The sequence below is a fragment of the Streptomyces sp. NPDC046862 genome, assembly GCF_040704615.1.
Taxonomy (GTDB): Bacteria; Actinomycetota; Actinomycetes; order Streptomycetales; family Streptomycetaceae; genus Streptomyces.
The window spans coordinates 343885-386125 of record NZ_JBEYXP010000002.1; the positions used below are offsets into that span (position 1 = coordinate 343885).

The 42241-nt window shown below is 69.8% G+C and carries 43 protein-coding genes and 1 pseudogene (1 of these 44 cut by a window edge); 25 read left to right on the plus strand and 19 right to left on the minus strand.

The genetic code is table 11. The features are described from left to right. Both AB0959_RS03465 and AB0959_RS03470 read right to left on the minus strand, forming a co-directional pair. Nucleotides 1–503, minus strand: the start of a protein-coding gene (locus tag AB0959_RS03465; protein ID WP_366824553.1) for a S8 family serine peptidase. Its footprint begins 1018 nt before the window's first position; only the first 503 of its 1521 coding nucleotides appear in the window; its start codon is at nucleotides 501–503; its stop codon lies beyond the left edge, outside the window. Between the two features lie 103 nt (nucleotides 504–606). Beyond that, nucleotides 607–2163: a S8 family serine peptidase gene (locus AB0959_RS03470; protein ID WP_366824554.1), complete on the minus strand. Its 1557-nt coding sequence runs from the start codon at nucleotides 2161–2163 to the stop codon at nucleotides 607–609. Between the two features lie 423 nt (nucleotides 2164–2586). Between AB0959_RS03470 and AB0959_RS03475 the strand changes: the two genes are divergently transcribed. From AB0959_RS03475 to moaA, 3 genes are all read left to right on the plus strand, one after another. Continuing rightward, nucleotides 2587–2943, plus strand: coding sequence for a DUF485 domain-containing protein (locus AB0959_RS03475; protein WP_366824555.1), 357 nt, complete (start codon nucleotides 2587–2589; stop codon nucleotides 2941–2943). Beyond that, entirely contained in the window at nucleotides 2940–4565 is a 1626-nt protein-coding gene (locus tag AB0959_RS03480; RefSeq protein WP_366824556.1) for a cation acetate symporter, read from the plus strand. The genes AB0959_RS03475 and AB0959_RS03480 overlap by 4 nt, the downstream gene beginning before the upstream one ends. A 146-nt stretch (nucleotides 4566–4711) precedes the next feature. Then, nucleotides 4712–5701 (plus strand): GTP 3',8-cyclase MoaA, encoded by a 990-nt coding sequence (moaA, locus tag AB0959_RS03485; RefSeq protein WP_366824557.1) that lies wholly within the window; start codon nucleotides 4712–4714, stop codon nucleotides 5699–5701. A 105-nt stretch (nucleotides 5702–5806) separates the two neighbouring features. Here moaA and AB0959_RS03490 read toward each other — a convergent pair whose 3' ends face one another. Continuing rightward, nucleotides 5807–6055, minus strand: coding sequence for a hypothetical protein (locus AB0959_RS03490; RefSeq protein WP_366824558.1), 249 nt, complete (start codon nucleotides 6053–6055; stop codon nucleotides 5807–5809). Nucleotides 6056–6286: 231 nt separating this feature from the next. Then, nucleotides 6287–6706, minus strand: coding sequence for a DUF3099 domain-containing protein (locus AB0959_RS03495; protein WP_366824559.1), 420 nt, complete (start codon nucleotides 6704–6706; stop codon nucleotides 6287–6289). A 246-nt stretch (nucleotides 6707–6952) separates the two neighbouring features. Between AB0959_RS03495 and AB0959_RS03500 the strand changes: the two genes are divergently transcribed. Continuing rightward, nucleotides 6953–7228, plus strand: a complete 276-nt coding sequence (locus tag AB0959_RS03500; protein ID WP_366824611.1) for a GlsB/YeaQ/YmgE family stress response membrane protein — start codon at nucleotides 6953–6955, stop codon at nucleotides 7226–7228. 110 nt (nucleotides 7229–7338) lie between these two features. Here the strand turns inward: AB0959_RS03500 and tyrS are convergent, their stop codons facing one another. Genes tyrS through AB0959_RS03515 form a run of 3 tightly spaced genes read right to left on the minus strand, consistent with a single transcriptional unit; the run spans nucleotide 7339 to nucleotide 11579 of the window. Further along, nucleotides 7339–8607, minus strand: a complete 1269-nt coding sequence (gene tyrS / locus AB0959_RS03505; protein WP_366824560.1) for a tyrosine--tRNA ligase — start codon at nucleotides 8605–8607, stop codon at nucleotides 7339–7341. A gap of 57 nt (nucleotides 8608–8664) precedes the next feature. Next, a complete protein-coding gene (locus AB0959_RS03510; RefSeq protein ID WP_366824561.1) occupies nucleotides 8665–10059 on the minus strand; it encodes a metallopeptidase TldD-related protein in 1395 nt (464 codons plus the stop codon). Beyond that, complete coding sequence (locus AB0959_RS03515; protein ID WP_366824562.1) at nucleotides 10056–11579, minus strand: TldD/PmbA family protein; 1524 nt, start codon at nucleotides 11577–11579, stop codon at nucleotides 10056–10058. Before AB0959_RS03515 ends, AB0959_RS03510 begins: the two co-directional genes overlap by 4 nt. Nucleotides 11580–11827: 248 nt before the next feature. Between AB0959_RS03515 and AB0959_RS03520 the strand changes: the two genes are divergently transcribed. Continuing rightward, on the plus strand, nucleotides 11828–12088 hold the full coding sequence (locus tag AB0959_RS03520) for a hypothetical protein (RefSeq protein WP_366824563.1): 261 nt from the start codon (nucleotides 11828–11830) through the stop codon (nucleotides 12086–12088). Nucleotides 12089–12365: 277 nt separating this feature from the next. Then, complete coding sequence (locus AB0959_RS03525; RefSeq protein ID WP_366824564.1) at nucleotides 12366–12860, plus strand: hypothetical protein; 495 nt, start codon at nucleotides 12366–12368, stop codon at nucleotides 12858–12860. Nucleotides 12861–12887: 27 nt separating this feature from the next. On the opposite strand, the gene AB0959_RS03530 is transcribed toward AB0959_RS03525, so the two are convergent. After that, a complete protein-coding gene (locus AB0959_RS03530; RefSeq protein WP_366824565.1) occupies nucleotides 12888–14483 on the minus strand; it encodes an ISL3 family transposase in 1596 nt (531 codons plus the stop codon). A gap of 572 nt (nucleotides 14484–15055) precedes the next feature. Beyond that, entirely contained in the window at nucleotides 15056–15502 is a 447-nt protein-coding gene (locus AB0959_RS03535) for a hypothetical protein (RefSeq protein ID WP_366824566.1), read from the minus strand. Between the two features lie 36 nt (nucleotides 15503–15538). Here AB0959_RS03535 and AB0959_RS03540 point away from each other — a divergent pair, with 36 nt between their 5' ends. The 7 genes and pseudogenes from AB0959_RS03540 to AB0959_RS03570 all read left to right on the plus strand — a co-directional run. Continuing rightward, the gene (locus AB0959_RS03540; RefSeq protein ID WP_366824567.1) at nucleotides 15539–15838 is read left to right on the plus strand and encodes a hypothetical protein; all 300 of its coding nucleotides are present in this window, start codon (nucleotides 15539–15541) and stop codon (nucleotides 15836–15838) included. A gap of 226 nt (nucleotides 15839–16064) precedes the next feature. Next, nucleotides 16065–17195, plus strand: a complete 1131-nt coding sequence (locus AB0959_RS03545) for an SEC-C metal-binding domain-containing protein (RefSeq protein ID WP_366824568.1) — start codon at nucleotides 16065–16067, stop codon at nucleotides 17193–17195. A gap of 85 nt (nucleotides 17196–17280) precedes the next feature. Further along, nucleotides 17281–17565, plus strand: coding sequence for a type II toxin-antitoxin system Phd/YefM family antitoxin (locus AB0959_RS03550; RefSeq protein ID WP_366824569.1), 285 nt, complete (start codon nucleotides 17281–17283; stop codon nucleotides 17563–17565). 5 nt (nucleotides 17566–17570) lie between these two features. Then, the gene (locus AB0959_RS03555; protein WP_366824570.1) at nucleotides 17571–17957 is read left to right on the plus strand and encodes a type II toxin-antitoxin system VapC family toxin; all 387 of its coding nucleotides are present in this window, start codon (nucleotides 17571–17573) and stop codon (nucleotides 17955–17957) included. A 172-nt stretch (nucleotides 17958–18129) separates the two neighbouring features. Continuing rightward, nucleotides 18130–18846, plus strand: a complete 717-nt coding sequence (gene fabG, locus AB0959_RS03560; RefSeq protein WP_366824571.1) for a 3-oxoacyl-[acyl-carrier-protein] reductase — start codon at nucleotides 18130–18132, stop codon at nucleotides 18844–18846. Between the two features lie 3 nt (nucleotides 18847–18849). Beyond that, complete coding sequence (gene fabI / locus AB0959_RS03565; protein WP_059079452.1) at nucleotides 18850–19617, plus strand: enoyl-ACP reductase FabI; 768 nt, start codon at nucleotides 18850–18852, stop codon at nucleotides 19615–19617. A 253-nt stretch (nucleotides 19618–19870) separates the two neighbouring features. Further along, nucleotides 19871–20218 (plus strand): annotated as a pseudogene (locus AB0959_RS03570) (hypothetical protein); the annotation flags it as partial. Here the strand turns inward: AB0959_RS03570 and AB0959_RS03575 are convergent. Continuing rightward, nucleotides 20202–20945 carry a FadR/GntR family transcriptional regulator gene (locus tag AB0959_RS03575; RefSeq protein ID WP_366824572.1) on the minus strand — a complete coding sequence of 248 codons (744 nt, stop codon included), beginning with the start codon at nucleotides 20943–20945 and terminating at the stop codon, nucleotides 20202–20204. The pseudogene AB0959_RS03570 and the gene AB0959_RS03575 sit on opposite strands and share 17 nt — an antisense overlap. 70 nt (nucleotides 20946–21015) lie before the next feature. On the opposite strand from AB0959_RS03575, the gene AB0959_RS03580 reads away from it, so the two are divergent. The 4 genes from AB0959_RS03580 to AB0959_RS03595 all read left to right on the plus strand — a co-directional run bounded on the left by AB0959_RS03580 (nucleotide 21016) and on the right by AB0959_RS03595 (nucleotide 23615). After that, on the plus strand, nucleotides 21016–22356 hold the full coding sequence (locus AB0959_RS03580; protein ID WP_366824573.1) for an MFS transporter: 1341 nt from the start codon (nucleotides 21016–21018) through the stop codon (nucleotides 22354–22356). Between the two features lie 104 nt (nucleotides 22357–22460). Beyond that, nucleotides 22461–22577, plus strand: coding sequence for an SGM_5486 family transporter-associated protein (locus AB0959_RS03585; RefSeq protein ID WP_366824574.1), 117 nt, complete (start codon nucleotides 22461–22463; stop codon nucleotides 22575–22577). A 160-nt stretch (nucleotides 22578–22737) separates the two neighbouring features. Then, nucleotides 22738–22953 carry a hypothetical protein gene (locus tag AB0959_RS03590; protein ID WP_366824575.1) on the plus strand — a complete coding sequence of 72 codons (216 nt, stop codon included), beginning with the start codon at nucleotides 22738–22740 and terminating at the stop codon, nucleotides 22951–22953. A gap of 143 nt (nucleotides 22954–23096) precedes the next feature. Beyond that, on the plus strand, nucleotides 23097–23615 hold the full coding sequence (locus AB0959_RS03595; protein ID WP_366824577.1) for a histidine phosphatase family protein: 519 nt from the start codon (nucleotides 23097–23099) through the stop codon (nucleotides 23613–23615). A 126-nt stretch (nucleotides 23616–23741) separates the two neighbouring features. Here the strand turns inward: AB0959_RS03595 and serB are convergent, their stop codons facing one another. Further along, nucleotides 23742–24950: a phosphoserine phosphatase SerB gene (gene serB, locus AB0959_RS03600; RefSeq protein WP_366824578.1), complete on the minus strand. Its 1209-nt coding sequence runs from the start codon at nucleotides 24948–24950 to the stop codon at nucleotides 23742–23744. 136 nt (nucleotides 24951–25086) lie between these two features. Then, complete coding sequence (locus AB0959_RS03605) at nucleotides 25087–26922, minus strand: streptophobe family protein (RefSeq protein WP_366824579.1); 1836 nt, start codon at nucleotides 26920–26922, stop codon at nucleotides 25087–25089. Between the two features lie 241 nt (nucleotides 26923–27163). Here AB0959_RS03605 and AB0959_RS03610 point away from each other — a divergent pair, with 241 nt between their 5' ends. Then, the gene (locus tag AB0959_RS03610) at nucleotides 27164–29755 is read left to right on the plus strand and encodes an FHA domain-containing protein (protein WP_366824580.1); all 2592 of its coding nucleotides are present in this window, start codon (nucleotides 27164–27166) and stop codon (nucleotides 29753–29755) included. Between the two features lie 83 nt (nucleotides 29756–29838). On the opposite strand, the gene AB0959_RS03615 is transcribed toward AB0959_RS03610, so the two are convergent. From AB0959_RS03615 to AB0959_RS03625, 3 genes are all read right to left on the minus strand, one after another. Next, nucleotides 29839–30564, minus strand: coding sequence for a transglycosylase SLT domain-containing protein (locus AB0959_RS03615; protein WP_366824581.1), 726 nt, complete (start codon nucleotides 30562–30564; stop codon nucleotides 29839–29841). A gap of 297 nt (nucleotides 30565–30861) precedes the next feature. After that, nucleotides 30862–31956, minus strand: a complete 1095-nt coding sequence (locus tag AB0959_RS03620) for an S-adenosylmethionine:tRNA ribosyltransferase-isomerase (RefSeq protein WP_366824582.1) — start codon at nucleotides 31954–31956, stop codon at nucleotides 30862–30864. Continuing rightward, complete coding sequence (locus tag AB0959_RS03625) at nucleotides 31953–32648, minus strand: SDR family NAD(P)-dependent oxidoreductase (protein ID WP_366824583.1); 696 nt, start codon at nucleotides 32646–32648, stop codon at nucleotides 31953–31955. Before AB0959_RS03625 ends, AB0959_RS03620 begins: the two co-directional genes overlap by 4 nt. Nucleotides 32649–32886: 238 nt before the next feature. Between AB0959_RS03625 and AB0959_RS03630 the strand changes: the two genes are divergently transcribed. The 3 genes from AB0959_RS03630 to chpE all read left to right on the plus strand — a co-directional run bounded on the left by AB0959_RS03630 (nucleotide 32887) and on the right by chpE (nucleotide 35095). Continuing rightward, a complete protein-coding gene (locus AB0959_RS03630) occupies nucleotides 32887–34032 on the plus strand; it encodes a GAF domain-containing sensor histidine kinase (protein WP_366824584.1) in 1146 nt (381 codons plus the stop codon). Then, the gene (locus tag AB0959_RS03635) at nucleotides 34025–34663 is read left to right on the plus strand and encodes a response regulator transcription factor (protein WP_366824585.1); all 639 of its coding nucleotides are present in this window, start codon (nucleotides 34025–34027) and stop codon (nucleotides 34661–34663) included. Before AB0959_RS03630 ends, AB0959_RS03635 begins: the two co-directional genes overlap by 8 nt. Before the next feature lie 183 nt (nucleotides 34664–34846). Beyond that, entirely contained in the window at nucleotides 34847–35095 is a 249-nt protein-coding gene (gene chpE, locus AB0959_RS03640; RefSeq protein WP_366824586.1) for a chaplin ChpE, read from the plus strand. 247 nt (nucleotides 35096–35342) lie between these two features. Here chpE and AB0959_RS03645 read toward each other — a convergent pair whose 3' ends face one another. Beyond that, nucleotides 35343–36131, minus strand: coding sequence for a hypothetical protein (locus AB0959_RS03645; protein WP_366824587.1), 789 nt, complete (start codon nucleotides 36129–36131; stop codon nucleotides 35343–35345). Between the two features lie 168 nt (nucleotides 36132–36299). On the opposite strand from AB0959_RS03645, the gene AB0959_RS03650 reads away from it, so the two are divergent. The 3 genes from AB0959_RS03650 to AB0959_RS03660 all read left to right on the plus strand — a co-directional run bounded on the left by AB0959_RS03650 (nucleotide 36300) and on the right by AB0959_RS03660 (nucleotide 38742). Beyond that, nucleotides 36300–37091 (plus strand): ABC transporter ATP-binding protein, encoded by a 792-nt coding sequence (locus AB0959_RS03650; RefSeq protein WP_366824588.1) that lies wholly within the window; start codon nucleotides 36300–36302, stop codon nucleotides 37089–37091. 119 nt (nucleotides 37092–37210) lie between these two features. Beyond that, nucleotides 37211–37642: an NfeD family protein gene (locus AB0959_RS03655; RefSeq protein WP_366824589.1), complete on the plus strand. Its 432-nt coding sequence runs from the start codon at nucleotides 37211–37213 to the stop codon at nucleotides 37640–37642. Between the two features lie 143 nt (nucleotides 37643–37785). Then, nucleotides 37786–38742, plus strand: a complete 957-nt coding sequence (locus AB0959_RS03660; RefSeq protein WP_366824590.1) for an SPFH domain-containing protein — start codon at nucleotides 37786–37788, stop codon at nucleotides 38740–38742. A gap of 83 nt (nucleotides 38743–38825) precedes the next feature. On the opposite strand, the gene AB0959_RS03665 is transcribed toward AB0959_RS03660, so the two are convergent. From AB0959_RS03665 to AB0959_RS03675, 3 genes are all read right to left on the minus strand, one after another. Beyond that, nucleotides 38826–39332, minus strand: coding sequence for an HNH endonuclease (locus AB0959_RS03665; RefSeq protein ID WP_366824591.1), 507 nt, complete (start codon nucleotides 39330–39332; stop codon nucleotides 38826–38828). 168 nt (nucleotides 39333–39500) lie between these two features. Continuing rightward, nucleotides 39501–40040 (minus strand): YbhB/YbcL family Raf kinase inhibitor-like protein, encoded by a 540-nt coding sequence (locus AB0959_RS03670; RefSeq protein ID WP_366824592.1) that lies wholly within the window; start codon nucleotides 40038–40040, stop codon nucleotides 39501–39503. A 41-nt stretch (nucleotides 40041–40081) separates the two neighbouring features. After that, nucleotides 40082–40864: a sporulation protein gene (locus tag AB0959_RS03675; RefSeq protein WP_366824593.1), complete on the minus strand. Its 783-nt coding sequence runs from the start codon at nucleotides 40862–40864 to the stop codon at nucleotides 40082–40084. Between the two features lie 171 nt (nucleotides 40865–41035). Between AB0959_RS03675 and AB0959_RS03680 the strand changes: the two genes are divergently transcribed. Beyond that, a complete protein-coding gene (locus AB0959_RS03680; RefSeq protein WP_366824594.1) occupies nucleotides 41036–41677 on the plus strand; it encodes a DNA-3-methyladenine glycosylase in 642 nt (213 codons plus the stop codon). Nucleotides 41678–42241 lie beyond the last annotated feature (564 nt).

Consider the following 42241-nt stretch of genomic DNA (forward strand, 5'->3'; position numbering starts at 1 on the left):
CCGAGCGACTTCTCGTGCGCCTTGTCCGCCTTGATGGCGGGAAGGTCCCACTGCAACGGCTCCAGCGGGTCCTGGCCGGCCTCCGCGTCGGCGGCCGCCGCCTCCTTGGCGGTCAGCACCTTCGGCGTGTCCAGGTCGGTCGTCGACTGCGCGGGCAGCGGCGCGGTGCGCGTGGCGCCGGCCGACTGCACGCCGCGCACCTTGCGGATCGCCGCGCCGAAGCCGGAATCCGAGGCGTGCACGACGATGACGCCTATCTGGTCGTACGACGTCACGATCGTGCCGCCCGCATCGGCGATGGCCTTCTTCACTTGCGAGGAAGTGCCGTGCCCGGGGCGGACGTTGACCACGTAGCTGAGCGGGGTGGCGTCGGTGGCCGCCTCCTGGGAGGCCGCCGGCGAGGCCGTCGCCGTCGCGTTCGGCAGAACGGCGAGTGCCGTCGCCATGGCCATCCCCAGCGGGATCGCCACCACGCGGTGGGAGCGCTTGCGGGGCGCTGTCATGGTGTCTCCAGTTCGTTCGCGGGACGAGTCACGTTCGCGGTACGAGCGGTACGGGCTGTTGCCCCGAGGGGGCAAGGTGGGGGCAACCAGCCCGTACTGACGGCTACTTGACGGCCTTGAGCGCGTTGACGATGCCGGCCCCGTAGAAGCCGTTCGCCTTCGGGCCGCCCTCGCACACCGCGTCCTGCGTGCCGTCGCCGTCCTGGTCGTAGGACTCGGGGCAGGCCGTCCTGTCCGCCTGCGCCTTCAGCAGCCGCTGCAGCTGGGTGCCGTTCGCCCACGGGTGGGTGGACTTCAGAAGCGCGGCCACGCCCGCGACGTGCGGCGACGCCATCGAGGTGCCCTGCAGGAACGCGTACTGCCCGTTCGGCATGGTGGACAGGATCCGGCCGTCCTTCGACGGGGTGTCCGGGAGCTGGTAGCGCCGGTCGCCACCGGGAGCCGCGACGTCGACGACGCCCTCGCCGTACGTCGAGTAGTACGACTTGAGGTTCTGCACGCCCGTCGCGCTGACCGTGACGACGCCCGGCAGCTGGGTCGGCACGTCGAAGCACTCGGAGGGGTCGATGGTGCGCTCGACCGGGGTGGAGTCGTCGGGGCTGGTGTTGTCGACGATCGCGTCCGAGGCGAGGTCGTGGTTGGAGTTGCCCGCCGACGCCACGTTCAGCAGGCCCTTCTTCTGCGCGTACAGCTGGGCCCGGTTGACCGCGTCGACGATGGCCTTCTGGTCGGGGTCGTCCACGCAGTTGTAGAGCCACGGGTCGACGTAGTAGCTGTTGTTCGTGATCTCCACGCCGTGGTCGGCCGCGAACACGAAGGCGCAGACGACGCTTTCCGGGTAGAACAGGCCGTTGTTCGGGTCGCTGACCTTGATGCCGGAGACCTTCACGCCCGGGGCGACACCGGCGACGCCGACGCCGTTGCGGGCCGCGGCGATCTCACCGGCGACGTGCGTGCCGTGGTAGTCCTCCGCGGTGTACGGGCGCCAGGCACCCTCACTGGTGTCCGCGACGCCGCCGACGCAGTTGGCCGACTGGGAGGCGGAGAAGTTCGGGGCGAGGTCCGGGTGGGTGTCGTCGACGCCGGTGTCGATGACGGCGACGGTGACCTTCCTGCTGCCCGGGTTGATCTTCGCCGCCTTGTCGGCGCCGATCGAGCGCAGGTCCCACTGGTCGGCCTCCAGGGGCTCGCTCTCGGGGGTCGTCGCCGAAGCGGCCTTCACCTTGGCGGCCTCCTCGGCCGTCAGGTAGTCCGCGGCGCCCTCGTCGGTCGTACCCGCGGCGACCAGGGGAGTGGTCCGGGTGGCGCCGGCGGACTGCACACCGCGCACGGCGCGGATCTGCGCGCCGAAGCCGGGGTTGGCCGAGTGGACCACGATCACGCCGATCCTGTCGTACGTGATGACGACGGTCCCGCCGGCCGCGGCTATCGCCTTCTTCACGGAGGCGATGGTCCGCTTGTCCGTCTTCGTGTTGACGACGTACGCGAGGTTCGGTCCGTCCTCGGTCGCCGAGGCGGCGGACGCGGCCGGGGCGGCGGAGCCGGCCGAGGGGAGTGGCGCTGCCGAGGCGACGCCCGGCAGGAAGCCGAGGGAGGCGGTCAGCGAGAGGGCGACCGGAACCGCGAGCGCGAGACGGCGTCTCGAGCGCAGATGAGCCATGGGGTCTCCACATCATCCGGAAACGAAACCCGCCCGTGACACGCGTGGTGCCCGGGCAGGTACATGACGGGTGGTGCACGCCGAAGCTATCCCCCGCCGTCCCTGGCCAGCAATGACTTCACGCGACGACGGCCGAAGTACAGGGAAACCCCTCGCCCGAGCGGAGCCGGTGACCAGTGGCGACCGCTTGTGAAAAGAACCGTGCGGGAGTTGAACCGGTTCCCGCGCGCCGCCGTGACGTTGAGCAGGGAGCCCGAGCACCATCGGGCACCCTGTCGGATCATGCGCCGGGCACCTACCATCGCGAGCCGGCGTGATCCACATCTACTTGAGGATCAGAGCCGTCATATGTCCGAGAACGACCCGTCCCCGTCGTCACCCCCGGCCACCGGGGCACCCGAACCCGCAACGCGAGGAGACTCCGTGGCAACCGACGCACCTCCCCCCTCGAAGGCAGAGCACCAACTCCCCCCGACGGAGGAGTTCGTCCGGGTCCAGGAGAGCGCGGAATTCGGTGAACTGCGCCGCTCCCACCGCTCCTTCGCCTTCCCGCTGACCGTCGCCTTCATCGCCTGGTACCTGCTGTACGTCCTGCTCTCCAACTACGCGGGCGACTTCATGGGCACCAAGCTGTTCGGCAACATCAACGTCGCCCTGCTCCTGGGCATCGCCCAGTTCATCACCACGTTCCTCATCGCCTGGTGGTACTCGCGGCACGCCGCCGCGAAGCTCGACCCCAAGGCCGAGGCCATCAAGTCCCGCATGGAGGGCGACGCATGAGCCCCGTACAGCAGACCGTTCTCGCCGCGGGTGAGGCCAGCGAGCACCGGCCGCTGATCATCTCCCTGTTCGCGGTGTTCGTCGTGGCGACGCTCGTCATCACCATCTGGGCGGGCCGCCAGACCAAGGACGCCGCCGACTTCTACGCGGGCGGCCGTCAGTTCAGCGCCTTCCAGAACGGACTCGCGGTCTCCGGCGACTACATGTCGGCCGCGTCCTTCCTCGGCATCGCGGGCGCGATCGCCATCTTCGGGTACGACGGCTTCCTCTACTCCATCGGCTTCCTCGTGGCCTGGCTGGTGGCGCTGCTCCTGGTGGCCGAGCCGCTCAGGAACTCCGGCCGCTACACCATGGGCGACGTCCTCGCGTACCGCATGCGCCAGCGCCCCGTGCGCACGGCGGCCGGCACCTCCACCATCGTCGTCTCGATCTTCTATCTGCTGGCCCAGATGGCGGGCGCGGGCGTCCTCGTCTCGCTGCTGCTCGGCATCACCTCGGACGCCGGCAAGATCGGCATCGTCGCCCTCGTCGGCGTCCTGATGATCGTGTACGTCTCCATCGGCGGCATGAAGGGCACCACCTGGGTCCAGATGGTCAAGGCCGTGCTGCTCATCGGCGGCACCCTGCTGATCACCTTCCTGGTGCTGCTGAAGTTCAACTTCAACATCTCCGACCTGCTCGGCACGGCCGCCGAGAAGAGCGGCAAGGGCGCGGCCTTCCTGGAGCCCGGCCTGCAGTACGGCGCGACCGGCACCTCCAAGCTGGACTTCATCTCCCTCGGCATCGCCCTGGTCCTCGGCACCGCGGGCCTGCCGCACATCCTGATCCGCTTCTACACGGTGCCCAACGCCAAGGCCGCCCGGAAGTCCGTGAACTGGGCGATCGGCATCATCGGCGCCTTCTACCTGATGACCATCGCCCTCGGCTTCGGCGCCGCCGCGCTGATCTCCCAGGACGAGATCATCGAGTCCAACCCGTCCGGCAACACGGCCGCACCGCTGCTCGCCCTGCACCTCGGCGGCGTCGACTCGACCGGGGGCGCGATCCTGCTCGCCACGATCTCGGCGGTGGCCTTCGCGACGATCCTCGCCGTCGTCGCCGGCCTCACCCTCGCCTCGTCGTCGTCCTTCGCGCACGACATCTACGCCAACGTCATCAAGAAGGGCAAGGCCACCGAGAAGGAGGAGATGAGGGCGGCCCGCTGGGCGACCGTCTTCATCGGCGTCGTCTCCATCGCCCTGGGCGCCCTCGCCCGCGACCTCAACGTGGCCGGCCTGGTCGCGCTGGCCTTCGCGGTCGCCGCGTCCGCCAACCTGCCGACCATCCTCTACAGCCTGTTCTGGAAGAAGTTCACCACCCAGGGCGCGCTGTGGTCGATCTACGGCGGTCTCATCGTGGCCGTCGGTCTGGTGCTGTTCTCGCCCGTCGTCTCCGGCGACCCGAAGGCGATGTTCCCCGACGTCGACTTCCACTGGTTCCCGCTGAAGAACCCGGGCATCATCTCCATCCCGTTCGGCTTCCTGATGGGCTGGCTCGGCACGGTCCTGTCCAAGGAGGAGCCCGACACCGGCAAGTACGCCGAGCTTGAGGTGCGTTCCCTCACGGGCACCGGGGCCCACTGAGTCCCGGCACGGTACGCGGGGCCGCCGTGGATCCCTACGGCGGCCCCGCGCCGTGTCTGCAGGAACGAACCGACCTGTTGTCAGTCGCGTCACGTAGGCTCGCAGGTGTCGGAGAATTGGTGATCCGTTCAAGGGAGGGGGCCCACGTGCTCATCGACACCTACGGCCGAGCGGCCACAGACCTCAGGGTGTCACTGACTGACCGGTGCAACCTGCGCTGCACCTACTGCATGCCCGAGGAGGGCCTGCAGTGGCTGGCCAAGCCCGACCTGCTCACCGACGACGAGATCGTCCGCCTCATCGACGTCGCGGTCCGCACCCTGGGCATCACCGAGGTCCGCTTCACCGGCGGCGAGCCGCTGCTGCGCCCCGGCCTGGCCGGCATCGTGGAGCGCGTCGCCGCTCTCGAACCCCGCCCGCAGATGTCCCTCACGACCAACGGCATCGGCCTCAAGCGCACGGCGACGGCCCTGAAGGCGGCGGGCCTGGACCGGGTGAACGTCTCGCTGGACACCCTCCGCCCCGACGTCTTCAAGACCCTCACCCGCCGCGACCGCCACAAGGACGTCATCGAGGGCCTCCACGCCGCCCGCGAGGCCGGCCTGACCCCCGTCAAGGTCAACTCGGTCCTGATGCCCGACCTGAACGAGGACGAGGCCCCGGACCTCCTGGCCTGGGCCGTGGAGCACGACTACGAGCTGCGGTTCATCGAGCAGATGCCCCTGGACGCCCAGCACGGCTGGAAGCGCGAGGGCATGGTCACGGCAGGCGACATCCTCGCCTCACTCCGCACCCGCTTCGAGCTGACGCCCGAGGGCGCCGACGAGCGCGGCTCCGCCCCCGCCGAGCGCTGGGTCGTCGACGGCGGCCCCCACCGCGTCGGAGTGATCGCCTCGGTCACCCGCCCGTTCTGCGCGGCCTGCGACCGTACGCGACTGACGGCCGACGGCCAGATACGCACCTGCCTGTTCGCCCGCGAGGAGACCGACCTGCGCGCCGCACTCCGCTCGGGCGCCCCCGACGAGGAGATCGCCCGCATCTGGCGGCTGGCGATGTGGGGCAAGAAGGCGGGCGCGGGCCTGGACGACCCGACCTTCGTCCAGCCGGACCGGCCGATGTCGGCGATCGGGGGGTGACCCCACACCGGGGCACGTCCGCGAGCCCCCCCACTGACCTCTCTCACAGGGCACCGGAACCACATGATTGATCTGAGCTTTACTTGAACTTCGCTTCGCCGCAGGTCAGGACCCGGGCGAGGTCCAGTCCTCCAGCTTCACGACGTCCTTCAGGAACCCCCGCACACCCAGGAACTTCGAGAGATGCTCACGGTGCTCCTCGCACGCGAGCCACGTCTTGCGCCGTTCCGGCGTGTGCAGCTTCGGGTTGTTCCACGCCAGCACCCACACCGCGTCGGCGCGGCAGCCCTTGGCGGAGCAGATCGGTGAGGACGGCTCGGAACCGGGCTCGTTGCCGGGGACGTTGAGAATCACACCCCGACCCTAACGCGCCCCGCGCAACGGAAAAGGGCCGGGAAAAGGCGACGCCGAGCAGCCACGGGGGGAGCTGCCCGGCGTCGGTCTGTCGCTCCGACGGGGGATGCGGAGCGCGTACGAAGTATGTCACGGGTACCCCGTCGCCCGGCACCGGAACAACATGATTGATCTGAGCTTTTCTTGAGCTTGGCGGCTGATTGGATTCCGCTTCCCCGCGGACTCAGGAGGTCAGGTACGGTTCCGGCGCTCGCCGCCCAGGCCCGCCGCGGGGTCGGCCCCGACATCCTCCGGGACGGATTCCGTGAAGCCCGTCACGCCTTCGTCATGACCCTGGCCGGCGGTGCCGTTCTGCGGCGGCGCGATCATCGGCTTCAGAGGGACCCTGACGAACGTCGACGGCAGCGAGGGCGCGTTCTCCCGGCCCGCGTTGGCGATCACCACGGCGATGTAGGGAAGAACAGCCCCGAGCACCAGGGCGACGATCGCCACGTGCCGTTCGACGTTCCACAGGGCAACGGCCGCGATCACGGACACCGTGCGGACCGACATCGAGATGACGTACCGCCGCTGCCGGGCGCGCACGTCGGCGTCCAGCCCCTGCCTGGCTCCGGTGATTCGGAAGACCTGGCCGTCGCTCTGCTTCCGCATCACGTTCCACCACCCGCCTGCGTCGGACGCTCCCCCGGCACGTACCCAGGTCCGGACCCGGTCTGGGACCACGGCCCGAACAAGCTCAACGTTACGCCGCGTCTGCGTCACCTACGAGACCGGGGGCGCCCCTCACAGGAGCGCACGGCCTGCGTCCGGGCGCGTACGGCCGTGCCCGGCATGCGCCGTACCCCACACCGGCCGAGACTGGATGTACAGCTCACCGAGCCGTACGAGGAGGCAGCCATGGGCTGGTTGTGGGCGATCATCGTGGGCTTCGTCCTGGGCCTGCTGGCCAAGGCGATCATTCCGGGCAAGCAGCACAGCCCGCTCTGGCTGACGACCATCTTCGGCATGCTCGGCGCCGTCATCGGCAACGCGATGGCCCGCGGCTTCGGCATCGAGGAGACCGCCGGCATCGACTGGGGCCGCCACATCTTCCAGCTCGCGGCGGCCATCGTGATCGTCTTGTTCGGGGACATGGCGTACACGTCGATACGGGGACGCAAAGAGAGAGTGTGAGGGGGCCCGCGCCCCTTGAGGGGCCGCAGGCCCCCTCAAGGGGCGCGGGGAACTGCGCGAGCAACCACACACAACCCGCACACGGCAGGACAACAGATCCCGAACGGCGCTTACCCGCCGGTGACCTCGACCGCCGCCAGATTCTTCTTCCCTCGCCGCAGCACCAGCCACCGCCCGTGCAGCAGATCCTCCTTGCCCGGGACGGAGTCCTCCGCGGTGACCTTCACGTTGTTCACGTACGCCCCGCCCTCCTTCACGGTCCGCCGCGCGGCGGACTTGCTGGGCACCAGCCCGACCTCGGCGAAGAGGTCCACCACCAGACCCAGCTCGGCGACCTGGACGTGCGGCACCTCGGAGAGCGCCGCGGTCAGGGTCCTGTCGTCGAGTTCGCCCAGCTCACCCTGACCGAAGAGGGCCTTGGACGCGGCGATCACCGCGGCCGTCTGGTCCGCGCCGTGCACCAGCGTCGTCAGCTCCTCGGCCAGCGCGCGCTGCGCGGCCCGCGCCTGCGGACGCTCCTCGGTCTGCTTCTCCAGCTCCTCCAGCTCCTCGCGGGACTTGAAGGACAGGATCCGCATGTACGTGGAGATGTCCCGGTCGTCGACGTTCAGCCAGAACTGGTAGAACGCGTACGGCGTCGTCATCTCCGGGTCGAGCCAGACGGCGCCGCCCTCGGTCTTGCCGAACTTGGTGCCGTCCGCCTTGGTCATCAGCGGCGTCGCCAGCGCGTGCACACTGGCGTGCGGCTCCAGCCGGTGGATCAGGTCCAGGCCGGCCGTGAGGTTGCCCCACTGGTCGCTGCCGCCCTGCTGGAGCGTGCAGCCGTACCTCCGGAACAGCTGCAGGAAGTCCATGCCCTGCAGGAGCTGGTAGCTGAACTCCGTGTAGCTGATGCCCTCGGAGGACTCCAGTCGGCGGGCGACCGAGTCCTTCGTCAGCATCTTGTTGACGCGGAAGTGCTTGCCGATGTCGCGGAGGAACTCGATCGCGGAGAGGCCCTCGGTCCAGTCGAGGTTGTTGACCATCACGGCCGCGTTCTCGCCCTCGAAGTCGAGGAACGGCTCGATCTGGCCGCGCAGCTTGTCGACCCAGCCACGGACCGTCTCCGGATCGTTCAGCGTGCGCTCCGCGGTCGGGCGCGGGTCACCGATCAGACCCGTGGCCCCGCCGACCAGCGCCAGCGGCCGGTGCCCGGCCTGCTGGAGCCGGCGCACGGTGAGCACCTGCACCAGGTGCCCCACGTGCAGCGACGGTGCCGTCGGGTCGAAACCGCAATAGAACGTGACGGGACCGTCCGCGAGCGCCTTGCGCAAAGCGTCCTCGTCAGTGGACAGGGCGAACAGCCCGCGCCACTTCAGCTCGTCGACGATGTCCGTCACGGTTCTCGTATCTCCTTGAAAGGTCCTCGGGCAGTCGACTGACTACCGGCTACGAGGTTATACGCCCTGGCTGACGGAGCTCATATTGAAGTCCGGCACCCTCAGCGCAGGCATCGCGGCCCTAGTGAACCAGTCGCTCCACTCCCTCGGCAGCGTCTTTTCCGTGCGCCCGGCCTCCGTCGCCCGGCCCAGCAGACCGACCGGCGACTCGTTGAACCGGAAGTTGTTCACCTCGCCGGTGACCTCGCCGTTCTCCACGAGGTACACACCGTCCCGGGTCAGCCCGGTCAGCAGCAGCGTCGCCGGATCGACCTCACGGATGTACCAGAGGCACGTCAGCAGCAGCCCGCGCCCCGTGTTCGCGACCATCTCCTCCAGGGAGCGGTCCTCGCCCCCGTCGAGGATCAGGTTCCCGATCGACGGCGCCACCGGCAGCCCGGTCAGGCCCGCGCTGTGCCGCGTGGTCGTCAGGTGCTTCACCTCGCCGCCGCCGACCCACTCGGTGGCGGTCAGCGGCAGTCCGTTGTCGAACACCGACGCGTCGTCCCCGGAGGAGTGCGCGAGCACGAACGGCGAGGACTCGAGGCCCGGCTCGTTCGGGTCGCTGCGCAGCGTCAGCGGCAGCTCGGTCAGCTTCTCGCCGATCCGCGTGCCCCCGCCCGGCTTGCTGAAGACGGTACGGCCCTCGGCGGCGTCCCGGCCCGACGCCGACCACATCTGGTAGATCAGCAGGTCCGCCACGGCCGTGGGCGGCAGCAGCGTCTCGTAGCGCCCGGCGGGCAGCTCGATACGTCGCTCGGCCCAGCCGAGCCGTACGGCCAGCTCCGCGTCCAGCGCCGCCGGGTCCACGTCCTTGAAGTCCCGCGTCGACCTCCCGGCCCACGCCGAGCGCCTACGGTCCGGGGACTTGGCGTTCAGCTCCAGCGTGCCGTTCGGCTGGTCGTGCCTCAGGCGCAGCCCCGTCGACGTCCCCAGGTAGATGGAGACGAGCTCGTGGTTGGCGAACCCGTACAGCTCGCGACCGCCCTCCCGCGCGCGGGCGAACGACTCCCCGAGCGCCGGCGCGAAGTCCGCGAACACGGCGGACGAGGTCTCGGCGGGTGCGTCCGTGAAGTCGGGGGACTGGGGCAGGCCGGCCACGAGCGGTTGGGCGTCCTCGGCGGGCCCCGCCCCACGCGCGGCGGCCTCGGCGGCCCGTACCAGCGGCTCCAGCTCGTCGGCGGTGACGGCCGACCGCGACACGACGCCGGACGCCGTGCCCTCCTTGCCGTCGACGGTCGCGACGACCGTCAGGGTGCGTCCGCGCGTGACCCCGTTCGTGGTCAGCGCGTTGCCCGCCCAGCGCAGGTTGGCGGTCGAGTGCTCGTCGGCGATCACCACGCAGCCGTCGGCGGTGGACAGCTCCAGCGCCCGCTCGACGATCTCGTGCGGCTTGTTGGTGGGGGCGCTCATCGACCGGCCTCCTGCGTGGTGTTCAGAATGTTGACGCCCTTGAAGAGGGCCGAGGGGCAGCCGTGCGAGACGGCGGCGACCTGGCCGGGCTGGGCCTTGCCGCAGTTGAAGGCACCGCCGAGGACATACGTCCGGGGCCCGCCGACGGCGGCCATGGACCCCCAGAAGTCGGTGGTCGTCGCCTGGTACGCGACGTCCCGCAGCTGCCCGGTGATCCGCCCGTTCTCGATCCTGAAGAAGCGCTGCCCGGTGAACTGGAAGTTGTACCGCTGCATGTCGATGGACCACGACCGGTCACCGACGACGTAGATCCCGCGGTCCACGCTCCCGATCAGGTCCTCGGTGGACATCCCGGCCGGGTCCGGCTGGAGCGACACGTTCGCCATCCGCTGCACGGGCACATGGCCGGGGGAGTCGGCGTACGCACATCCGTTGGAGCGGTCGAAGCCGGTCAGCCGGGCGATCCTGCGGTCCAGCTGGTAGCCGACCAGGGTCCCGTCCTTCACCAGGTCCCAGGACTGCCCCGCCACGCCCTCGTCGTCGTACCCGATGGTCGCGAGGCCGTGCTCGGCGGTGCGGTCACCGGTGACGTTCATGAGCTCGGAGCCGTACCTCAGCTTGCCGAGCTTGTCGAAGGTGGCGAAGGACGTGCCGGCGTACGCGGCCTCGTAGCCGAGCGCGCGGTCCAGCTCCGTGGCGTGCCCGATGGACTCGTGGATGGTCAGCCACAGGTTGGAGGGGTCCACGACCAGGTCGTACACGCCCGACTCGACGCTGGGGGCCCGCATCTTCTCGGCGAGCAGCTCCGGGATCCGCGCCAGCTCGTCGTCCCAGTCCCAGCCGGTGCCGGTCAGGTACTCCCAGCCGCGTCCGACGGGCGGCGCGAGGGTCCGCATGGAGTCGAACTCCCCGCTGGACTCGTCGACGGACACGGCGGTGAACGACGGATGCAGGCGCACCCGCTGCTGGGTGGTCACGGTTCCGGCCGTGTCCGCGTAGAACTTGTTCTCGTGCACGGTGAGCAGCGACGCGTCCACGTGATCGACGCCGTCGGCCGCCAGCAGTCGCGCGCTCCACTCGGTCATCAACCCCGACTTCTCCTCGTCGGGCACGCTGAAGGGGTCGATCTCGTACGAGGACACCCACGTCTTCTCGGCGTGCACGGGCTCGTCGGCCAGCTCCACGCGCTCGTCGGACCCGGCGGCCCTGATCACCTGGGCGGACAGCTTCGCCATGGCCACGGCCTGCGCGGCGACCTTGGCGGCCGCGTCCATGGTCAGGTCCACGCCGGACGCGAACCCCCAGGTCCCGCCGTGCACCACCCGCACCGCGTACCCGAGGTCGGTCGTGTCCGACGACCCGGCCGGCTTGGCGTCCCGCAGCCGCCAGGCCGCGCTGCGCACCCGCTCGAACCGGAAGTCCGCGTGCTCGGCCCCGAGGGCCCTGGCCCGGGCCAGGGCGGCGTCGGCGAGGGCCCGCAGCGGTAGTGCCAGGAATGACTGATCGACCTCATGGGCCACGAGCGGCCTCCCCTTGTCACCGTTGGTGAGATGTATTGGTCCGCAGTGAATCATGCAGCCCCGACTCCAGCGCTTCCAACGAATTCACGCCGGCACGACATCGCCAGAGGCAGCAGTGTCACCAGCGGCCAGTAAGGTGAACGACTGGAGCCCACGGGGGAATGGGCCCTCCTCCCGTCTCGTTTCCGCTGCCCGCCAGATGGCGCAGCCGCAGCCGCGAGTCGAGCGCAAGGGAGATCGGTAAGAGCATGGACGTGTTCGGAGCGCACCGACAGCTCATCAAGGACTACGACGACTTCACGACCTCCTTGGTGTGGGTGCGGGATCCGGCCATCAGGAATCATCTCGACGAGGAGCGCGGGGACAAAACCCGCTGGCCTGACCCCTGGATCTCCCTCAATCCCAACTTCCGAAGCGGTGGAACGGTCGACGGGCTCGCCGACGACAACGTGTCGCACCGCGGCTGCAAGGACTACTTCCGTGACACTCCCGTGAGTCGTACGTTCTGACGACCGGTACGGGATCGGGCAAGAGCCTCTCCTACATCATTCCCATCGTCGACATGCATACCTACCGGGGAAGCCAGGGCGCCGATGTCGCTCTTCTCGTGCGCAGGCTGCGTGACGCTTGCGAGGACGAGCGCCGCCCCCCCCACGAAGATCCCTGAAGCAGCGGTCGATCTCCGAAAGGGGCTCTGGCCGCAGTTCCGTGAACCACAGCGCCTGTGCGTCAGCAAAAACAGATGCGCCGATCGCCCCGTCTCCCGGCGTAGGGCATGCTGTTGCGGTGAGTGATCCTCAACAAGCATGGCTGAACAGCCTGGACGTGCCACGGAAGGCGGCTGCTGAGTCGCTGCGTGCCCAGTTCAGCGCCCTCGGCGTGACCGATCCTGTCGACCTGATCAAGTCGGAGGTCATGGAAGACCTTCCGCAGCTCGCGCGATTCGTGCTGCTGCGGAGCCTGTGGCACGGGGCGATCGACGGCTGGACCGACCCGGGTTCGCTCGATCAACTGCCAGCCGCGCAACGCCTTCTTGCTGCTGGCTCGGATCGGGAGGATCTTGTTCGCCTGGTCCGAGCCGTTGCCTATGAGGCGGTGTTCGCGACGCTCGACGAGCTGGACGCCGGCGGCGATGTGAACGTGTCGGGCGTGGAGGCCGGCTGGGTGGTTATGGAGTCGGGCGAAGATGGCTCTCCGACTGGGCGGGCCTTGTCGGGCCTGCATGAAGACCTCCTGACAACGGATCCCAGCGGGCGCGACGGAGCTGACCTCTGGCAATGAGGGCAGTAATTGGGCGGTTGATGCAGGTCACGACTGGGTGAGGATGCGGGTCCGGAGGAGTTCGAACGAGGCTCGGCCGTACATAGCCCTCTTTAGGGTTTTCACCCGGTTCACGTGCCCCTCGACGACTCCAGAGCTCCAGGGCAGGGTCAGACCGGCGGTCACTGCGTCGAGGTCCTGGCGGAGGAAGCCAGCGAAGCCTTTCATGGGCTTCGGCGCGTCCTGCTCTGCCTGCCGGATCCACTCCACCAGCAGGTATCCGCGCTGGTGGCGGACCATGTCGGAGAAGGCGCGAGCGAGGTCGCAGGCGCGAGTGATGTCCGGGCAGGCGAGCCGGACTTGGAGGAGTCGCTCGTCCTGGCTTTCGGTGAGCGTCTCCCGGGGCCGCATGATCCACGAGGTGATCTTGCGGGGGCTCGGAATGTCGGCCCGGACCGGTTCGGCGGTGCCCGCGCGCAGGGCGGCGAGGTGTTTGCGGACGACCTGGCGGCTGCCGCGGTAGCCGCGGGCCTGGATCTCCAGGAAGAGTCGGGTGCCGCTGACCTGGCCTTGGGCTTCGGTGAAGCGAGCGTTGAGGTATGCCTTGAACGGTTCCAGGACGCCGTTGGGGCGGCGGTCGCGGGCGGAGGCAAGCAGCTCGTCGAGGTCGGTGTCGCGGAAGCGGCGCACGGTCTTGCGGTCGAGGTTCAGACGGCGGGCGATGGCGCTGATCGTCCAGCGTTTCTCCAGCAGGCGGTGGATGTCCTCGTAGCGGTGGCGGGTGCGTTCGATGATCTGGGTGCGGGGCAGTTCCGCGGGCGGTAACAGCATCGGGAGTGGCTCCGGACCCTCGGTCACATTCTCCTCGTTGCCACGTTTACGCAGGCAGTCGCGGTGCTGGTGGCAGGTCTTCTCCACTGCGGCGGACAGGTTCTGCAGCAGGTGCCAGCGATCAGCGACTTCGAGGGCGTTGGGGGCTGCGTTCTTGATCGCCTTGGTGTAGGCCGTGGCCCGGTCCCGGCAGATGATCTCGGCGCCGGGATGCTCGGTGAGCCAGGCCGCGAATGTCTCGGAGGTGCGGTCGGGCAGTACATCCACGACTCGGCCGGCCTCGACGTCGACCAGCACGGTGCCGTAAGTGCAACCCTTGCGGAAGGCGAACTCATCCACCCCCAGCACCCGTGGGGCGCGGTCCGGCACCGTCGGCGCCGTCAGCAGCCTGAGCAGCCGTGTCCGGCCCGCGGTCAGCCGCAGCCGGCGGCACAGCCTTGCGGCGGGGCGGCCGCCGAGCTCGATCGCGATCGACCGCAGCCAGCCCGCCAGCCCGGTGCTGGAACGGCGGTAGCGCGTGGAAAGACCCGGTACCTGCTCGACGAACGTCGTGCGGGAACAGCTCTTCCGGTCGCAGAAGTATCGGCGCACTCGCAGCCGGATGATGACGCGGCGTGAGCCCAATGGTCGCTCGTCCAGGGTGCGTTGATACGTGCTGTGTACGCGGCGGGCCTGCTTGCGACAGTTTGGGCACCGGCCTGGGCGGGCCGTCGACATCGCCTCCACCACCAGGATGCCGGAGGAGTCGCTCACCCCCTCCACCTGCACATCGATCCCGGGAAACAGCACATCCTCGACCGTCTTGCTCGCCACGGCAGACAGTACGCTGCCGAAACTATCCCGCGTTCCTGTCGCTGACCTGGGGATTCACGGAACTGCGGCCAGAGCCCCGAAAGGAATGCGGCGAGGACCCCTGTGCCTCGCCAGAAAGTCCGGGACATGACGGCGCCGACGACCGTCCACCGCCGTGACCAGCTGAAACGGCTGCGACACGATGAGCCGCCAGCGACGATCTCGATCATTCAGCAGCAGCCACGCCAATTCCAGCAACGACTCGTAGCCGACGTGCCCGCCCGTCACAGCCGACCAATACCGACCCGATTAGTGGGTCTGCCCCCGCCGAGAACGGAACACCCGCCACGGCGTCAACTCATCGAACCCGGCCGCTGCCGCCCCGCCGTGCAGCGGAACCTCCACGACCTTGCTCCCATACCGTCGACGCAACACAGCATCCCCGGCCATCCGACCCCAGCCCTTCGCGACCAGCGCCAACCTCACGCTGCCAGAGCCAAGGAGGGCCGGCCCCGTTGCGAACAATTGGTCCCCGGTGACCTGGGGGGCCTTCGGCACCACCGGCGGGCAGCGAGGAAGACCGGGCATGAGGGTCAGTACTGCGTCAGCTGCCCCGGCCGCTCGAAGTAGAAGCCCCTCGGTCCGTGTTGTTCATCGCCCTCAACGGGCGGCCAAGACGCCGCCACGCCTTCAAGGAGCGTGCTCCCGTTGAGGATGCGCTTGCCGTCGAACCAGCGGCCCGTGAAGCCGAACATATGGGTTCCCCGGCCCAGCCCCAGCAGCCCCAAGGTGACCTGCGTCGCCGAGACGGGCACGCCGCCGGAGACCAGGGGGAGGGACAGGAAGAGGTTCCTCTTCTCGCGCGCCGCGGGACCGGTCCACAGGCCGACGGTCACTCTCGGCTCGTTCAGATCCGGGATGGATCCGCGCACGTAGTACGGCTTGGCGACCGGAGTGGTCGTGTAGTGCCACAGCGCAGCCGCGAGCGCCCGATGTGTGCGTGCCAGTACGTCCGGCGGGATGGCTGCTAGTTGACCCATGACGGGCACTTCCGAACCCTTCTGCAGTAGGCGGTGATGACCCCGATCTTCCCCTTTCCTCCGGGGGCGGTGTACTCGCCGTCGTCGGTCACTTTCCTGCGGGGTGGGTCGTACGAACTCGACGACGGCCGTCGTGTCCTCGTGGACGGCCTGCTGTTGGAGATGTGGCGGGTGTTCGAGACGTTCCTCGCCACCGCGCTGGGCGAGGAACTCCAGCGCCGCGCCGGCGGCCGTGCCGAGCCCTGTGACCGCGACCACCACCTCGACCTGGGCAAGAAGGAACTGCTGAAGCCCGACCTCATCCACTACCTGCCACTCTCGGACGGGGGTCGGTGACTGTGGCCGACAAGGTGATCCGGCTGTACCGACACGTGGTCGACCTCTCCCTGCCGTACCGGGACCTACGCGCCCGAATAGGGGGAGCTGGCCGACGCACTTCTCCGTGTCCGGACGGAGTCGGCGGCTCCAGCCCCTCCAGCCCGTGACTCCTCGCGGGGCGCCGAGGCCGTTCCCTCCTGAGGGGGAAGCGGATCCCCTTTGCCAGCCGCTAAGTTGAGGAAGCATGTCCAGCAAGCGCCGCCCCGGCAAGACGAAGTCCACGGCACAGGCACGCCGCAAGCACTCGTCCCCGCACACCTCCCGCGTCTACACCTCCGGCGCCGAAGCCGCCGCCGCGATGGAGGAGTCGGCGGACCGGTATCCGGAGCATCGGGAGGAAACCCTTCTGGAGGCCGCGAGCGAATGGACCCTGGCCAAGGAGTTCCAGCGGGCGCTCGCCCTCTACGACCGGCTGCTGGAGGAGGGCTGCACGGAACCGGAGATGGTCGAGGCGTACCGGGCCGAGGCGCTGTGGGACACGGGCCGAGTCGACGAGGCCTGGGGAGCGATCGCCGAGCTGAGGGCGCGCCATCCCAAGGACCCCGGCCCTTGGCAGTATGTGGCCGAGCTGCTGGAGTCGAAGGACGAACTCCGTGCGGCCATGGAGTGGTTCACCGCCGGGATTACGCACGCACTCGGCCCGAGCACTCCGCTCGTCCTGGGTTCCGTCGAGAAAGCCGGGCGTGCGATGGAGATCGAGCAGCTGGTCACCGGGCGCCACCGCGTCCGCAGGCTGCTCGGCGAGCGGCACGACGAGTGCGACGACCTCGCCGACGAGCTGCACAAGGCCCGCGTGTCCTTGTTCGGCACGGCACGCCCGCTGGACGAACTGCACGACCCGAGGCGGCAACGCGCCACCTGGGCGAGCGACCCGGAGGCCATGGAAGCCGAGATCAAGGCTGTGCACGAGGAGGCCGCGGCCTTCCGGATCGCCCGAGCCAGGCCCCGCACGACCTGCGTGCTGTTCTGGACGGTGGACGACTTCAAGCAGCTTCTGGCCCGCTGGCCGGCGTCCGCGGATGCCTACGGTACCGACCACGCCGGTCACCTCCGCCAGGTCGAGGAGGCCCTGCGACGCCTGTCCGAGGAAGGCGCGACGCATCTCGCAACCGGCCGCGGCGATGTGGCCGCTCTGGAAACGCATGGACAGCAGACGGGCCTCACCCCTGATGCGCCGTCGGTGCGATCCGCGTACGCCGCCGAGCTCGCGCGGACAGGAAAGGCGGAGGCCTGGCCCCCGCCGCGCAACGCCCGCTGCTGGTGCGGTTCGGGACGCAAGTACAAGAAGTGCTGCGGAAACCCCGCGTTCGGGTGAACGTCACGGCGGGCTGCCATTCCGGCAATGTAGGTACCATTGCATGGATGTAGGTACAACGGGTGTGGCGGTAAAGGAGCCCGACATGAGCACCATCTCCGTGCGCGAGTTCTCGTACAACCCCAGTGCCGTCTTCGCCCGCGTCGAAAAGGGCGAGGCGATCGAGGTCACCCGGCACGGCAACGTGATCGCGATACTGTCACCGGCCGGCGGCCCCATGGAGCGGTACGCGCACCTGGTGGCGCAGGGGAAGATCAAGCTGAAGCCGGTCACCGCCGCCGACCGGCACAGCATGCCCCACTACGAGGTACCGGAGGATGTCGACCCGGTGGCGCTGCTCCTGGCCGAGCGTGAGGCGGACGACCGTTGATCTACATGGACACCTCGGCCCTGGTCACGTGGATGACCCGCCGTAACCACTGGGCCGAGCTGGACGCCTTCCTTCAGCAGCACGTCACGCAGCCGCTCGCCACCAGCACGCTCGGCTTCGTGGAGACCGTACGGACCCTGGACCTCATGGGGCACTTCCCCAAGGCGATGGAGGACCTGGACGCCCGGATCACCGAAATCCTCCTCACTCGGGAGGTACGTGACGGTGCCGCTCCACTGGTCGGGCGCCTGAGAACGCTGGACGCCATCCATGTGGCCAGCGCACTGTCACTACGGGACGATCTGACCGCTGTGGTGACGTACGACCGCAGGATGCTCGAGACGGCCCGCGCCGAGGGACTGTCCGCTCACGCCCCTGGCACGGCGGACTGACGGACGCGCGCCGACTGTAGGGATCCGACAGCAGGCAGGGTGCGTCACTGTCGGTGCCCGATTGCCCGCCCGGCCGGACGGACCGATAGGTTTTCGGTGAAGCCGCCTGTCAGCCACCAGCTCAGCCAGCTGTTCGGGCGGGCGTCCAGACCGCTAACGAAAGGGTGATCCGTTGAGCCGCTCGGTTCTCGTCACCGGAGGCAACCGGGGCATCGGCCTCGCCATCGCCCGCGCGTTCCACGACGCCGGCGACAAGGTCGCGGTCACATACCGTTCGGGTGACCCGGAGGCCCTTGAGAAGGAAGGCTTCCTCGCCGTCAAGTGCGACATCACCGACACCGAGCAGGTGGAGCAGGCCTACAAGCAGATCGAGGCCGAGCACGGCCCGGTCGAGGTGCTCATCGCCAACGCCGGTGTCACCAAGGACCAGCTCCTGATGCGCATGTCCGAGGAGGACTTCACGTCCGTCCTCGACACCAACCTCACCGGCACCTTCCGCGTCGTCAAGCGCGCCAACCGCGCCATGCTGCGTGCCAAGAAGGGCCGCGTCGTGCTCATCTCGTCGGTCGTCGGTCTGTACGGCGGCCCGGGGCAGGCCAACTACGCCGCGTCCAAGGCCGCCCTCGTCGGCTTCGCGCGCTCCCTCGCCCGTGAGCTCGGCTCGCGCAACATCACCTTCAACGTCGTCGCGCCCGGCTTCGTGGACACCGACATGACCAAGGTCCTCACCGAGGAGCAGCGCGCGAACATCGTGTCGCAGGTGCCGCTCGGCCGGTACGCGCAGCCCGAGGAGGTCGCCGCGACGGTGCGGTTCCTGACCTCGGACGACGCCTCGTACATCACTGGAGCCGTCATCCCCGTAGACGGCGGACTGGGAATGGGTCACTGAACCATGAGCGGAATCCTCGAGGGCAAGCGCGTCCTGATCACCGGTGTGCTGATGGAGTCCTCCATCGCCTTCCACACCGCCAAGCTGGCCCAGGAGCAGGGCGCCGAGATCATCCTGACGGCGTTCCCGCGGCCCACCCTGACCGAGCGCATCGCCAAGAAGCTCCCCAAGCCCACCAAGGTCATCGAGCTCGACGTCACCAACGACGAGCACCTCGGGCGGCTGGCCGACATCGTCGGTGAGGAGCTCGGCGGCCTCGACGGCGTCGTGCACTCCATCGGCTTCGCGCCCCAGGACGCCCTCGGCGGCAACTTCCTCAACACGCCGTTCGAGTCCGTCGCCACCGCCATGCACGTCTCGGCGTACTCCCTGAAGTCGCTGACGATGGCCTGTCTGCCGCTGATGCAGAACGGCGGCTCGGTCGTCGGCCTCACCTTCGACGCCCAGTACGCCTGGCCGCAGTACGACTGGATGGGCCCGGCCAAGGCCGCCCTGGAGGCCACCAGCCGCTACATGGCACGTGACCTGGGCAAGCAGAACATCCGCTGCAACCTGATCTCGGCGGGCCCGATCGGTTCCATGGCCGCCAAGTCCATCCCGGGCTTCGGCGAGCTGGCCGCCGTGTGGGACGACCGTTCGCCCCTGGAGTGGGACCTCAAGGACCCCGAGCCGGCCGGCCGCGGTGTCGTCGCCCTGCTCAGCGACTGGTTCCCGAAGACCACCGGCGAGATCATCCACGTGGACGGCGGCCTGCACGCGATCGGTGCCTGACCGCTGCCGTACCGCTGCCTCTGAGGCTCGCTGACGACCCAGGGCCCGCGTCCGTCCCTGCGGATGCGGGCCTTCGGCGTGTCCCGCCGTGTCCCGGCGTGCCCGGCGTGTCCCCCGTTCGGCCCATCCGGCCGGGCGGGGGAGGACGACGACTCGCAGTCTGGATTACGTGGTCACCACGTGAATCACGCGTTCACCACGTGAAACCCTCCCGAGCCCGGCCGAGGAGGTCACCCTTGTGCGCGTCTCCCTTGTGCGTCTGTCCCGCGGCCTCGCCCCGGTGACCGTGGCCGTCGCCGCCCTCCTGACGCTTCTGCCGTACGAGGCCGTGCCCCACGCGCCCAGGGGTGCCCAACCGCCCGCCGAGGAAGATCCGTTCGGGGCCGAGTGCCGTACGGACATCACGGGCTCCCGCGTGGTCGTGTACTGCCACAACGCCTACGTGGACACCGACCGCGTACGCCTCCACATCGAGTGCGACCGCTGGTGGGACATCGACAGCGACGGCTCCCCGGTGGAGGCGGAGCCCGCGCGGACCGTGCGGCTCACCGGCCGCTGCTGGAAGGAGGTCCGCTCGGCGTGGGTCAGCCACCAGAGGCTGCGGCCCCCTGCTGACGATCAGGACCACCCGGGCGGCCAGGACGACTCGGGCGACTCGGGTGATCCGGACGGCACGTGAACGGGTAGCTCGCGGCCTCCGCGGCGGCCGCCTCCCGGTCGCCCGCGCGGATCGCGTCGACGAGCCGGGCGTGGTCCATGTACGTCTCCGGGGTCAGCTCCTCGCCGACGTCCCAGCGCAGCCAGTCCCGCAGTACCTCGCTCAGATCCGCGTACACCGCCGTCATGGGGTCGTTGTGGGACGCGGCCACCACCGCCAGGTGGAACGTCGCGTCCGCGGCCACGAACGCCTCCGCGTCGCCCGACGCCCACGCCTCCTCGCGCCGGACCAGCAGCGCGTCGAGCTGCTTGAGGTCCTTCTCGGTACGACGCTCGGCGGCCAGCCGCGCGGCGCTCGACTCCAGCGCGGAGCGCAGCTCGGCGATGTGGTTCGGGTCGGAGTCCGTGAAGCGGCGCTGCATCACCCCGGCCAGCTCGCTGGTCGCGACGACGTACGTGCCCGAGCCCTGGCGGATGTCCAGCAGGCCGTTGTGGGCGAGGGCCCGCACGGCCTCGCGGACCGTGTTGCGCGCCACACCCAGCTGCTCGACCAGCTCGGGCTCGGTGGGGATGCGGGAGCCGATCGGCCACTCACCCGAGGTGATCTGGTTCCGCAGGGCGGCGATGACCTGCTCGGACAGCGCCGAACGGCGGGGATGGCTCAGCGGCATGGCGTTACCTTCGCACGAGATCCGGGGGAACGGGGCACAGGGACTGGACAGTCAATCATCCTATGATTCTATGATGGGTCGCATGGCACGCGAGGACATACGGACGACATCCCCACCCACCCGGCCCGCCTCCACAGGGCCCGAAGCCGGTTCCCCAGGCGCCGGGTCCCCGGGCGAAGCAGCTCCCACGCGCGCGTGGGCGACCCGTCTCATGGTCGTCGGCATCGTCCTGACGGCCCTCAACCTGCGCCCCGCCATCACCAGCCTCGGCGCCCTCCTCGAAGAGGTGCGCGACGGGCTCGGCATGAGCGGCAGCGTCGCCGGACTGCTCACCTCCGTACCGCCCCTCTGCTTCGCGGTCTTCGGCGGCATGGCACCCCGCCTCGCCCGCCGCTTCGGGCCGGGCGCCGTGGTCTGCGCCGGCATGGTCGCGATCGCCACCGGCCTCGCGGTCCGGCCGTACGTCGGCAGCACGGCGGGCTTCCTGGCCGCCAGCGCGCTCGCCCTCATGGGCATCGCCGTCAGCAACATCCTGATGCCGGTGATCGTCAAGCGCTGGTTTCCGGACCGCGTGGGCTCCATGACCGGCCTGTACTCCATGGCTCTCGCCCTCGGCACCTCGACCGCGGCGGCGATCACCGTCCCCATGACCGACGCCCTGGGCGGGAACTGGCAGTCGGGCCTCGCCGCGTGGGCGCTCCTCGCGGCGGCGGCCGCGCTGCCGTGGCCCGCTGTGGCACGCGCGCGAAAGCCCCACCAGGATGCCGCCGCCGCGGGCGACGGTGCCTCGCGCGGTGTGCCGTCCGCCCGGCAGGGCCCTGACGCGCTGCGCATCACCCGGAGCCGTACGGCCTGGGCGCTCGCCGTGTTCTTCGGGCTCCAGGCGACCGCCGCGTACATCACGATGGGCTGGATGGCGCAGATCTTCCGCGACGCGGGTGTCCCGGCCGGCACGGCGGGCCTGCTGCTCGCCGTCACGATGGCGATGGGCGTGCCGCTGGCCTTCGTGATCCCCCGGCTCGCCGCGCGTCTGCCCCACCAGGGCCCCATCGTGGTGGCCCTGGGCGTGTGCGGGCTCGCCGGTTACGCGGGCCTGTACGTCGCCCCGGCGGGCGGCGCCTGGGCGTGGGCGCTGCTGATCGGCATCTCGAACTGCGCCTTCCCGCTGGCCCTCACCATGGTCGGGATGCGGGCGAGGACCTCCGCGGGCGTCGCCAAGCTGTCCGCCTTCGCGCAGAGCACCGGCTACCTGATCTCGATCCCGGGCCCGCTCCTGGTCGGCGTCCTCTACCAGCACAGCGGCGGCTGGGGTCTGCCGCTCGCCCTCATGGCAGGCCTCATGGTCCCGCAGATCGTGATGGGCGTCCTGGCGGGCCGTGACCGGACGGTGGAGGACCAGGCGGCGCGCTGAGGCGGGAGCCGGACGCTCCCCGCCCACCGGTGGACCCACCGGTGGAGGGGCCCCAAGCCGACCCCACCGCAGGACAGGCGGGCGCGGGGTGCGAGACTGACCGCATGCCCGTGCTCGACCCGAACCCCCAGAACGGCCAGAAGAAGCTGCTGATCGTCTTCGGCACGTTCTTCGCCATCTTTGTGGTCATCGCCATCATCGCGACGATCGCCTCCCCCTGACCCGCCCATGGTGGGGCTGTCCCCACCATCCCCTAGGGGGCAAGGGTCAGGGTCAAGTGGGTGGATCACCGGATGGGCCGCGGGGCCCGTATTCCGTAGCTTCGAGATGTGACCGCGAGGAAGCGGTCCAGGGACCACTCGAAGCACCCACGGAGGCGGCATGTCGGCCCATACGCACACCCGGCCCCACCCGGCGACCACGGGCGGCGTCGACATCCGGCTGCCCTGGTGGGCCCTCGTCCTGCCCATGGTCGCCTTCGTCTCCCTCCTGCTCCTGATCCTCAATCCCGCGGACGCCCAGGCGGCGACCGCCGACCCCACGCTCTCCCAGCTCTTCGAGCGGATACAGCAGGCACTGCTGCACGCCATACGGTGACGGCACGGGCTCCGCAGGTCCGCCGGAGAGGCGGCGCGGGGCGGTGGAAGGGAGCGCTACCAGCGGCAACCGCTTCCGCAGGCCCTGAAGGCGCTCGTCAACTACCTGCGCCCCGTGGCGTGTTTCATGCGAAGCTGGGACGCATGAGCGTCGCAGAACCCCGCAGGATTGTCCTCTTCCGGCATGCGAAGGCCGACTGGCCACAGGTGTCCGACCACGAGCGGCCGCTCGCTGACCGGGGCCGCAAGGACGCCCCCGTCGCCGGCCGCAAGCTGGCCGACTCCGGCATCCCCTTCGATCTGGCACTCTGCTCCACCGCGGTCCGCACCCGCGAGACCTGGAAGCTCGCCGTCCATGAGCTGCCCCACCGGCCGAAAACGGTCTATGAGGAGCGGATCTACGAGGCCTCGCCCGGTGAGCTGATCGCCGTGCTCAACGAACTTCCCGACGACGCCCAGAACGTCGTCCTCATCGGCCACAACCCCGGCGTCCAGGGCCTGGCCGACATCCTGGCCGGCTCCTCCGAGGGCGACGCCCGGGAGAGGATGAGCCGCCTCGGCTACCCCGCCGCGGCCTTCGCCGTGCTCTCCTTCGACGGCACCTGGAAGGCCCTGGAGCCGGGCGTGGCCACGCTGCTCGACTACTGGGCGCCCACGGAGTAAGGCCTCCACCGCAACGACGAGGGCCCGGCACCATCGCGGTGCCGGGCCCCTTCACGTACGTACTCTCTGCTGCTCACTGCTCACTGCTCACTGCTCACTGCTCACTGCTCACTGCTCGTGCCCGGGTCAGGCGTCCTCGTGCATGTCCGCCGCCTCGACCTCTTCGCGGGTCACGCCGAGCAGGTAGAGGACCGTGTCGAGGAAGGGGAAGTTCACCGCGGTGTGCGCGGCCTCGCGCACCACCGGCTTGGCGTTGAAGGCGACGCCCAGCCCGGCCGCGTTCAGCATGTCCAGGTCGTTCGCACCGTCACCGATCGCCACCGTCTGTGCCAGCGGCACGCCCGCCTCGGCCGCGAAGCGGCGCAGCAGCCGCGCCTTGCCCGCCCGGTCCACGATCTCGCCGACGACCTTGCCCGTGAGCTTGCCGTCGACGATCTCCAGCGTGTTGGCCTGCGCGAAGTCGAGCCCGAGTCGCTCCTTCAGATCGTCCGTGACCTGGGTGAACCCACCCGAGACGACCCCGACCTGGAAGCCCAGCCGCTTCAGCGTACGGATCAGTGTGCGCGCTCCCGGCGTGAGCCGCACCTCGCTGCGCACCTTTTCCACCACCGAGGCGTCGAGCCCTTCGAGGAGCGCCACGCGCGCGTGCAGCGACTGCTCGAAGTCGAGCTCCCCGCGCATCGCGGCCGCCGTGACCTCGGCGACCTTCTCCTCGCACCCCGCGTGCGCGGCGAAGAGCTCGATCACCTCGTCCTGGATGAGCGTCGAGTCGACGTCCATGACCACCAGCCGCTGGGCCCGTCTGTGCAGCCCGGCCGGCACCACCGCCACGTCCACGCCCAGCGCCGCCGACTCGGTCACCAGGGCCGTGCGCAGGCTCTCCGGCTCCGCACCGGACACGGCGAACTCGACCGCCGTCACCGGGTACTTGGCGAGGCGGAAGATACGGTCGATGTTGCCGCCGGTCGCTGTGATCCGCGCCGCGATTCGGGCCGTCGACTCGGCGGTCAGCGGGTGCCCGAGCACGGTGACGAGGGAGCGCCCGAGGCCTCGCGGACGGTTGTCGCCGAGGCCGGAGATGATCTCCGCCTGCATCTTCATGGACTCGGCCCAGTTGTGGACGGTGGCCCGCATGTCGCCCTCGAGCCCGCCGGGCGGCAAGGTCACGAGCGCGCACAGGACCAGGCGGCCACGGGTGACGACCTGCTCGATGTCGACCACGTCGACGGAGTAGGCGGCGAGGGTGTCGAAGAGCCCGGCTGTGATACCCGGCCGGTCCTTGCCGAAGATCTTGACAAGGAGAGTGGGGACGTCAGAGGTCTGCGAAGCGCTCATGGTGTTCCCACCGTATCCGGCGCGCCTCGCCCGTCGCCTCCGAGGTCCCCCCAGCGGGCGGCGAACAATGGGTTGCGCGCGGATGACGTACTCCTTGATCGCCGGCGACGTGCGCCGAGACCGGCGGCGCCGCGGCTCAGCGCCCTCGCGGCCTCGGCGGTTGTGGAGGCGGCGGGGGCACGTCGTCCGGCGGGGGCGGCGGCTCCGGCCAGTCCCGGGAACCCGACCGGGGGCGCTGCGGGGGCCTCCGGGGCGGCGGGGGGACCGGCCGTGCCACCGTGGGCGCACCGTACACGTCGGGCCCGTTCCCAGGCCCCCCGGAGCCCGGCCGGGAGCCGCCGCCCTGTGGGGAGCCCACACCGTGCCCGGAGCCGCCGCCCCGACCCCGCGGTCCGTCCGGCGGCCCGTCCGGCCACCGCAGGTACGGATTGGTGTCCGGGTTCGGCGGCCGGTACGGCGCACTTGGCGTGTACGGCCCCGACGACGAGCCCTGGGTGCCCCATGCCCCAGACGGTCCCTGAGAGCCCTGAGCCCCAAGAGATCCCTGAGACCCATGGGCCCACGGCGAGGCACTCCGTCCCGCCGCCCCGCTCGCGTACGCCAGCAGCGCCCCGGCGGCCCCGGCGCCCGCCCCCCACAGCACGCCCAGCAGCAGTGCCATCCCGAGGTGTCCGTGGAGCTCTATGCCCGCCCCGAACGCGTCGAAGCCGAGTACCGACAGCGAGGCGTCCACCGACACCTCGGTCAGCCAGGCCAGCAGCGGCAGTGCCAGTGCCGTCGCGATCCCCAGCCGAAGTGCGCAGCGCCCCGCGAGCCCGAGCGCATCCCCACCTGGTCCATCCGCACCGGTCCGCTTCCCCGCAACCGCAGCAGACGGTTCCCGTGCAAACGGCGTACGTACGGCGGTCAGTACCCCCGCGAACACCATCATGAGGGCGGCTCCCACCCCCAGCAGCCAGACCCTGCTGTCCAGCTCCGCCAGCCGGCCGAGGGTGACGGACTGGCCGGAGCCGGGGCGGAGCAGCTCGTCGAGCGGGTCGGGCAGCAGGCCCGCCAGCTCACCGGTGGCCTTGCCGTCCCACGGCACGAACAGGCCGATCGGGATGCCCAGCCAGACCCCGTTGGGCGCACCGACCAGGGCCGCGCCCGCGATCCGCCGGGGGTTGTCGTCGCCGATCGCCGCGTACGCCGCCGCGGCGAACCCCGCGAGGACCGCCATCAGCAACACGCTGACCAGGGCGGACACGGCGGGCCGTACCACCCTGTGCACCGCGTCCCAGCCGGGTGGCAGGGGAGTTCGGCGCGAGGCCAGTAGCGCGATCACCAGGACACCGGCGCACCACGTCAGGCCGCCGAGCAGCGTGGACGCGGTGTCCACCGTGAAGCCGACCTTCGCCTTGGCGTCCACGAGGTCGCCCAGCCGGTCCGGCAGCAACCCGCCGATGTCGCCGAGCCCGGGCACCTCGACACCGCCCAGCTTGTCCCCGCCGGGCATGTCGTCGAGCCCCAGCGAGCCGCCGTCGAGGGTGATGACGCTGTGGCCGGCCCAGGCGAGCCCGCCCAGCAGGGCGACGAACAGCACGACCACCGCGCCCGCGCGCGCGATGAGTTCGGCGGGCGCGATCACAACTCCCGCTCCGCGCAGGGAGCGCAGGAAGAACCACGACAGCAGGAGCGCTCCCACGAGCCCCACCCCGAGTGGCGAGATCTGTATGGCGGTGGTCGCCTGCGCCCCTTCCAGGCCAAAGACGGAGACATCACCCGACGGAGTGACGGAACCACCCGCACCAAGCGCCACAACCGCGGCGGTCATCGGTCCGAGCGAGCCCGCCGAGTCCGCTTCGAGCAGGTGCAGACCGAGCGCGGCCGTTCCCGCCATACCGATCAAAGCCCAGCTCACGGCGGCGATCGCGGAGAGCAGGACGTCACCCCAGGGGATGCTCCTGGCCTGCTGTGAGGTACCGGTGCTCATGGTCAGACCCCCCGATCCGCGCCGCGGCGTTCCACCGCGGATGTCCCCCTCGCGTCGGATTACCACTCTCCGGCCCGGTTTCAACCCCGTCAACGGGACCAGTCGATGCCCTCGTTCGCTCGCTTCACAAGGCCCGACTTTCAGTCAGGGTGCCGAGCCTGAAATAGTTCCCCCCGATGTTCGACATCCCTAGACTCCCTGTGTTGGGGGTATCTCGGGGGACAACTCAGTGGGGCGTGGAGTGCCGGAACTCGAATCGAATGGACAAACCTGGACGCTCGACCCGTCCAGGGCATACACGCTCGGGCGTGATCCGCAGGGCGACGTCGTGTTCGACGACGCCCGAGTGTCGTGGCGTCACGCCACCATCAGCTGGACCGGCCGGAGTTGGGTCATCGAGGACCACGGCAGCACCAACGGCACGTTCGTGCAGGGCCAGCGGATCCACCACCTGGAGATCGGCCCCGGCTCGGCCGTACACCTCGGCAACGCGACCGACGGCCCGCGCCTGAGCCTGACCGGCTCCGCCGCCCCGGTCGTCACGCCGCAGGCACAGCCGCAGCAGCCCTACGCGGCCCAGGGCGCGAACCCCGGCTGGGCGGCCCAGCAGGCCGCACCGCCGCAACACGCTGCGCCGCAACACGCTGCGCCGCAGCAGGCCGCGCCGCAGCAGGTCTGGCCGCAGCCGCAGCAGGCGCAGGTCCCTCACCAGCAGGCGCACCAGGCGCACCAGGCGCACCAGCAGGGCGGGGGCGACGGCTACGCACAGCAGGGACCCGGTGGTGTCGCGGGGGCGCCGCCGGTCTACGGCGACCGCAGCCCGACCACGTTCCACCAGTTCGCCCTTGGCCGCGTCATGCGCATCGGCCGCGCCCTGGACAACGAACTGGTCGTCTCCGACCTCCAGGTCTCGCGCCACCACGCCGAGTTCCACGTCACGCCCGACGGCCGCTTCGAGATCCGCGACCTCGGCTCGCACAACGGCACGTTCGTCAACGGTATGCCGATCGCCAAGAGCGGCTCGGCGATGCTCGGCCCGAACGACATCGTCGGCGTGGGCCACTCGACGTTCCGTATCGTCGGTGACCGCCTCGAGGAGTTCGTCGACACCGGTGAGGTCTCCTTCTCCGCCCGCCATCTGACCGTCACGGTCGACGGCGGCAAGCAGATCCTGAAGGACGTCTCGTTCGGTGTCCCCGAGAAGTCGCTGATCGCGGTCATCGGCCCGTCCGGCTCCGGCAAGTCGACCCTGCTGAAGGCCCTCACCGGTTACCGCCCGGCCAACCAGGGCGACGTCCTCTACGACAACCGGAACCTGTACAAGCAGTTCGCCGAGCTGCGCCAGCGCATCGGTCTGGTCCCGCAGGACGACATCCTGCACAAGGAGCTGACCGTCAAGAAGGCCCTCAAGTACGCGGCCAAGCTGCGCTTCCCCGCCGACACCACGGCCCAGGAGCGCGAGGCCCGCATCGACGAGGTGCTGCGCGAACTCAAGCTGGACATCCACAAGGACAAGAAGGTCACGTCCCTGTCCGGCGGTCAGCGCAAGCGCGTCTCGGTCGCCCTCGAGCTGCTCACCAAGCCGTCGCTGATCTTCCTGGACGAGCCGACCTCCGGCCTCGACCCGGGCATGGACCGCGATGTGATGCAGCTGCTGCGCGGTCTCGCCGACGACGGCCGTACGGTCCTCGTCGTCACCCACTCGGTGGCCGAGCTGGCGCTGTGCGACAAGCTGCTCGTGATGGCGCCCGGCGGCGCGGTCGCCTACTTCGGCCCGCCGGAGGAGGCCCTCAACTTCTTCGGCTACGACAGCTGGGCCGATGTCTTCTCCGCCTTCGAGAACTACCGCGACTACGACTGGGCGGGCCGCTGGAAGGGCTCGCAGCACTACCAGATGTACGCCGCGGACATCGACGCCGTCGCCCCGCAGTCCGTACACATGCCCCCGCCCCAGCAGATGCGCCCGCCCAAGCCGCAGGCCTGGGGCTCGCAGCTGCTGACCCTGGTCCGGCGGTACGCGTCGGTCATCGCGTCCGACAAGGGCTTCATGGCCCTGATGCTGATCCTGCCCGCCGTGCTCGGCGCGGTCAGCCTGCTCATCGACTCGGGCAACACCCTGCTGCCCAACGAGCCGCGCGCCAACGGCCTGCGGATCCCTAACGGCACCGCCACCACCGTCCTGCTGATCATCGCCGTCGGCGCCTGCTTCGCCGGCGCGGCCAATTCCGTCCGCGAGCTGATCAAGGAACGGGTGATCTACGAACGGGAGCGCGCGACGGGCCTGTCCCGCTCGGCCTACCTGATGTCCAAGGTCATCGTGCTCGGCATGATCACCATGGTCCAGGGCCTGATCGTCGGCGGGATCGGCTTCGGCGCCCGCGAGGTCCCGGCGGAGGGCCTGGTCCTCGGCAGCCTGACCAAGCTGGAGCTCTGCCTGCCGGTCATGGCCCTCGGCTTCACCTCGATGATGTTCGGTCTGGTGATCTCCGCGCTGGTCAAGACGGCCGAGAAGACCATGCCGCTGCTGGTGATGTTCGCCATCATCCAGGTCGTCTTCACCGGCTGCCTGTTCATCCTGAACGGCTCCGTCGGTGCCAACGAGTTCTCCTACCTCATGCCGTCCCGCTGGGCCGTCGCCGCCGCGGGTGCCACGCTGGACTTCAACCTCGTGAACCCGAACAAGGACGACCCGACCGCGACCGACCCGCTGTGGGACCACACGGTCGGCGTCTGGGCCCTGGACATGGCCGCCCTGATCGCCATCGGTGTGATCTGCGGCTTCCTCGTGGCCCGCTTCCTGCGCAACCACGAGCCCGAGGTCATGCGCAAGTAGCCGCCTCCGCACGGACCGAAGGGCGGCACCCCGTCAGGTGGGTGCCGCCCTTCGGCGTTCGTGTTGCCGGGATCGCGCCGGCGTCAGTAGGCGCTGTTGACGTTGTCCATGGAGCCGTACCGGTCGGCCGCGTAGTTGCAGGCGGCGGTGATGTTGGAGACCGGGTTGTAGATGTCCCAGGACGTGCCGGGCACGTGGTAGGTCTTGAAGGTCGGCGGGATGACCTGCAGCAGCCCCTTCGAGGGGATGCCGTTGATGGCGTTGATGTCCCAGTTGTTGATGGCCTTCGGGTTGCCGGAGGACTCACGCAGGATGTTGCGCTTGATGCCGTCGTAGGAACCCGGGATCTTGTGCTGCTTCATGATGTCCAGCGACTGGCGGATCCACCCGTCGAGGTTGTTCGGGTAGGTCTTCGCGGCGACCGGCTTGACCACGAGGCGCTGGGCGGACCGGCTCGCGGCCTCCTTCTTCGCACGCTCCAGGTCGGCCTTCTTCTTGGCGGCGGCCTCGGCGGCGGCCTTCTTGGCGGCCTCGTCCGCGGTCTTCTTCTTCGCCGCGGCGGCCTCGGCCTTGAAGCCCGCGTTGGCGAGCTGGTCGGTGAGGGCGGCCTTCACGTCCTTGGCCTGCTGCTGGCTGGACACCACCTTGGCGGCGGGTACGGCCGTGTCTGCTGCCGAGGCCTGCCCGCCCCCCGGTACGAGGGTGAGGGCGACTGAGGCGGCACCGAGGCCCGCGACACCCGCAAGCGACAGCTTGTGGGCCTTGGGCAGGGCACGACTACGACCGACGATGGTGGTGAACTTGGGCATGCTGATTGACCTCTTCGAATAGCTCGGGGAGGTCGCTCTGAGGCCGGTGGGGGACTCGGTGTTCCAGCACAAGCGCCGCGGGAGAAACCGCGGCGCCGAGCGACGAGAGCAATTCTTAGCGGCCGCAAAATGCCCTGGCAAAGGTGTGACGTACGACCCGGGGTAGTGGACGCAGGAACGACAAAACGGGACAGATGGGTACGTCTGTCCCGTTCATTCGCCCCTTTTGTATCTCCTAGGGAAGTTCGTACGTGATGCGCGCCCTATGCGCGGCCTCACATCGCCGGGGCGATCGTCTCACCAGCAGTTGCTGGCGCAATGCGCTGTGTGAGGGCCTTCCGCCGGGAGAATGAGGTGCACGTCCCCGAACTCGTGCCACAGGTAGCGCCCGCGGAGCGCCTCCTCGTACGCCCGGTCGATCGCGTCCCGCCCGGCGACCGCCTCCAGCATCAGAAGATGCGAGGCCTCCGGCTCGTGCAGCCCGGTCAGCAACCCGTCCACCACCCGCACCCCGCGCTCCGGGGTCACGACGAGCCCGGTCCAGCCCTCCGCGCCCCGCACCACCCCGTCGGACCCGGCCGCCGACTCCACGGCCCGTACCGCCGTCGTACCGATCGCGACGACCCTGCCGTCTCCCGCCCTCACCGCGTTGATCAGCCGCGCCGACGCCTCCGGCACGGCGAAGCGCTCCGGATACGGCGGCTCGTGCGCCTCCGGTGACGCCACCCCCGTGTGCAGCGTCACCGGCGCGAACTGCACGCCCCGGCTCACCAGCTCGGCCACCAGCCGCGCGGTGAAGGGCCGCGCGGCACTCGGCATCTCCGCACTGCCCGCACCGTCGTCCGACGGCAGCGCGAACACCGTCTGGTACGCCGACAGCGGCTGGTCCCGCTCCGTGTACGCGTACCGGACGGGCCGCCCGTGCTCCCGCAGCAGCCCGAGGACGTCCCGCTCTGTCGGCTCCGACACACGCCCCCACCACAGCCGGGCGCCGAGCGCGCTCAGCGGCTCCTCCAGAACCAGCCGTACGCCCCCCGGCAGGCACACCTTCGTCCCTGCGGGCCCGCCCGCACGCGCGCGCGTGGTGCCCGTCCCGTCCGGATCCCGCAGCTCGACCGCCCACCGCCCGTCGTCACCCCGCGTCGAGAAGTGCACCACCACGCGCGCGTGCCCGACGCGACCGTCCACGGCGGCCGCCAGCGTGGGCGAGGTGTTGACGACGAGCAGGTCCCCGGCCCGCAGCAGCCGCGGCAGCTCCACGAACGAGTGGTGCGACACCTCCGTACCGCGCGAGACCAGCAGCCGCACCGCGTCCCGCTCCAGCCCGGGACCGCGCTGCTCGGCGGGCACCCGCGCCGACAGCTCCTCCGGCACCCTCACCGAGGTCGTCATCGACCCTCCAGCAGGGACGGCGCACCGTAGCGGCCACTGGCCGGGCGCTCGTCCAGCAGACGCAGGAAGGCCGGCACGACACTCGCCGGCTCCGGCCGCGGATCATCGTCGTCCGGCACGGCCGCCGCGTACAGGTCCGTACCCATGTCCCCGGGATCGACCGCCCACACCCGCAGCCCGGGCTCCTCCTCGGCGAGCACCGCCGACAGATGGTCCAGCGCCGCCTTCGACGCCCCGTACCCGCCCCACGTCTCGTACGCCTCGGCGGCCGCGTCCGAGCTGACGGAGATCACCGCGCCCGCTCGGGAGGCCCGCAGCAGCGGCAGCGCTTCCTGGGCGAGCCCCAGCGCGGCGACCACGTTCACCTCCAGTGCCCGCCGCAGTCCCTCCAGCGGGAGCTCGTCCAGCCGTACGAGCGGCTCGGCACCCAGGGCACTCGCGTTGTTCACCAGCAGGTCGACACCGCCCAGCCGACGCGCCGCCGCCACCAGCTCGGCCCGGTGCCCGGCGTCCGTGACGTCGCCCGCCAGGGCCTCCACACGCGTCCCGTGCGCCGACAGTTCCTTCGCCGCCTCCTGGAGCACGTCCCCCGTCCTGGCGTCGAGCACCAGGTCCCAGCCGCGCTCCGCGAGAGCGGCGCCGAGCGCCCGTCCCAACCCCTTCGAAGCCCCCGTGATGATCGCTACCGGCATGACATCCGTCCCCTCGTCCCGTGACCGCCGCTCCCGGAGCGGGCGGCCTCCGACCGCACACGGGCGCCGGCCGCCGCCCGCTCTCGTCGGACGCCTTCAACCTAGGAACCGGGCCGTCCCGAGCGCCTCGGACGCGGGCCGCAATGCGCCAGGGCCCTTCGCCCTAGGGCCCGAGGCCCAGGCGGAGGCCGTCACAGGTCCCATCCGCGGTGTCACACCCCGCGGGTACCGTGAGGTCATGAGCCAAGGTCCACGGTCCGGCCTCGCCGCGGTGAGTTCGGCGCTGCTCGCCATGAGCAGGCACCTGGAGGTGCGCGACGTCCTCAAGACGATCGTGGCCTCCGCGCGCGAGCTGCTCGACGCGGAGTACGCGGCGCTGGGCGTGCCCGACGACCACGGCGGCTTCGCCCAGTTCGTCGTCGACGGCGTGAGCGACGAGCAATGGAAGGCCATCGGCCCACTCCCGCGCCAGCACGGCATCCTGGCCGCGATGCTGCGCGAGGCGAAGGCGGAGCGCCTCGCCGACGTACGCAAGGATCCCCGCTTCGAGGGCTGGCCGAGCGCCCACCCCGAGATGGCCGACTTCCTCGGCCTGCCCATCCGGGACGGCGACGAGATCATCGGCGCCCTCTTCCTCGCCAACAAGAGGTGCCCCAGGCCGAACGGGGCCTGCGGCTTCACCGAGGAGGACGAGGACCTGCTGTCGATCCTCGCCCAGCACGCCGCGATCGCCCTGACGAACGCGAGGCTCTACGAGCGCAGCCGCGAGCTCACCATCGCCGAGGAGCGCTCCCGCCTCGCCCACGAACTGCACGACGCGGTCAGTCAGAAGCTCTTCTCCCTGCGCCTGACCGCCCAGGCCGCGGCCGCCCTGGTCGACCGTGACCCCGGCCGTGCCAAGGGAGAGCTCCAGCAGGTGGCCGCGCTCGCCGCCGAGGCCGCGGACGAGCTGCGCGCCGCCGTGGTCGAGCTGCGCCCCGCGGGTCTCGCCGAGGACGGCCTGGTCGCCACCCTGCGCACCCAGGTCCAGGTCCTCGACCGCGCCCACACCGCGCGCGTGACCTTCACCAGCCGCGGCGTCCGGGCCCTGCCCGCGGCCCACGAGGAAGCCATGCTCCGCGTCGCCCAGGAGGCACTGCACAACGCGCTGCGGCACTCGGGGGCCGAGCGGGTTGAGGTGGCCCTGGAGCGGCACGACGGCGCGGCGGTCCTGCGCGTCACGGACGACGGCGGCGGCTTCGACCCGGCGTCCATACGGCGCGCGGGACGCCACCTCGGCCTGGTCTCCATGCGTGACCGGGCGAGCGGGGTCGGCGGCCGCCTGACCGTGGAATCGGCGCCCGGCAAGGGCACCACGATCGAGATGGAGGTCCCCGGTGGCTGACGCAATCAAGGTGCTGCTCGTCGACGACCACCAGGTGGTCCGCCGGGGCTTGCGCACCTTCCTGGAGGTCCAGGACGACATCGAGGTCGTGGGCGAGGCGTCCGACGGCGCCGAAGGGGTCGCCCGCGCCCAGGAGCTCAAGCCCGACATCGTCCTCATGGACGTCAAGATGCCGGGCATGGACGGCGTCGAGGCCCTGCGCGAGCTGCGCGCGCTCGACAACCCCGCGCGGGTGCTGATCGTCACCAGCTTCACCGAGCAGCGCACGGTGGTCCCGGCCCTGCGCGCCGGCGCCGCCGGGTACGTCTACAAGGACGTGGACCCCGACGCGCTCGCCGGAGCCATCCGCTCGGTGCACGCCGGACACATCCTGCTCCAGCCGGAGGTGGCCGGCGCGCTTCTCTCCCAGGAGGAGGCCAACTCGGGCCAGGGCAGGGGCGGTTCACTCACCGAGCGGGAGCGCGAGGTGCTCGGCCTGATCGCCGACGGCCGCTCGAACCGCGAGATCGCCCGTGCCCTGGTCCTCTCCGAGAAGACGGTCAAGACCCACGTCTCGAACATCCTGATGAAGCTGGACCTGGCCGACCGCACACAGGCCGCGTTGTGGGCGGTGCGTCACGGTGTGACGTGATGACCAGTGGGATTGATGATGAGATTGATGCGATGAGCGGCAATTCAGAAAGTTACGCCCCGGACTGAGATTCATACCGTCGTGTGTATGTCCCCCGAATGGCGCATCCTCGCCCGGACCCCGGCCGTTCCTCAGTGCGTGCTGCGGCGACCTGCCGCAGTGATCGCCAAGGAGGACTGAGAAGTGAAGAACCTGAAGAAGGCCGCTGCCGTCACCCTCGTGGCCGGTGGCCTGGTTGCCGCCGGTGCCGGCATGGCTTCCGCCACCGAGGGCGGGGCGCACGCGAGCGGCAAGGCCATCGGCTCGCCGGGCGTGGTCTCGGGCAACCTCGTCCAGGCTCCGGTCCACGTCCCCGTGAACGCGGTCGGCAACTCCGTCAACGTCATCGGCGTCCTGAACCCGGCCTTCGGCAACCTGGGCGTCAACCACTGAGGTCCCCCTGGACCAGCACGACCACCGGCCCCTAGGACGCCTCCCGGGGGCCGGTCAGTCATGTTTTGGGGGCGCGCGCCAAAGGGGCGCGGGGAACTGCGCGCTCAGCCACATACGACCCGCAGCAATACACCCACCCAGGCCACCCCAAGCGGGGGCCTGGGGGCGCAGCCCCCAGTGATGGGACGGGTAGGGGCGGCGGGGGCGAAAACCCTCCAGTCAGAGCCCTCTCGCCCAACGCACCCCCTCAGCTAACCCCCCGCTCCCGCTCCTCCACAACGGCGTTGTACGCAGCGACCTGCGCCCGCCGAGCCGTCCGCTCCACCGGCCGCAACGCCTCCGCCCGAGCCACCATCTCAGAGGCACTCACCGCACCCCCGTGCCCGTTCTCGTACGCCACCGAGATCAGCAACCCCACCCGCTGCGCCAACTCCAGCACCCGCACCGCCCGCGCCGGATACCCAGGCGCCAGCACCTCACGCCCCCGCTCGGCCCGCCCCCGGTACGCGTCGACCGCCGCCTCCGCCACCGGCCCCGACGCCGCCACGTCCAGTCGCGACAGCACCTCGGTCGCCTCCCGCAGCGCCTCCGCCAGCTCCCGCTCGGCCTCCCCGAGGGACGGCACATCGGCCGGCGGCGCCTCCCGCACCGCCAGACAGTGCCAGACGACCTCCACGTGCACATCGCCGTCGGGCCCGGCCTCGTAGACCTCCGGCACCAGTCCCAGCGCGGCCCCGTGACAGATCACCGCCTCCTCCGCGTCCAGCGCCCGTGCGTTGAACTCCGGCGGCCCGCTCAGCCCCAGCGGGTGCCCCGGCGCGGGCAGCGCCACCCGCAGCCCGGTCGCACCCAGCGACCGCAACCGCCCCAACGCCAGCGTCAGACCGACCGGCCCCGACTCCCCGGGCAGCCCGTCGACCCGGTGCACGGCGTCCTCACCGACGATCGCGAGTACCGCGTCGTCCGGTGAGACAAGTCCGGCCAAGAGGGCATTTCCCCATGAAGTGAGAAGTCCTGAACGTGGTTCCGAGAGCATGCCCACCACCCTAAGGACCGACCGATGGGATGGACCGCCCGACCGGTGGCGTAGATTTCCCTGGGGGCCGCGCACCACAGGCGAGGGCGGCGCCCACCGGCGTACGCGACAGCCGAGACAAGGCCGACAGCCGAGACAGGCGACACTGCAAGGGGAGACAGCGCGCTCATGAGCGATGTTCTGGAGCTGGAGGACGTATCCGTGGTCCGGGAGGGCCGGGCTCTGGTGGACCAGGTCTCCTGGTCGGTCAAGGAGGGCGAGCGCTGGGTCATCCTCGGCCCCAACGGCGCCGGGAAGACGACCCTCCTCAACCTCGCCTCCAGCTACCTCTTCCCCAGCAAGGGCACCGCCACGATCCTCGGCGACACCCTCGGCAAGGTCGATGTCTTCGACCTGCGCCCGCGCATCGGCATGGCCGGCATCGCCATGACCGAGAAGCTCCCCAGGCGCCAGACCGTCCTGCAGACCGTGCTGACCGCCGCCTACGGCATGACGGCCACCTGGAACGAGGACTACGAGGAGATCGACGAGCAGCGCGCCCGCGCCTTCCTCGACCGCCTCGGCATGACCGACTACGTGGACCGCAAGTTCGGAACCCTCTCCGAGGGCGAGCGCAAGCGCACCCTCATCTGCCGCGCGCTGATGGTCGACCCCGAGCTGCTGCTCCTCGACGAGCCCGCCGCCGGCCTCGACCTCGGCGGCCGCGAGGACCTCGTACGCCGCCTCGGCCGCCTGGCCCGCGACCCGATCGCGCCCTCCATGATCATGGTCACGCACCATGTCGAGGAGATTCCGCCGGGCTTCACCCACGTCCTGATGATCCGCCAGGGCAAGGTCCTCGCCGCGGGCCCGCTGGAGCTGGAACTCACCTCGCGCAACCTGTCCCTCTGCTTCGGCCTCCCGCTGGTCGTCGAGCAGATCGGCGACCGCTGGACCGCCCAGGGCCTGCCGCTGACCTGACGGTCAAGGCCTCTCTTCAGCCGTTGAGTTGGACGCTCCGGCCCCACAACCCGGGCCGGGCGGCCTCAACTTGATCACGCACTCTGTCGGCGGCACCGTCGCGGTCCTACCATGACGGTGTGGAAAGCATCGACGCATGGGTGTGGTGGCTGGTCGGCGCGGCCGGGCTCGGGGTCGCGCTCGTCGTGACCGCGATGCCGGAGCTGGGCATGCTCGCCGTGGGCGCCGTCACCGGCGCCGCGACCGCGGGGCTCGGTGCCGGCGTCGTCCTTCAAGTGGTCGTGTTCGCCGTCGTCTCGACCGCACTCATCGCCGTCGTACGTCCCATCGCGGCCCGGCACCGCACCCAGCGGCCCCAATTCGCCACCGGGGTGGACGCGTTGAAGGGCAAGCAAGCCGTCGTACTGGAACCGGTCGACAGTAGAGGCGGCCGGATAAAGCTCGCCGGGGAAGTCTGGTCGGCACGCGCTCTCGACGCCGGACAGACCTACGAAGTGGGCCAGGAAGTGGACGTCGTGGACATCGAAGGGGCCACGGCGATCATCATGTGACCTCGTACAACGCATCTGAGCCGAACGCTCGACCTGGCAGTGCGCGTTCTGTCAGACTCGACCAGCAAGATCTTCAACAGGCATAAGATCCTCCGGAAGTACCGACGGAAGTACCGAGGCGGAGAAGGGTACGGGGAGCCACGATGGGACCGGTCGTCATCGTCCTGATCATTCTGGTGGTGTTGGTCTTCATCGCGTTGATCAAAACCATCCAGGTCATCCCGCAGGCCAGCGCCGCCATCGTCGAGCGCTTCGGCCGCTACACGCGGACACTCAACGCGGGCCTGAACATCGTGGTCCCGTTCATCGACACCATCCGCAACCGCATCGACCTGCGTGAACAGGTCGTCCCGTTCCCGCCCCAACCGGTGATCACCCAGGACAACCTGGTCGTGAACATCGACACCGTCATCTACTACCAGGTGACCGACGCGCGGGCCGCCACGTACGAAGTCGCCAGCTACATCCAGGCGATCGAGCAGCTCACTGTGACCACTCTCCGCAACATCATCGGTGGCATGGACCTGGAGCGGACCCTCACCTCCCGTGAGGAGATCAACGCGGCCCTGCGCGGCGTCCTCGACGAGGCCACCGGCAAGTGGGGCATCCGCGTCAACCGCGTGGAACTGAAGGCCATCGAGCCCCCGACGTCCATCCAGGACTCGATGGAGAAGCAGATGCGCGCCGACCGCGACAAGCGCGCCGCGATCCTCACCGCCGAAGGTATCCGCCAGTCGCAGATCCTCACCGCCGAGGGTGAGAAGCAGTCCGCGATCCTGCGCGCCGAGGGTGAGGCCAAGGCCGCGGCCCTGAAGGCCGAGGGCGAGGCCCAGGCCATCCGTACGGTCTTCGAGTCCATCCACGCCGGCGACCCGGACCAGAAGCTGCTCTCGTACCAGTACCTGCAGATGCTGCCCAAGATCGCCGAGGGCGACGCCAACAAGCTCTGGATCGTCCCCAGCGAGATCGGCGACGCCCTCAAGGGCCTCTCCGGCGCCTTCGGCAACTTCGGCCCGATGGCCGGCGGTTCAGGCGGCGGCACCGTCCCCGGCCAGACCACGGGCACGGAACGCCGAGAGAAGCCGTCGATCACTGACTGAGGGGGCGCGCCCCGAAAGGGGCGCGGGGAACTGCGCGACCAGCCACAGCCGACCCGCAGTTCCCCGAAAACCTCTACAACACCCTACGCCGCGGGCTGCGCAAGCCACCCCGGCAGCGCCTCGAAGTTGTCGCCCCGCAGAGCGAGAAGCATCGCATCGGCCGGCGTGGGCTCGAACGGCTGCCGCAGCAGCGGCATACCCGCCTCGTCCGGCGTACGGTTCGCCTTGCGGTGATTGTCCTCCGCGCACGAGGCCACCGTGTTCAGCCAGGTGTCCCCACCGCCCTGCGACCGCGGCACCACATGGTCCACGGTCGTCGCCCGCCTACCGCAGTACGCGCACCTGTGCCGGTCGCGCACCAGGACACCCCGCCTCGACCACGGAGCTTGTCTTCGGAACGGCACCCGTACGTACCTGCAGAGCCTGATCACCCGAGGCGCAGGTATGTCGACCGCGGCTCCGCGCATGCGCAGCTCGGGGTGGGCCTGCTCCACGACCGCCTTGTCCTGCAGCACCAGCACGACGGCGCGGTTCAACGTCACCGTCGACAGCGGCTCGAAGCTCGCGTTCAACACCAGCGTGTCCCGCATTCCAGCCCACCTCCCGTGCAATCGGCCCACCCCCTGGCGGGCTTGGATCAACTCTGGCCGGGCACGCCGAGATGGACAACGCAATAAAAAATGCCCGCCTCTGATCAATTCCAAGACCAGAGGCGGGCAAACGTTCAATGAACGTCAGTTGCTGCGATCCACGTCAGCTCAGCTGTCGGCGAGAGCCTCGTACTCACCGATCAGCTGAGCTCGCGCCAGCGTGTGGAAGCGCAGGTTGAAGCCCACCACCGCGGGCGAGGCGTCCGAATCCGGGCCGAGCTTCTCCTGGTCCACGGCGTACACCGTGAACACATAGCGGTGCGCCGGGTCACCCGGCGGCGGTGCGGCACCGCCGAAGTCCTTGGTCCCGTAGTCGTTGCGCGCGTGGACCGCACCCTCGGGGAGCCCCTCGAACACGCCCGTGCCCGCACCCGTCGGCAACTCGGTGACCGAGGCCGGGATGTCGAACACCACCCAGTGCCAGAACCCGCTCCCCGTGGGGGCGTCGGGGTCGTAGCACGTCACGGCGAAACTCTTGGTCTCCGGCGGGAAGCCCTCCCAGCGCAACTGCGGCGAGGTGTTCCCCTCCGCGTAGACCTGAGCATCCTGCAGCGTCGCTCCCGGCGCGACCTCCTTGCTCGTGACCGTGAACGACGGCACGACCGGATGGAAGTCATGGGGAAGCGGCGGCCTGTTGGGCTCGGTCACCTCGGTACCTCCTGGTGGGTTGGAATCGCTCGCTGTCGAGCCTAGAACCAGTTGCGCTTGCTGCCGACCTCGGACAGCCACTGGTTCAGGTACGCGGCCCAATCGGTCTGCTGGTAGCCGTTCAGCCCCACCTTGAAGGAGCGGAAGGTGTCGCTGCCCTCACTGAACAGCCCCGGCTTCTTGTCCATCTCCAGCACGACGTCCATCTCGTGCTCGTCCGCCACGAAGCTCAGCTCGACCTGGTTCAGCCCGCGGTACTGCTGCGGCGGGAAGAACTCGATCTCCTGGTAGAACGGCAGCCGCTGCCGCGTACCCCTGATGTGCCCACGCTCCAGGTCCGCGTTCTTGAAGCGGAAGCCCAGCTGGATGAAGGCGTCCAGGAGCGCCTGCTGCGCCGGCAGCGGGTGCACGTTGATCGGGTCCAGGTCACCGGAGTCGACGGCCCGCGCGATCTCCAGCTCGGTCGTCACACCGATGTTCATCCCGCGCAGCGCCTGACCGTCGATCATCGTGATCGGCGTCTCCCACGGGATCTCCAGACCGAACGGCACCGCGTGGACCGCCTCGGCCTTCAGCTCGAAGGCCCCACCGAGGCGCACCTTGGTGAACTCGATGTCCTGCTTGTACTCCGTGTCCTGGCCCTCGACCTCGACCTTGGCCTGCAGCCCGACCGACAGCCCCTCGATCTGCTGGTCCACCGAGCCGCCCTGGATACGCACCTCACCCTGGACGACGCCACCCGGGACGACGTTGACCTCGGTCAGCACCGTCTCGACCGAAGCACCACCGGCTCCCAGACTCGCGAGCAGCCGCTTGAACCCCATGTCTCTTCCTCCCCAGGCAACGCCTGTGCTGTATGTGAAGCCCTGTCGTACGGATCCTTGATCCCTACAAACGCGATCCAGCCGTGACCGGTTCCGCGCCCTCACCCTTCCAAGACGGGCGCCGCCTGACCACCCGTCGGAACCCACCCGTCTGGACTACGCTCGTACGCCATGATCGCGACCCCCGACCGTACGCCCCTCACCCGCGACTTCTTCGACCGACCCGTCCTCGAGGTCGCACCGGACCTCCTGGGCCGCGTCCTCGTACGCACCACCCCGGACGGTCCGATCGAACTCCGCCTCACCGAGGTCGAGGCATACGACGGCGAGAACGACCCCGGCTCCCACGCCTATCGCGGCCGCACGCCCCGCAACGGCGTGATGTTCGGTCCGCCCGGCCATGTGTACGTCTACTTCACCTACGGGATGTGGCACTGCATGAACATGGTGTGCGGCCCGGAGGGCCGGGCGAGCGCGGTTCTGCTCCGGGCCGGTGAAGTCATAGTGGGCACCGAGCTCGCCGGCAAACGTCGACTCTCGGCCCGCAACGACAAGGAACTCGCCAAAGGACCCGCACGCCTGGCCACGGCCCTGGGCGTGGACCGGGCCCTCGACGGCGCGGACGCCTGCGCCGGCCCCGACAGCCCCTTCGCCCTCCTGACCGGCACTCCCGTCGCCCCCGACCAGGTACGCAGCGGCCCCCGCACCGGAGTCTCCGGTGACGGAGGCGTCCACCCCTGGCGCTACTGGATCGCCAACGACCCCACGGTGAGCCCGTATCGGGCCCACACCCCCCGCCGCCGCCGAACTTGACGCGTGCCCACGAGATCCGTAATGTAGCCCGAGCCGCTTGAGCCGGTTACTGCGTTCAGTCAGCAGCTGGCAGCGGCCAACCCACTACCTACGGCTCCCCCTCAGCAGGGGCGAATTCGTCATGCTCGCATGCCTGAATTCGGAACCCGCGGAACTCGATTATGAGATTGCCGAGGGAATCGGCTAACGTAGTGGATGTCGAAAGGCGAAAGCCCGCCGACGAAAATCCCGCCGACTGGGAATCGGGCCCGAAAGGATCTGATAGAGTCGGAAACACCGAAGGGAAGCGCCCGGAGGAAAGCCACGAGAGAGTCTCTCGGGTGAGTACAAAGGAAGCGTCCGTTCCTTGAGAACTCAACAGCGTGCCAAAAATCAACGCCAGATATGTTGATACCCCGTCTCCGGCCGATACGGCTGGGACGAGGTTCCTTTGAAAAAACACAGCGAGGACGCTGTGAACCGGGAGGATTATTCCTCTTCCTGGTTCCGCTCTCGTGGTGTTGCACCGGCTGTATTAATTTACTGGCCGAGTACACATTCACGGAGAGTTTGATCCTGGCTCAG

Bases quoted from the DNA above. Each gene is read 5' to 3' on its own strand.
- AB0959_RS03470 (WP_366824554.1), bottom strand. From the start codon at position 2,163: ATGGCTCATCTGCGCTCGAGACGCCGTCTCGCGCTCGCGGTTCCGGTC.
- AB0959_RS03480 (WP_366824556.1), top strand. From the start codon at position 2,940: ATGAGCCCCGTACAGCAGACCGTTCTCGCCGCGGGTGAGGCCAGCGAG.
- AB0959_RS03495 (WP_366824559.1), bottom strand. From the start codon at position 6,706: ATGCGGAAGCAGAGCGACGGCCAGGTCTTCCGAATCACCGGAGCCAGG.
- AB0959_RS03500 (WP_366824611.1), top strand. From the start codon at position 6,953: ATGGGCTGGTTGTGGGCGATCATCGTGGGCTTCGTCCTGGGCCTGCTG.
- AB0959_RS03510 (WP_366824561.1), bottom strand. From the start codon at position 10,059: ATGAGCGCCCCCACCAACAAGCCGCACGAGATCGTCGAGCGGGCGCTG.
- AB0959_RS03520 (WP_366824563.1), top strand. From the start codon at position 11,828: ATGGACGTGTTCGGAGCGCACCGACAGCTCATCAAGGACTACGACGAC.
- AB0959_RS03535 (WP_366824566.1), bottom strand. From the start codon at position 15,502: ATGGGTCAACTAGCAGCCATCCCGCCGGACGTACTGGCACGCACACAT.
- AB0959_RS03540 (WP_366824567.1), top strand. From the start codon at position 15,539: ATGACCCCGATCTTCCCCTTTCCTCCGGGGGCGGTGTACTCGCCGTCG.
- AB0959_RS03545 (WP_366824568.1), top strand. From the start codon at position 16,065: ATGTCCAGCAAGCGCCGCCCCGGCAAGACGAAGTCCACGGCACAGGCA.
- AB0959_RS03550 (WP_366824569.1), top strand. From the start codon at position 17,281: ATGAGCACCATCTCCGTGCGCGAGTTCTCGTACAACCCCAGTGCCGTC.
- AB0959_RS03555 (WP_366824570.1), top strand. From the start codon at position 17,571: ATGGACACCTCGGCCCTGGTCACGTGGATGACCCGCCGTAACCACTGG.
- fabI (WP_059079452.1), top strand. From the start codon at position 18,850: ATGAGCGGAATCCTCGAGGGCAAGCGCGTCCTGATCACCGGTGTGCTG.
- AB0959_RS03575 (WP_366824572.1), bottom strand. From the start codon at position 20,945: ATGCCGCTGAGCCATCCCCGCCGTTCGGCGCTGTCCGAGCAGGTCATC.
- AB0959_RS03580 (WP_366824573.1), top strand. From the start codon at position 21,016: ATGATGGGTCGCATGGCACGCGAGGACATACGGACGACATCCCCACCC.
- AB0959_RS03585 (WP_366824574.1), top strand. From the start codon at position 22,461: ATGCCCGTGCTCGACCCGAACCCCCAGAACGGCCAGAAGAAGCTGCTG.
- AB0959_RS03590 (WP_366824575.1), top strand. From the start codon at position 22,738: ATGTCGGCCCATACGCACACCCGGCCCCACCCGGCGACCACGGGCGGC.
- AB0959_RS03595 (WP_366824577.1), top strand. From the start codon at position 23,097: ATGAGCGTCGCAGAACCCCGCAGGATTGTCCTCTTCCGGCATGCGAAG.
- serB (WP_366824578.1), bottom strand. From the start codon at position 24,950: ATGAGCGCTTCGCAGACCTCTGACGTCCCCACTCTCCTTGTCAAGATC.
- AB0959_RS03605 (WP_366824579.1), bottom strand. From the start codon at position 26,922: ATGAGCACCGGTACCTCACAGCAGGCCAGGAGCATCCCCTGGGGTGAC.
- AB0959_RS03615 (WP_366824581.1), bottom strand. From the start codon at position 30,564: ATGCCCAAGTTCACCACCATCGTCGGTCGTAGTCGTGCCCTGCCCAAG.
- AB0959_RS03620 (WP_366824582.1), bottom strand. From the start codon at position 31,956: ATGACGACCTCGGTGAGGGTGCCGGAGGAGCTGTCGGCGCGGGTGCCC.
- AB0959_RS03625 (WP_366824583.1), bottom strand. From the start codon at position 32,648: ATGCCGGTAGCGATCATCACGGGGGCTTCGAAGGGGTTGGGACGGGCG.
- AB0959_RS03630 (WP_366824584.1), top strand. From the start codon at position 32,887: ATGAGCCAAGGTCCACGGTCCGGCCTCGCCGCGGTGAGTTCGGCGCTG.
- AB0959_RS03645 (WP_366824587.1), bottom strand. From the start codon at position 36,131: ATGCTCTCGGAACCACGTTCAGGACTTCTCACTTCATGGGGAAATGCC.
- AB0959_RS03650 (WP_366824588.1), top strand. From the start codon at position 36,300: ATGAGCGATGTTCTGGAGCTGGAGGACGTATCCGTGGTCCGGGAGGGC.
- AB0959_RS03660 (WP_366824590.1), top strand. From the start codon at position 37,786: ATGGGACCGGTCGTCATCGTCCTGATCATTCTGGTGGTGTTGGTCTTC.
- AB0959_RS03665 (WP_366824591.1), bottom strand. From the start codon at position 39,332: ATGCGGGACACGCTGGTGTTGAACGCGAGCTTCGAGCCGCTGTCGACG.
- AB0959_RS03675 (WP_366824593.1), bottom strand. From the start codon at position 40,864: ATGGGGTTCAAGCGGCTGCTCGCGAGTCTGGGAGCCGGTGGTGCTTCG.
- AB0959_RS03680 (WP_366824594.1), top strand. From the start codon at position 41,036: ATGATCGCGACCCCCGACCGTACGCCCCTCACCCGCGACTTCTTCGAC.